Below are 43,483 nucleotides of genomic sequence, written 5' to 3'. Positions count from 1 at the left end.
CAAGAACCGCGCATAGCGCCAACCCGGACCCCCGCAGGCCCGCCGCCGCTGCGCTATGTGAGGGCTACGCAGCGCCGGGCCTGCTCAGCTCAAAGGGGTCAATTTTGAATGCCGATAGGGGGTCAGCTTTGGATGCCGATTGACAGCCAAGCGAATGAAATATGGTCCCTGTAAGGGCTTCGAACCTCTCAATAAATAGCGTTTTGGGGGTATCATTTAGGGGTATTTGGCAAAACCACACGGGGATTGATCTATAAACTACAAATAGTTGACAGAAATATAGGAGTCCTCTCCTGGGCACCATTAACGACCCGTAAATTATTGAATTTACAATATAATTAGAGATTACCTCTGCCTGTATCCACCCCAATATCCACCCTTTGCGGTTTGGCGACAAGCTGTGTGGCGGCGGCGCTTCGAAATCTTTCTCCCACGCCATCGCGCTGCTAAATTGCGCTGCTGCACACACCCAACGCGAAAGCCCGTCAATAAGCAGCCCACCGCTTCCGCTGCGCCTCAGAAATCCGCGCCTTGCCCTCGGGCGTCCGGGGGCCAGTCGACTTCCCGCCGTGAAACTTGCACCGGCGCTTGCCCGGTTCGGACAGTAGGCGGCACGGCTGGCCCTTCCGTGTCGTGGCCCCGCAAGGTTGCCGGTAGCGCGCCGCAATATCCTGTGCTTTGCGATGAAGCCGGTCGTTTTCCCTGTCCAACCGCTCCTGTTCCCAGTCCCGCCAGCCCTGTAAGACCCCATCCCCCCGCGCGCGTGGCGAGGTCTGAAAATCTTGCAAATCGACGCCCAACGCTTGCAGCATTTCATTGGGTCTACCGTAGCGCATGTCGTAGCGGGTGAAGGGCAAGACCTTTCTTTCCCAGTAGCTGATGGTTTGACGAGTGGTTCCAATCAGTTCGGCCATACGGGTCTGATTGATGCCGAAGTTCCGGCGCAGGGATTTTAGCTCTGGACCTGTCAGGATGTAGAGGTTCATGCTGTTACCCTACAGCTCAAGTCCGCCGAACCTTTCCGCCACATACACCATGAAGCCAAGGCCCGACTCGCGGTCCCAATGCTCCATTTCTTCCACCAGGCGGTGATAGGTTCGCCAGTGCATCCCCTTGGGCTTCTGGCCGTACATCAACTCCGGGTCCGCGCTCCAGCCCAGCCGCTCTTGGATTTTCTCCACCCGTCGCTGGCTGCGCTCGAAGGACTTTTCCCGCTGCGACGGATAGGCGAGTTGGTAGCAATGACGGCAGGCGAAAATCCGGCCGCCGTAGAGCACCGCAACGCGGCGTCCGCATCCCCGCGCTGGGCAGGCGAACCAAGTGCGATGCCCGCCGTAGTGGCATGGCGTCGTCAGAAGGCGCACGGGATAGTCCAGACTCTCCCATTCATCGCCATGGCTCCGGCTTCGATATATGAGGCGTACACGCCCCGGCTCTGACCGCGCCTGAATGCTGGCGACCGTCTCGTCGTCGATAGACCATTGCCAGCCGAACAAGCGCCCCGGCTCCAGAAACCCCTCACGCGCCCAGCGCCGGACGTCGATGCTGCGATAGTCGTTTGTCGTGCTCTTGGCGTCCCAGCGCCAGCATCGTCCACTGCCTATGCCACCCATGCCCGCCTCCAGATTTTGTCGAAATCATTAGGGAAATGGTATGTCTTGGACTATCAGATGTACCATCTAATAGCTTGGCTTCCTGAGAAAAATCCTTTTCGCCCTAGTCGTAGGGCGGCAACCTGTTAGCCCATTTGTATCGCTCTTCGGGGTCACTAGGCGGCGTTGGCGCATGTACATTCTCATTCTTCAACCAAGCTACGAGACGCTTATGAAACGGCACCTTGGGCTCAATGCGGGCACCGCGCGATGCTCGTTCTTCCCAATAGAAGCTCCATAAGAGTACCGCACCAAGGCCAAGCGAAGCAATCGCCATGAAGGGAAAGAGAAACACCCAGGCAGCGACATAAGCGACAACACCCAAAAAGCCCTGTGCTGCGGCGTATGCGAACATCCACGCTGCCCCCATGAAGCCCGCGACCAGTACTAGGAAAGCCAAGTACAGTGCCAAAAGGCCCAGAACTATTGCCCCGATGACCAGAAAGATTGTCACTATCCAAGTCGTGTCGTTGCCCATGGCGTTTCCGTTGCCGTCCGTCATCGGTTCACGTCGAGCCGAACAGATTGCCAGCTCGGAAGTTTGTGCGCCAGCTGCATGCCGCATATCTCAGCTTGCTTCGCTGAGCATCAAAACGCAATTGCCTATGGCTAGATGTATATGTGTCACGGTTTCTGGGCATCGGAGACATTGCCAAATTTCAACCTCCTGCCCCAAATTTTGGGACGGTCCCGCGTTCTGACCCCGGATTACCGGCCCGAGTGTCACAGCCATTGGGACGGGGCGTCCCAGATTTTGGGCGAGGGTTTTCTATTTTAGGCCAATTTAGAAACCCCTTGGTCGCAGGCTTACGGTCCGCCGTGGGTATCTCCTGCAGTGCCCATAGTGCTGCCTGTCCGATGCCGGAAGGGCCAAGGTGCGGGCCTTGGGTCATCGCTATCAGCCCGCGTGCCTCCAGCTCCTTGAAGTATGGCCCAACCGTGTTTCGGCTGACATTGATGGCTTCGGCGGCCTGCCGGTGGCTCAGGATGATCCGGCCATTGTTGTGCCCGTTGAACCGGCGTTTCAACTCGATGTAGAGCGCGCGCGGGCCAGGGCTTAGGCTGGCCCACGCTTCGCTTGCTTGCAGGTATTCGGGGAGCTGGACATGCCGCCCAGCGCCCCTCTTGCCTTTCCTGTATAGCTTTCCGACCATCTATACGTCGCCAGAATAGCGCAGTTCTGAGATGGCCCGCGCGATGGGGCGGGAAAGTCCGAACTGGTGACGGATGCGACGCTCAAACTCGTCGCGCGGGGCAGCGCGGTGCTCGTCACGCCGTATCATGCCATATGCCCCTCTGAGCGTGTCACACGTGCGCGCAGGATGTAGCGGGCATGAGTGCCAGCGAACGGCCCGTCATGGGCCTCTGTGACCGTTTCTATGGGCACACCCAACTTGCGCAGGTTGTGGACATATCCGCTCCAGCGCGGGCCGGGCGTCTCGATGGGCGTGCAGCCATTAGGACCAGCCGCTATGAGCGCCTCCAGCGCCCAACGGTCGCGCCCTGTGACAACGACGCGGCTCGTCTTGCCCTCCTTCGGATGAATGTCGTATGGGGCAGCGCCCCAGTTCGTTTTGTCAGCCATTCTTGGCCTCCATGGTTGATCCACGAAGGCGCTGGGCGTATGTGAGAGGGGTATCGGCTAAGATATATTCCCGCTCGATCCGCCCTGCGTCCGCGCAGAGGGTTGAGCGGGTCTTACGCCGCATGTGCCGCGATTGCGGCGTCGATATCGGTTTCGGCCCAGTAGAGGCGTCCGCCGATTTTCACAGGCTTCGGAAGTCGGCCCAGTTCGACATCGCGGTAGATGGTCGTGCGGCCTCGGCCCCCGAGTTTTTTCTGAAGGTCGCTGAATGTTAAATAGCGCATTGGTTGACTCCTTGGTTGGCCGGCGCCCTACTTTGCCCCGGTGCTTACCTCGGTGCTCAACTTATCCTGTCGTTGATTATCTATCGCCCCCTATTGTTCCGGGGGCAACCTAGGTAACGCGCTACCCAGTCGCCGCGCTGCCCGGTCATACTGATCCGCATACTGCTTTTGTGCATCCGCTCGGAACTCGTCCGGTGGGATTAGCGCAAGGCGGTTCTTGATCGGGCGCAAGTTTAAGGGCTTGAAAACGTAGCTTGTCGCTGCAATTTCAATAGGTAAGTCAGTTTTTCGGCAAATTGCGTCGGCACGCGGAAACGCGACGGATATGCCGTGTCCATGAAGCGCTGCCGCTGCGATGACGCAGGCACAAATCGGCGGTGGCTCTTGAGAGAGGCGAGATTTTGTTGCTCCTAGCGGCAGGCCGAATGCGGCAGATATCTTCTTTGCCACGCCAGCAAGTAGGGTATCTCGGTGCCGCTGAGATTTCTTCTTTTTCGGGGCCGGTGGATCGGCCATACCATTGGCAAGCATACCGGCGAACTGTTTCGCAGGCTTTGGCATCGGATAACCGTTTTCGATGTTCACGGCCAACCTGAGTCGAATGTACTGCGCTGCTCTTGCGCTTTGACGAAAGTGGCCCTGCCATTGTTCTAGACTGATGTCCGAAGTCTTGTAGCCAACCAATTCCTTGCTTTCGTTATCGTAGCCCACAGTCTGGTGAACGGCTTGGAAGTTTGCCAATGCCTCCATCACTGGGGCGTCAATGAACGGTATGTATACCTCACCCCGCCGTATCCATGGGCCCATTACTTCAACAGCGTAGGACAGCGCGGTCGGCAATTTTTCTTCGCCGCGAATGTCAGGAGGCTCAAGAGTTCCGGCAATGCCCAATAAATTGGCCAAGTAATTCATGTCGCGGTCAACCTGACAACGTTCGAGTTGCTAGTTGCTAGTTTAGCCCACCGCTCCATTAGCGCGCGCCGCTGCTCAAGATAGTCTGTCCGCCGGTAACTCCGTTCGACCGATCCGCCCACCACGTGACACAGCGCCGTCTCCGCCACGTCATGCGGCGCATTGGTGGCCTCTGCCAGCCAATCCCTAAACGAACTGCGAAAGCCATGCGGGCGTGCCAGCATCCCGCGCCGTTCCATGAACTTGCCCATGGTCATGTCGGAAATCACGCCCTTGCGCACGCCCGGAAACAGGAAGCCGTCACGGGCGAACGGGGCGGCCTCTGCAATCACCTTCTGCGCCTCCTGCGACAACGGCACCCGGAAATCGCTGGTCGCGCCCACGCGGCCTTTCATGGCCTCTGCGGGGATGGTCCAGGTATCACCGTCGATCTGGTCAAGGTGCAGGAAGCGGAGCGGATAGCTGCGCACCGCCGTCAGGATGAGCAAGCGCAGCGCCAGTTCCGTGACCGATCCGCCGTCCAGCGACTGGTAGAACGCGGGCACGTCCTGCCACGGCAAGGCGGGAATGTTCTGGGCCTTGTGCCGTTGCTTGCCCAACAGGGCCTTGGCCTTGTCGGTGGCCTGCAAGTCCACATCCAGCCCCAGCGCCGCCGCATGGCGTAGGCAGATGGACAGCCGGTTCATGGCCTTGCGTGCCGTGTCGGCCTTTGTGTGCCAGATGGGGGCCAGGGTGTCGCGGATATCGCGCTGTTCGATCTGCGACACGGGCATCTTGCCCAGTTTGGGCAGGACGTGCAGTTCAAGCGGGCTGAACCACCGGCCCGCCTTGCCATCGCCTTTGAGGTCCGCCTTGCGGCTCTCGAAGGCATCGCGGGCAATGTCATTCAGGACATGCAGGTTCTGCTCTGCCGCCCTGCGCTGGCGTTCGCGTTCCTTGATGGCATCCTTGCCTTCGCGCACGACCGCTTGCCACCGCTCGGCTTCCGCGCGCGCCTCTTTCAGCGAAACGGCGGGAAAGCTGCCCAGCCCCATTTCATGCCGCCGTCCGAATATCGTGTAGCGCAGGAACCATTGCGCGCCGCCGTCGGGCCGCATGTGGAACCAAAGGCCGCCACCATCGGAATGCTTGCCGGGGGCCTTGGCCTTGAGTTCTGCGCTTGTGAGCTTGTGCTTGGGGCGTGCCATTCGCTGTCCACCTCTGTATCCACCCCTAGATATGGCATACAACGGGTCAGAATGGAACAGTCTGGGGCAGAAAAACCCTTATTTTTATAAGTTGTGGGAATTTTCGGCGCACCACGGCACCCCAATATATAGGAATTGGATGCCTCTCCTGGGCACCATTTCTCCCGATCATTGCTGACCACAATATTGCGAAAACATGGACCTTTTGTCCGTTTCGCAAGCCGGTCATTCGCCATCGTTGCGGAATTTGAGATCCCGGTGCTGCCCGCGAGCAGGCCCGGCGTCCTGTTGGCATGACGATACCGCATCTGAATGGCCAGGGTCCTCTGTCGCGGCGCAGCCTGCGTGAGGAAAACGGGAACGAACCCGCCCGGCCAGGCGCAAGAGGGCGGCAATCTTCCCCGCGAGCAGTCTTCCATCCTCAGTGAACATGGATTCCCGCTGAAACTTGCGATACTTGATCGGTTGGTAAAATTAGGCCACACTTTTGGTGTTGGTGAGCGGACGTCTCTTGGAGATGTCGATATTTGTAGTGCTGCCCCGACACTGCCATGGTCCTTTGGCATGGTTGCCTGACACCCGGCATGCATGTCCTGGAAGGGCAAATAGCGGGCACAATCAGTGGGGCAGAACCCTGTGATATTTTTGCGCGGTGTTGAGAAACTGATAGACGCGATTGCAGAGGCCGCAGGTTGGATTGGCTGGCTGCTTGTACTTTATTGCATGGTGCTGGGCGTGACCGATGTCTTCCTGCGCTATGTGATGAACCAGCAATCGCTTTGGATCGGCACCACCATGCAGGCTGCCATGGTACTGATGGCCTGCGTTGGCGGTGCCTATGCGATCAAGTACGACGCTTTTGTGAAGCTGGACGTGTTCTATGCTAATGCATCCAGGCGCAACCGGGCGATTCTGGATATCGTGACCTCCGCCATCAGCTTTCTGTTTCTCTATGTTCTCATCACGAAAGGCATAGATGCGGCACAGTTGTCCTTGCGGCTTGGCCAAGTAACGCCAACCGCCGTGCCGATCCCGTTGTATCCGATCAAGGCGGCAATCCCCGTGGGGGCGGCACTGGTGCTGATCATGCTGATCCGCAATTTTGTGCGCAATGTGCTGATTGTCGTGGCCGAGCATCCGCCGGAAGAGAACTGAGGATTGGGCCACCCGAAAAGGACAGGACTAACCAACCAGCAGAGGAGAATAACGATGACGAGATCAAGACAGATGTGGAAGGCAGGATGCCTGGCGACTGGCGCTTTGGCGTTGTCCACGACCATCGCGCTGAGTGACGATCATGGGCCCCCCGATAGCGTCACCAACTGGGTGTTCCAGCCCTGTTTTGACCAGACCGATGCCGGCTGGGACAATGGCGTTGTTCCCTGGATCGAAGCCGTAGAAGAGGCGACCGAGGGCACCGTTCAGATTCGGCTGGAACCCGCAGGCGCCCTGATCAGCGGCGGTGAGGCGTTCGGAGCAACCATCGCCGGCGCGATTGATGTCACCGCTTGCTGGGCCACCGTCTATGGCGGCGACATGCCTGAGGGGATGCTTGCCTTCGGCATGGCAATGGGTGCCGAAACCACCGAACAAGCGTGGGAGGCGATGTGGGGCGACCCTGATTATCGGATCGGCGAACTGGTCCAGGAGGCCGCGATGTCGCGCAACCTCTACTGGGCGGGCTGGAGCAATCAGGGCCCGAATGCCATGTTCACCAAGTTCCGGGTCGATAGCCTTGACGATCTGGCCGGGCGGCCGATGCGGGCAGGCGGGCCACAGGCGATATTCCACTCCACCATGGGCGGCTCGCCCGTGTCGATGGGCGCGGGCGATATCTACACCGCCATCCGCCTGGGTACGGTCGAGGGCACCTATTGGGACACCGGTGGCATCAACGACATGTCCTTTCACGAAGTCGTGGACTACGCCATCATGCCCGGCTGGAACCCGGCGCAGCATCAGGAAATCTTCATCAACCTGGATGCCTGGAACGCCCTGACGGACTGGCAACGTGAGCAGATCGATGGCGTCTTCGAAGAGGTCTACTTCAAGACCAGCGAGATGCATGCCGAAGGGGTCGAAGAGGCGCTACAGGATCTGGTCGATGCCGGAGGCGAGGTCATCCACTTGTCGGACGAGGAAGTGGCGCGCATGCGTGCCGTCTCGATCGCCGAGGTCTGGCCGCAGGTTGCCGCCCAGTCCGAACTGACCGCGCGTGGAGTCGAACTGTGGACTGACTATCTGCGAGAGGCCGGGTTGTACTGAGTCCCGCCACCTCGGGCATGCTGGCTCGTGATGTGCCGAAAGGCCCACAAGCATGGCAAGAAAACGGGACGCCGACCCGCGTTACATCAAGGGTCGGCGTGCCAGCACAAGAAAACCCTGAGACCCCCGTCAGTGTGGCAACGCCATCTGCCCGGTGTATTCTGAGGGACAGGCGGGTGTACCTGCTGCGGATGCGGGCGACCTGGGTGATCTAAAACAGCATGGCTTGCCAGACCGGCTGCCACCCAGCTTGGGGAAACACATGAGCCTGGAACTCATCACGGCGCTTTACTTCATCGTTTTATTCATCGTCCTGTTCATGGGACTGCCCGTTGCTTTCGGGTTGGGCGGGGTAGCAGTTCTATTTGGCATGATCATCGAACCGCGTGCACTCATGGCGGTGCCTAGCGCGTTCTACTCAACCCCTTGGACAACGATCCTGGTTACAGTGCCGCTATTCTTGTTTATGGGCAGCCTGATCCGTTTCTCTGGCATTGCCGAGGCTGCTTATGACGCGGTCTACAAACTCATTGGGCATATCCATGGTGGCCTTGCCATCGGGACGGTCAAGGTCTGCACTATCTTTGCTGCCGTTACCGGGATCACGCCGCCAGCCACGATAACCATGGCGCAAATTGCCTACCCCTCGATGATGAAATACGGTTACGACCGGTCCATCGCGATCGGTGCCATCGCGGCCGGTGGCGCGCTGGGCGCGCTGATCCCACCCAGCGTGCCATTCATTTTCTACGGGCTGCTGGCCAAGGTATCGATTGGCGATCTCTTTCTGGCCGGGGTGGTGCCGGGCCTGATGCTGGCGACCTTCTATGGCATATACATCGGTATCCGCTGCCGCCTGCAGCCGCATATCGGGCCAGCGTTGCCGGCTGACAAACGGTTCACGGCACGCGAAAAGGCGCGCTCAGTCATGAATATCTGGCCGTTCGCGGTGCTGATCTTCATCGTGCTGGGTGTCATCTGGGGTGGGATCGCGACACCGGCCGAAGCTGCGGCCTTTGGTGCCGCCGGGGCTTTCCTGATCAACCTGATCTATGGTCGCCTGACATGGCAGGTGCTGCGCGAATCCTTGTCCTCCACGATCATGTTGACCGGCATGGGGTTATGGATTCTGATTGCCGCAACGATCTTTCTCAATATCTTCAACACGATGGGCAGTCAGGATCTGTTGACGCAGTTGGTGCTGTCCATGCCTGGCGGCACCAACGGAATCCTGATCATGATGATGGCAATCATCGTGGTGCTGGGCATGTTCATGGATGATTGGGCCATCATCATGCTTTGCACGCCGCTTTTCGTGCCGATACTTGAGCCGCTCGGTGTCGATAAACTTTGGTTCGGCGCGTTGTTCATCGTAGCGATCCAGATCGCCTATCTGACGCCGCCATTCGGGTTCGTGCTCTTCTGGCTGAAGGGGGTGCTCCCGAAGGATGTGACCATGGGCGACATCTACCGTTCGGTCGGGCCTTTTGTGGTGCTGCAGCTGCTTGGGCTGGCGCTGGTGTTCCTGTTTCCCGGCATCGCGTTGTGGTTACCGTCAGTTCTGGACTTCTAGTGACGCAGGCTGAGAACTGGCTCAGAAATCTAGATGCCTCGATGCAATGTCGCGCAATCGAACACTCGCCAGCGGTTGCGCGGGGCGTTATCTCAAGCGGGCGACCGACTGAACGTCATCCGCTGCCTTGTCGGCCAAGCTGAGGTCATGGGCCACCAGGGCGATCACCTCGATCAGGTGAGGGCTTACGGTACACCCGCGCGGCGAAGCCCATCCAGAAAGAACTCCAGGTGCGTGGGATCGCGCACGAAGAAGAGCCGCGAACGTGCAAAATCGCGGGTAAAGCCGGGGCATGTGCGCATCAGCGCCGGGACGTTTGCGCGCGCCATGGCAATGTCGCCGGAATGAGTCAACCACGAGACCAGTTTGGCGCGTGCCCAATAATGCGCGTTGGGCACCAGTGTCGCGCTACGCGCCCAGTGCACGGCCGCCGCATGGTCGCCGAGGAACATGTGAGCGAGCGAGCGATAGGCCATGAAGGCCCAGCGAAACGGGTCGTGCGGGCTGAGCGCCAGCGCGCGCTCGAAGCTGGGAATGGCGGCCTCGGGCCGGCCGTCCGAGACAAGTGAGTCTCCCAGCCCGCAATGTGACAGGGCGTGGCAGGGATTAAGGTCGAGCGCGGTTTCGAGCGCGTCGATCGCCAGCCCGTATTCGCCGCGCGCCAGTTGCACCCGCCCCAACGCGAAAAGGGTGTTGGCCTCCTGCTCGTCCAGCGCCACGGAACGTTCGGCCAGTCGCAACGCCTCGTCCAGGTGGGCTCCGTCTGTCGGCCCTTCGAAATAGACACTTTCAAGCACCATCGCATAGGCCAGCCGGGCATAGGGTTCCGCAAAGCCGGGCGCACGCGCCAGCGACTGACGCATCAGATCCTGACAGCGCCGGTTGCCCTCGCCGGTGAATCGATAGAACTCGGCAGTCCCGAGTTGGTAGAGTTCCCATGCGCCCAGGTTGGCGGGCCTGAGCCGCGCCGCTCGCTTCTGTTCGCTGATGCCGAGCTGGCTGGCGATGCGCGCGGCAACGAGACCCGAAAGCTCATCCTGAAGATCGAAGATGTCGCAAAGATTGCGGTCGAATCGATCCGACCAGATGCAGCGCAAGCCCGGCGCCTCCGTGAGGCGGATCGAGACGCGGACTCGGTCGCCAGCAAGGCGCACACTTCCCGTTACGGCATAATCTGCCCCCAACCGATGCAGAACCTCATCAAGCGGTTCGCCCGACCGCCCCAGTGCGAAGGCGGCATTGCGGGCAACGACGCGCATCCAGCGATTGCGTGCGAGCGCGTTGATGAGATCCTCGGTCAGGCCCCCGGCGATCACCGCTCCCCGTCCATCGTCGCCCGGCGCGGCACAGGGTAACACCGCGATGCAGGGGGCGGTGTTCTCCCGGTGATCCGGCGCGATCGGGGTGTTCGGCGCAGGATTGAGCGTGACCGTGGCGTTGCGCAATCTAAAGCCGCGGCCATGGACGGTGGCGATGACCGCTTGGCGCGTGCCGTCGTCGCCCAGCGCCTTACGGGCCGATCGGATCTGGCTGCTGAGTGCGGCATCGGAGACGAAGCGCCCGGGCCAGACTTCGCGGAAGATTTCGTCACGTGTTACGGTACGGCCGCGATTGCGCGCGAGCAACGCAACCAGATCAAAGGTGCGCGGCTCAAGCGCGACGAGCGCACCCTCGCGGCGCAGCTCGTAGCGGTTGAAATCCAACTCGAACGGGCCGAACCGAAGGGACTCGATGGGTTTGTTGCGCGCATTCGATGCCTGGGCGCCCTCCAGGTCATCGGGAATGCGCCCAATCATGTCCGTATCTGTGGCCTCCCGCGAAGCCATCTCGTCCCTTCTTCGGCGACCCGGTCTTTTGCGACCGCACCGCATGTTTGACGAATACTGGAAGTGTAGCGGATCTGGCCCCTCGGCTCAACGTGGGCTTCGATCACAGCGTCTCAGTTGCCGGGGTTTCGCGCGCTGATCACCCAAGATGAGCTGTCGATCACGATGCCGTCTGAGTCGCGCGCCTGGCCACCGATGGCCTCGGCCAGCGCCGCTTCGATCTCGGGCCGTTTCTGTTCTGCCAGGTCACCGGCTTCACGGAAGACCTCGCCTGCCGGACCGATGGCAAGCTGGAAGGCGATGGCATCCTCGACGTCGTCGCCCACGCGCACCGGGGCGTCGACACGTTCGAACGCGATATCGGTGTAGCCGGCGATCTCCATCATCTTGCGCACCGTCGCCTCGTCTGCCATCGAGAATGGGCCGGGTCCGCATGTGCGCGCGTCCTCGCCCGGTGCCGGCAGATATTGCAGCACAATGTCTTTGGCCATCGACAGCCATGGATTGTCGGCCGGGTCACGCCAGACGATATGCGCCATCCGCCCACCTGGACGCAGCGCGCGGCGCATGTTGCGCAAACCGGCCACCGGATTGGCAAAGAACATCGTGCCGAAGCGCGCGAAGACGAAGTCGAAATTCCCTTCGGGCAGCGTAACCTCGGCATCGCCGCGCAGGAAGGTCACGTTCGTCAGATCCGTCTCGGCCAAATCGGCCTTCGCATCGGCGAGAAAGGCATCACAGCAGTCGATTCCAACCACCTCGCCCTCGGGCCCGACGACCCGAGCGAGTTTTATGGCCGTGTCGCCCCAGCCGCAGCCCACGTCGAGCACACGATCGCCGACCCCGACAGGCAACTTCGGGAACACCGCTTCACTGTGATATGTGAGCCCACCCACGAGTACATGGCGGAAGCGGGTGAATTTCGGTGCCAGGACTTCGTTCCAGAACCGCACGAATTCCGTATCTTCGAGCGGGGCGTGGGTTTCCGAGTCGGCCATGCTCATGGCGTGCTCCTTTCTCTTGATGAAGCGTCCTGCCGCCCACTGAACCCAGTGGCTCGGCATGTTCATTCTACCCGGCTGTGCATCCGCATGCTTGAGGGAGTCGTGTGGATTCCCTGAGGAACGGCGAAGGCTGTGTACCTGCAATCCGTTGCATTCTCAGGCCATTACACCGTTTGCAGAACTTGCGCAGACAATCGTCAACCTTTCACCAAGCTCGTCCCGCCCCGATCACCTACCCTTGTTTGCAAGGCGTATGAGCTGCGCCCGGCCAATCTTGGCAAGTCAGGCGATACGGAGGAACAGAACCCATGAAACGAGCAAGCATGTTGACAGGTCTTGCAACGTCTATCGGTCTTGTGGCCGGAACCGTGGCGGCAGACGGAATGTTCATCACCCATGATCTCGACATGGAGCGTGCCGAGGCGGTCGCGGCCATCCGTGACCGGGTCGAAATCAACGAGGACTGGCTCTTCCTGGCCGAGTTCGGACTGGCTGGTGGTGCCGTTACGGCGTTGAAGATCTGCTACCTGCCGCTGGGTGGGGATATCGTCGCTGCCGGCCTGCACGTCATGGCGATGATGCCATGCGGCAACATGGCCTTCTACGAGACCGAAGACGGCGGTACGGAGATGTCCATGCTGGATCTTCGTTTCATGACCGAGCTTTCCGACGCCCCCAGCCTGAAGGCAGCCGTGGAAACCGGAAGGCCCGCCTTCGAGGCATTGCTGTCGGACACGCTGGACATTCGGTGAAACCCGGGCCGGTCAAGCAAAGGAGACGAGACATGGCAGATGAATTGGCAGTCGTGATGAGCCACGGCCCGACGGACGAGCGCGCATCGGTCGGTTTTACCATCGTCAATGGTGGGCTTACCGCCGGAATGAGCGCATCGGTTTTCCTGACCACTGACGCAGTGGACATCGCCCGACGCGGCGCTGTCGACCTTGTCCACGCGCATCCGATGGACCCGCTAAAGGACTTGGTCGCCGATTTTCTGTCGCGCGGCGGCACGCTCTGGGCCTGCCCGCCCTGCGTAAAGGCGCGCGGCTATGGTGAGGGCGACCTGATCGAGGGGGCTGAGATTGTCGGCGCGAGCGCGCTGCACGCGCGCATTCAGGCCGGGGCCGCCACGCTGTGTTTCTGATCGGCGCAAGACAAGGACACGCAGATGAAACACGCAACCCGGCCCGGTTCCGGCCCCGGTTGGCTCGGCCTCGCCGCAAGTGCTCTGGCGTTGCTATCCTGCTACGGCACCCTCGCGGCGGTGGCGCTCCTGTCGGCGCTGGGGATCGCACTCGATCCTGATGAGGGGATCTGGGCTGCTGCAATCGCCCTTTTTACCCTGCTGACGATCGGAGCTGTGGCGCTGGGCTACCGGCGTCACCACAATGTCGGGCCGACAATCCTTGCGGTCTTGGGCGCCGGTCCGATCCTCTGGACCCTGTTCGCCCGATACGCTGTCATCGTGGAACTGACCGGATTCACGGCCCTCACTGCAGCGGCCATCTGGGGTTGGTGGCTCGGACGCGCGCTAAGCTGAAGGGGGCAACACACGGGTCATGGTGTTCATGACGCAAAGCCTGATCAGGAACGCAATCACGCGTTGTTCGGGCCATGACCGTCGGCGTCGACCCAACACGCTTGACCCGAGCGCAAGATCGCGCGACCTTGCCCCCAAGCTTCATACTGCTTGGGGAATGTTGGCCCAAGGTGGTGGTGTTGACCACGCCGGTCGGTGAAATCGAGAATGACCTGCACCGCGTTTTTGACGATCTGGCTCTGGTGCGACGAATTATCGACCGGCTGCCAAGCGACGCGCCGACAATTTGGCCCAACGCCCTGTTTACACGCGAGGGATATTTGACATGCGCATTCTGTTTTCATCGCTTCTGCTTTCGTTGACCGCTCTATCGGCCCACGCCGCCGACGACGTCATGGTGGTTTTCGACGGCTCAAATTCGATGTGGGGCCAGATTGACGGCACCGCCAAGATCGAGATTGCACGCGACGCGATCGGCAACCTGACCGCCGAACTGGACACCGACACCAATGTCGGCCTGATGGCCTATGGTCACCGCCGCCGCGGTGATTGCGGCGATATCGAGGTGATCCTGCCGCCCGCCCCGCTGGACCGCGCGGCGTTCCTTGATCATGTCGCGCGCATCACGCCGACCGGCAAGACGCCGCTGACCGATGCGGTGGAGCAGGCAGCCGAGGCGCTTTCCTTCCGTGACCGCCCGGCAACGGTTCTGCTTATCTCGGACGGGCTGGAAAGTTGTGACCGCGATCCCTGCGCCTTGGCTGCAACGCTGGCACGTACCGGCGTTTCGTTCACTGCCCATGTTGTGGGCTTTGGCCTCGGTGCAGGCGCGGATACCGCGTCGCTGGCCTGCATCGCCAAGGAAACCGGCGGTAAATTCCTCGCCGCCGACGACGCGGCAACGCTGGGCGCCGCGCTGAGTACGGTCGGCGCCGAGGTCGCCCAGGCACCACCCGAACCCGAGCCGGAACCAGAATCCGAGCCGGGGCCGCAAATCGAAATTTCCGCACCGCAAAGCGTGACGCAGGGGGCAGAGTTCGCGCTGTCATGGGCACCCGTCGGTGACAATCCGCGCGACTACGTCAGCATCGTGCCGATGGGCGCTGACGACGATGCCAGCGGCGCCTATGTCCGCGTGAGTGATCGCAGCAGCGGCACCTTGGTCGCACCCGCCGATACCGGGCTCTACGAACTGCGCTACATGCCCCAGTCTGGCGACACACCTCTGGGCCGCGCCGCGATCGAGGTCATCGCCGCCGAGGTTAGTCTCTCGGCCCCCGACACCACGCTCACCGGGGCCGCCTTCGATGTCAGTTGGACGGGCACGGTGCATCCGCGTGACTTTGTCACCATCGTGCCGATGGGCGCCGACGACGATGCCAGCGGCAACTATTTCCGGACCGGCGGCGACGATGGCACGAAGAGCCTGAAGGCGCCCGCCGATACCGGGCTTTACGAAGTGCGTTACGTACTTGACGAAGGCAGGCGGGTGATGGCGCGCACCACCATCGAGGTGACCGAACCCGAGGTGACAGTGAGCGCCCCCGACACCACGCTCACCGGGGCCGCCTTTGACGTCAGTTGGACGGGCACGGTGCATCCGCGTGATTTCGTCACCATCGTGCCGATGGGCGCCGACGACGATGCCAGCGGCAACTATTTCCGGACTGGTGGCGACGATGGCACGAAGAGCCTGAAGGCGCCCGCCGATACCGGGCTTTACGAAGTGCGTTACGTACTTGACGAAGGCAGGCGGGTGATGGCGCGCGCCACAATCGAGGTGACCGAACCCGAGGTGACAGTGAGCGCCCCCGACACCACGCTCACCGGGGCCGCTTTCGATGTCAGTTGGACGGGGACGGTGCATCCGCGTGATTTCGTCACCATCGTGCCGATGGGCGCCGACGACGATGCCAGCGGCAACTATTTCCGGACCGGCGGTGCCGATGGCACGAAGAGCCTGAAGGCGCCCGCCGATACCGGGCTTTACGAAGTGCGTTACGTACTTGACGAAGGCAGGCGGGTGATGGCGCGCACCACCATCGAGGTGACCGAACCTGAGGTGACAGTGAGCGCGCCCGAACAGTTGCGAGTCGGTGAACGACTGCGTGTCGAATGGACGGGCGCGGTGCATCCGCGCGACTACGTCACCCTGGTGCCGCGGGGCAGCCCGGACGATACCAGTGGTCAGTTCAAGCGTGTGGGCAATGCTGCCCGGGCCGATCTGTCGGCCCCCGATGCGCCCGGGCTCTACGAACTGCGCTACGTCTTGAACGAGGGCAGGCGCGTGTTGGCGCGCGCACCGGTCGAGGTGTTGGCCGAGGATGCACAACTTTCCACCGGGGCAACCCTTCAGGCACCTGAAGCCGCTGCGCCCGGCGCGGTGATCGAGGTATCCTGGACCGGTGGCGCCGACAGCGCGGACCAGCGGATCACGCTGGCACGCGGAGATCAGGCCATTTTCACCTGGGTGCTGGCGAAAAAGATCGACGGGCCGCCGCCGTTGCGCCTGACATTGCCCGACACGCCGGGCCTTTATGAGTTGCGTTTTCTCGACGTGAGCGGTCAGCAGGTGCTCAGCAGGGCGCCGATCGAGATCAGGTGACACCGGTCCGGCCGGAGCCGCTTTCCGGGTCGGACCGATGCATTCGTATGCCGGCCGGAGGCGTCAGACCAATTTGAATTCGTCTCGGTTGGGACGATCGTTCTGTCTCTCACTCCGCGCAGAGCACCGGTGATGTTGAGGATCGTCTGGCCGAGCGCGGAGTTATGGTCAGCTGCGAAATGTTCCGGATCTGGCTCAATCAGTCTTTTTCGCGCTTGGACTGGCGCATGCCGATTTCTTGCCCCGCCGCGATCAGGCGCTGGCCATATTCGGAAATCAACTCCTCTGGCTCCACCATGAACGAGGGCCCACCGACGTTAAGCGCAAATACCCTGTCCCCGCTGAGCGAGACAACCGGGACCGCGATTCCGTTCACCTCGGGCCGCCAGGATCCGAAGGAGGTGGTAAACCCATACTTGGCATAGCATTCCAATGCCTCGGCAAGCCCCTGCCGGATCTGTTGGGCCTTGTCGGGGCGTTCATCTATCGCCAGATGGGTCATGTGTGCGCGTTCGTCTTCCGACATGGCCACCAGAACGGCCCGGCCGATGGCAGATTGAAACAGGGGCAGGCGCGCACCTACCTCCATCGTCAGCGATACCGCCTGATTGGAGCGCCTTACGGCCATATACACGATTTGCAGGCGGTGGCGCTCGCCCAGCGCAGCAGTGACATAGCGATTTGGCCCCTCGCACAGTTTCCGCATCTCTTCCTTGGCCAGATCCGCGATGTCCATCCCTGCCAGCGCACTATAGCCGAGCGCCAGAACACCCGCACCCAGACGATAGGCGCTATCGTTGTCGCAATGGACCAGGTATCCCAGTTTGCAAAGCGTATAGGTCAGACGGCTGATCGTGGGTTTTGGTAATCCTGTGCGTGATGCGATCTGCTGATTGGTCAGCGTCAGATCAGTGGGCTTGAAGCTGCGTAACACGTCAAACCCGCGGGCAAGCGCCATCACGAAGTTGCGGTCGGTCCCGTCGGCCAAATCATCATGCGCCTTGTCATCGGATTTCATACTTGGTTCCTTTCGGATCGCATGGTTGGTGCCGCGCATGAGGCTGGCCTATCCGACACATCGTATGTGTCGAGCAAGCGCTTCTTGTCCAGTCCCGGCATGGTATCGGGCCACGTTTCGAAACGCGGTGTCTTAATCCGGAAAGTTTCCCTTTCCAGTGCGCACAGCCTGATCGTCGAGCGGCTCATGCGGGTTTTCCTCCTCGTCCCGGATCAAATATAGCAATGTGCCTTTTGTTCCGCAAAGCAAAACTCAATTCCGCAATATTGACCGACGCTGCCATTTGGTGCACCAAAGGCGCACGAGGGGGAGGAAATCCATGTTTGACCTGAAAGGCAAGGTTGTGGTTGTCACCGGTTCCAGCCGGGGGATTGGCCGCGCCATAGCGGAAGTGTTCGCCCGGCAGGGCGCGCGGGTTGTCGTTTCGAGTCGCACCGCCGAGGCCTGCACCCCGGTCGCCGAGGCGATCAGGAACGCGGGCGGCGATGCCTTGGTGGTGCCCTGCCATATCGGCAAGAAGCAGGACCTGCGTCAACTGGTGGACAAGACGATCGAAACATGGGGCCGGATCGACGTTCTGGTCTGCAATGCCGCAATCAACCCGGTCTATGGACCGATGTCGGACCTGACCGATGAGGCCTTTGACAAGATCATGGGCACGAATGTCAGATCAACCTGGCAATTGTGCGAAATGGTGCTGCCCGGCATGGCCGCGAATGGCGGCGGGGCGGTGGTGATCCTGTCTTCGATCGCAGGGTTGCGGGGCAATGCGGTGATCGGCGCCTATGGCATGTCCAAGGCGGCCGAAGCGGCGCTTGCGCGCAATCTGGCCGTCGAATGGGGGCCAAAGAACATCCGCGTCAATGCGTTGGCGCCCGGTCTGGTCAAGACCGATTTTGCCCGGGCGCTGTGGGAAGACCCCGAGCGTCTTGCGCGGGCCGAAAACCAGACACCACTGCGCCGCATCGGCACACCCGAAGACATCGCCGGCGTTGCGCTGTTCCTGGCCACCGATGCCTCGGCCTATGTCACCGGCCAGACAATCGTGGCCGATGGTGGAGAGGTGATCCGCTGAACCCAGCCGCTGCCATCATCTTAGTATTCACCAGACCTTACCAAGGAATCCTACCATCATGACCCATTCAGACCCGCAGAACGAGTTGAACAATTTGGCCATGTCCGAAAGCGCAAGGCCGCTACTGGACAAGGTCATCAAGCACATCCGCGAAAACTGTGACCCTGCGCTGGCAGAATACGAACGTCTGGGCGAGGGCCGGGCAGAGCGGTTTTCCTATGCGCCCGGTCAGCTCGAGATCCTGGAGGATCTGAAAAACAAGGCGCGGGCGGCGGGGCTGTGGAACTTCTTTTTGCCCAATGCGGAAACCGGCGAAGGGCTGTCCAATCTCGACTATGCCTATATCGCGTTCGAACTGGGCAAGAACCCGTTGGCGGCGCAATCGCTGAACTGTGCGGCCCCCGATACCGGCAACATGGAGGTGCTGGAACGTGTCGGCACGCCCGAGCAAAAGGAAACATGGCTCAAACCGTTGTTGCGCGGCGAAATCCGCTCGGCCTTTGCCATGACCGAACCCGATGTCGCCTCGTCCGATGCGCGCAATATCGGCACGCGGGCGATTCTGGAAAACGGCGAATGGGTCATCAACGGCGAGAAATACTATATTTCGGGCGCGGGCGATCCGCGCTGCAAGATCATGATCGTCATGGTCAAGACCTCGCCCGATGCCGAACCCTTCCGCCAGCAAAGCCAGATCCTGGTGCCCATCGACACCCCCGGTGTCGAGATCGTCGGCCCGATGGAGGTGTTCGGGCATGATCATGCGCCGCATGGTCATATGCAGATCCGGTTCACCGATGTGCGCGTGCCCGAGGAAAACATCCTCTGGGGTGAGGGCCGCGGGTTCGAGATCAGCCAGCTTCGCCTTGGGCCGGGACGTATCCATCACTGCATGCGCTCGATCGGGGCGGCGGAAAAGGCGCTCGACCTGATGATCCACCGCGGCCTGACGCGCGAAGCCTTCGGTAAGAAGATCATCGACCTGGGCAAGAACATGGAAACCATCTCGCGCTCGCGGATCGAGATCGACGCCATGCGCATGATCGTGCTGAAGGCGGCCAAGGCGATGGATGTGCTGGGCAACAAGGAAGCCCGCATCTGGGTGTCCAAGGCCAAGGCAATGGTGCCCGAGAAGTGCTGCAAGATCATCGACGATGCGATGCAGGTGCACGGTGCCACCGGTATGAGCCAATGGTCCGAACTGCCCGAGATGTATATCAAGCAGCGCACCCTGCGTTTTGCCGATGGCCCGGACGAGGTGCATCATAACGTCATCGCCCGCGCCGAGCGCCGCGATTTCGAAACATCCAACGACCGTCAGGCCGTGGTGCGCGCCGCCCTCGGCCGCGATCGTCGCTAGGGATTAGCGGAACAACACGCGTGTCGCCTGCTCTGCCGACAAGGGCGTTGTCCGGTGGCACGCGAGGAAAGGAACAAGCATGGATATTCGCGACCGGATCGTTGTCGTCACCGGCGCCGCGGGCGGAATCGGTCGGGCGCTGGCGCTGGCCTGCCACGGGGCCGGTGCGCGCGCAGTGGTCTGTGCCGACCGTGATGAGGCTGGCGCACAGGAAACCGCGCAGATGATCGGCGGGGTCGCGCGACGGGTGGACGTGTCGCAAGAGGACGAGATCGCCGCCCTGATCGCCGAAACCGAAGAACAGATCGGGCCGATTGACCTCTTCTGCTCCAACGCGGGTATCAGTGTGCGCGGTGGCGAGGATGTGCCGAACGACAAATGGCAGGACATTTGGGAAATCAACGTCATGGCCCATATCTGGGCCGCCCGTCACATGATACCGCGCATGGTCGCGCGGGGCGGGGGGTATTTGCTCAACACCGCCTCGGCGGCAGGATTGCTCAGCCAGGTCGGATCGGCCCCCTACGCGGTCACGAAACACGCCGCCGTGGCCTTTGCCGAATGGATCGCGCTGACCCATGGCGATGACGGGATCAAGGTATCGGTCCTGTGTCCGCAAGCGGTGCGCACCGACATGATCAAGGGCAATGAGGGCGGAGTTGCCAGCGTCGATGGCCTTCTGGAACCCGAGCAGGTGGCGCAGGACTGCATCCAGGCAATCGCGGATGAAACCTTCCTGGTGCTGCCTCACAAGGAGGTACTGGACTACATGCGCCGCAAGACCGCCGATTATGACCGCTGGATCGGGGGCATGCGCAAACTGAACCGCCAGTTCAACCCGCTTAAGCCCGGCACCTGATCCCGCCCCGTCAGACCGATTGGTCCGCCTCCGCCAGACAGGCGGCGCGGATCGCGCGCCGGTCGGTCTTCTCGGTGCTGGCGCGGGGCAGCGGATCATGCTGGCACCAGATCCGTTCCGGGATCTTGAAATGCGCCAGGCGGTCACGCAGAAACGCGGCCAGCGTGTCACGGTCAAGCCATGCGCCGGGGCGCAGGTGCAACGCCGCCCCCACGACCTCGCCCAACCGGTCATCGGGCAGGGCAAAGGCGCAGGCCTCGATCACGTCGGGATGGCGATGTATCGCGCCCTCGACATCCAGGCAGGCGATGTTTTCGCCGCCGCGGATGATGATGTTTTTCTTGCGGTCCAGAATGGTGACGAAACCGTCAGCGTCGACCATGCCCAGATCGCCGCTGTGCAGCCAGCCATCGCGCAAGGTGTCGGCGGTCGCCTCGGGTTGGTTGAGATAGCAGCGCATCACCGCCGGGCTCTTGATCACGATCTCGCCGACCTCTCCGGGGGGCAGGTCGCGCCCGGCGTCGTCGATGATGCGCATTTCCTGCACCGGCGGGTGTAGGTGCCCGGCCGCTTCAGGGCGCAAACTGTATTCCTCACCCGTCATGCCGATCCCCAACGCGCAGGTTTCGGTCATGCCCCAGCCCGTCGCGATCATGGCCTGGGGGAACTGCTGCGCCAACTGATCGACCTGTGCCGCGGGCCGCTTCGCCCCGCCCGCACCGATGAAACGCAAACTGGGCAGTTCGGCGTCACTCTCCTCCACCGCCGTCAGAAGATCGGCCGATTGGGTCGGCACACCAAGGAACCGCGTGACGGCGTTGCGCCTGATGATGTCGATCGCCTCATGCGCGTCCCATTTGTACATCAGCGTTATCCTGGCCCCGCTGGGCAGGCTGAACAGGAACAGTGGATACATTGCCGTGACATGAAACAGTGGTGTCGTGATCAGGAATGACGGCGGTAACGGCGCGGGATCGTTCGGCGCGGGGGGCTGGCGCAGGGGCGCAATCGCGGCCTGCATCATCCAGCAGTAAACCGCCGTGACCGCGGCGCGATGGGTCTGGACCACGCCTTTGGGATGACCCGTCGTGCCCGAGGAATACATGATGGCGAAATCATCCTCGGGCATGATCTGCGGGCGGGCCGGGGTGCCGCCCTGCCAGGCGTTTCGCAATGCGCGGTAGCTGTGTTCGCACATTCCGTCCCCGTCCCGCAGGCCGATCAGCGCGAAACCGTGCCGATCCTTCAGCGGCATGATCGCGGCCACCCGTGCGCCGTCGGCAAAGACCGCCCTGGGTTCGCAATCGCGCAGGGCGTAATCCAGTTCGGCCCCGGTCCACCAGGCATTCATGAACACCGCCGTGGCGCCAAGCGATGCAACCGCCAGCGTCAGGATCGGCAGTTCGGGAAAATTGCGCATCACAAGGGCAACCCGGTCGCCCCTGCGCACCCCCAACGTGCCATGCAGCACGCCCGCCATGTGACGCACCTCGTTGCAGAATGCGCCGTAACTCCAATGCTCGTCTTCGAAAAACAGGTAAGGCGCCGCACCGTCATCATGCGCGAGCATCCCTTGCTCCATCAGGTCGGACACGGTTTCCGGTATATTGCGAAACGCCTTGTAGCGGATGCCGTTCAGCGTGATCTCGGTCAGTTCAAAGGCCGGGTCATTTTCGATCAGGTGCTGCGTGGCCTGCTCGACCGTCATGGCCGCCGGAGCCGCAGCCCGCGCTGTGGCTTGCCCTGCGAGCGATTCTCCGGGCGCGGCTGGGGGCGTGGTGTCCATTGCTGTCTCCTGTGCCGGTGCCGTTCTGATCGGGCGTTCCGGCTGTCCTGTTACGAAGCGTTTCAAGAAGCGTAGAGAAAAAAACCTTGACTGCCAATCCCGCTGTGCGGAATGCTGTTTCGCATACATCTTGTCGCGATCGGACTGCCCGGGCTTCTATGGACGACGGGACCGGGCGCAAGGCGGGCCGCGTCAGGTTTGCGGAGGAGAAAAGAGGGGGAGTCTTGAGACCGGCGAAGAGCGAATGCCTCTGCCTCCGCGATAGGCGCTGCATGAAGTCATGACCCGCCAATCACGGCCAAAACCACCACGAAATTCCAGACCAACAACAATATCCAAGGGAGGAGAAAATATGCCACGAACACCGAAGAAGATGCTACGCCTTCTCGGCACGGTTTCCATCGCGCTGGGCCTGTCGGGCGCTGCATTGGCCGAGGATGATTTCGAATGGCCGCGCCTCATGGTGATCGGAACGCCGGGCACCGCCTCGGGCAGTTTCGCGTCCACCAACGGCTGGGCGCCGGTCCTGCAAAGCGAGACCGGCACCACGGTGCGCGTCGTGCCCGAAGACAGCGAGCCGATGCGCCACCGTCGCCTGACCGATCGCCGCGATATTGCGATCGCCTCCGTCTCGGGGGCCGAAATGCGCTCGCAGATCGAAGGCACCGGCGGCTATGCTTCGATGAACCCGGTTTCGCAACGGATCATGTGGCATCATAACGATACGCCCTGGGGTTTTGTCGTGTCCGGCAACTCGGACATCCAGTCGCTGGACGACTTGAAGAAGGGTGGCTATCGCGTCACCAATGGCATCTTTTCACCGACCATCGTGGAAACCATGACCGTCGGTCTTCCGGACTATCTCGGCCTGTCGCAGGAAGAGGCGCAGGAGCTGATCACTTTCGTCCCGGCCTCCAGCTATAGCGAAAGCTGCCGCTCGGTTGTCGAAGGCAAGTCCGACGTGACCTATTGCTCCCCGATCAGTTCGGTCCTCTCCGAAATGGAGGGTGCGCCCGGCGGAATCCGCTGGCTGCCAATGCCGGCTTCCAACACCGAAGGCTGGAGCCGTCTTCTGGCGACACGGTCGATGCTGGTGCCGGCCGAGATCTCGATGGGTGTGAAAACCGCGCGCGGGCTTGAAAGCGCCACGTCGAATTTCGTCTATGCCGTGCCAACGGATGCAGACACCGATTTCGTCTACAACATGTCGAAATGGATGCACACGTCGCACGATGCCTACAAGGGCACCCACCCGCTGGCCACGCGCATGTCGCTGGAAGAGTTCCGCAACTACCTCGATAACACGCCGATCCCGGTGCACGAGGGCACGGTGCGCTACCTTCGGGAAATCGACGCCTGGACGGATGAGGATGACGCCTGGAACAACGCCGCGATCGAGCTCGAGGCGGCCTGGATTGCGGCCCGTCAGGCCGCGCTGGACGAGGCGCGTGAGAAACGGGTCGAGATCAGTTTCGAGAATCCCGAGTTCCTGACCATTCTGGAAACCAAGACCGAGGGGCTCCCCATCTTCCGGTCACGGCTGTGATCTGATCCCTGCGCGGGCTGGCAAAGCGGCGTGGTCGCCGCTTTGCTCTATCTCTCGGCGCAGGTTTGCGCGCCATTCTCATTCATCCGGGTGATCCCATGTCAAATCAAAGCACCACCGCCGCTGTGACAGATGACGGTATGGCCCCGTCGCGCCTGGGCGACATCTATTCCCTCTGGAGCCTGGTTTTCATGACGCTGTGTGTTCTGGGGCTGGGTTCGGGGATAGCCTATATCTTTGGCATTCCGATTGGCGGTCAACGCTTGCTGGAGGGGCAGTATTACTGGGTCTTCATCGGTTTCTTCACCGCTGCCGGGTTCATCGCGTTGCCGGCCTATCGCGGGCAGACCAAGGTTCCGTTCTATGACGTGATCGCCGCGGTGGTGGTTCTGGCAATCAGCCTGTATTTTTCCGGGCACGCCTGGGAAATGATGCAATCGAGCTGGACCAACATGCCCATGGGCGTCGTGATCTGGCTGCTGATGCTTGAGGTGGCGCGGCGCTCGGGCGGGGTGCCGTTCCTGTTGGTCTGCCTGTTGCTGGGGTTGTATCCGCTGGTGGCAGACCGTTTTCCCGGCCTGCTCATGGGCATCCCCTATTCGTTCGAATACATGATCGAGGCGCATATCTTCCGCGTCGAGGGGATGATGGGCATCACGACCAAGATCGTGGCCGAGATCGTGCTGGGCTTTCTGGTCTTTGCCGGGGTTCTGATCGCCACCGGGGCGGGGGATTTCTTCATCAATCTGGCCAGTGCCGGATTTGGCAAATACCGCGGCGGCCCGGCCAAGGTGTCGGTCGTGGCGTCGGGTTTCTTCGGCTCGCTCTCGGGGTCGGTGTTTTCCAACATCGCAGGCACCGGCTCGATCACCATCCCGACGATGAAACGGGTCGGATTCCCGCCCCATTACGCCGCCGCGATCGAGGCCTGCGCTTCGACCGGGGGGGTGCTCATGCCGCCGGTGATGGGGGCGATTGCCTTTGTCATGGCGATCACCATCGGTGTCGATTACGCCACCGTCATGATCGCCGCGATCCTGCCGTCGCTGCTGTTTTACTTTGGCGTGTTGTTGCAGGTCGATGCCTATGCCGCGCGCAAGGGGCTGGCGGGCGTCATCGACCCCACCTTGCCCAAGGTGCGCACCATTCTGGCACGCGGTTGGCTGTTCCTGCTGGTGCTGGCGTTCCTGGTCTGGGGCCTGCTCTACATGCGTTGGGAATTCTACGCGCCGTGGTATGCCTGCATCCTGCTGCTGGTCCTGTCCTTCCTTCAGGCCCACACCCGGATGAACCTGCGCAAGATGGTCGAAATGGTGCGCCAGACCGGCAAGCTGATCACCCAGACCACGGCCATCATCCTGCCCATCGCCTTTGTCGTCAGTGCGCTGACGATCACCGGCGTGACCGGGTCGGTGACATCGGGGCTGATCGCGCTCGGGGGTGAGAATATCTATCTGATCATCATGTTCGGCGTGCTCGCCTGTTTCATCATGGGCATGGCCGGTTTGGCGATCGTGGCCTATATCTTTCTTGCGGTCACGCTGGCCCCCGCGATCATCGAGGTCGGTGGCTTGAACACCATCGCGGTGCATTTCTTCATTGTCTATTACGCGATGTTGTCGGGGATCACCCCGCCAGTCGGTGCCGCGGCCTTTCTGGCGGCAACGATCGCGGGTGCGCGCCCGATGCAGACATGTTTCACCGCGATGCGGTTGGGCGTGGTGATCTATTTCGTTCCGCTCTTCTTCCTGTTCCAGCCCGCGCTGGTGCTACAGGGGGATCTGACACCGCTGCTTTATGTCCTGCCCTCGATCGTTCTGGGCATCATCCTGCTCTCCGGCGGGTTGGAGGGATTCTTGCTGGGCGTGGGCCATGTGCGGCGCCTGCTGCGGGTGCCGCTGGCAATCGCCGGGTTCGCGTTCAGCTTCCCCGGGCCGATCACCACGCTGACGGCGGGCGGCATCGCGGCGGCTCTGGTGGCGCTGATCTGGCTGGACAACCGGCGCGGGGCGGTTCCCGCGAGCCAAGCCTGACCCACGATGGCCGCCGCCCCGTTCGCTTTTGACGGGGCGGATCACTCCACCCGCAGCACCACCTTGCCCTGAACCTTGCGGTCCTGCATCATCTCCAGCGCCTGCGCGGCCTCTTCAAGGGCAAAGCTGGCGTGGATGCGTGGCTTGACCAGACCCTTTTCGTAAAGCGCGAACAGATCGGCCATGTTCGCGGCGTGGCCTTCGGGTTCGCGCCGGACCGCCGCCCCCCAGAACACGCCGACGATCTGGCTGCCCTTGAGCAAGGTCAGGTTGAGCGGGATTTTCGGAATACCGGCTGGAAAGCCCACCACCAGGAATCGCCCCTTCCACGCCAATGCACGCAGGGCCGGTTCGGCGTAATCGCCGCCGACGGCATCGTAAACCACGTCGACCCCGTCACCCCCGGAGAGTTCCTTGATCCGGTTGGAAAACGCCTTTTGGGCATCACGGTCCATCTGGCGCGGATAGACGATCGTTTCATCGGCCCCGATCGCGCGGCAGAAATCGGCCTTGTCGTCTGACGACACGGCGGCGATCACCCGCGCGCCTGCCGCCTTGCCCAGCTCGATCGCGGCGGCGCCCACACCCCCGGCGGCCCCCAGGATCAACAACGATTCGCCCTTTTGCAGCGCCGCGCGGTCTTTGAGCGCGTGATGTGACGTTCCGTAAGTAAAGATGAAGCAGGCGGCTTCCTCGAACGGCATGGCATCCGGAATCGGCAGCACGCGGTCGGCTTCGATCACCACATGGGTGGCAAACCCGCCATGGCCGGTCGTGGCCAGAACCCGGTCGCCGACGGAAAAGCCGCTGACGCCTTCGCCAATCGCGTCCACCTCGCCCGCCACCTCGCCACCGGGGGCAAAGGGGCGTTCGGGCTTGAATTGATAGAGATCGCGGATGATCAGCGTGTCGGGAAAGTTCAGGCCCGCGGCGCGCACCCTGATGCGAAGCTGCCCCTTGGCAGGGGTGGGATCGGGCAGTTCGGTCAGTTCCAGTGTATCGGGTCCACCGGGGGTTTTGCTCAGCATTGCTTTCATTGCGCTCTCCTTCGAATGTCCTGGACCCCAGTAGGATCGCCAAGAAAATAGCTTGTCAATCGGATTTCGAAATGCGATTTTGCATAGCGGAACTACCGACGCAAGGGAGGAGACCTTTGTGAACCACGGGCGACTGACTCGCAGGGCCTTGGCGGATCGCACAAACACACCCGGCCGCTTCAAGCGCCGTCAATGCTATTCCGGGTGCCGGTCGGTGAATCGCAACGCGCTGTCCGAAATGTCTGCGGGCCTGTTCAGGGTTCCGTGAAAATGCCGCCGATCATGACCCCCGTGATCGGCATCTGATCGAGGCGGGCCCGAGGTTCAGGCCGCTTCGCCCAAAGGGGGACAGAACCGCGCAACGTCGCGGCGACACCTTGCCAGCCGGAACGGCTGGCGGAATTTCTGCAAACCGGGAGGAATATCAAGATGACCAAGATCACAAGCTCACTGAACCGCCGCGCCATGCTGCGTGGTGCCGCGGTGGCGACCGTTGCGACCCCCGCACTGATTGGCAAGGCGATTGCGCAGGGCAAGACGACGTGGCGCGTCCAGGCACATTGGCCCAAGGCGTCCGGATCATTCCGCGACAGTCTCGGGGTCATCGCCGATCTGGTCGAGGAACGAACCGACGGCGCGTTCAAGCTCGAACTGCTGGGCGCAGGCGAATTTGCCGGCGGACCGGACATCTATAACATCGTGCGCCGTGGCGTGGTGCCGATGGGCACGATCAGCGCCTCGTATATCGTGGACCGGGCGGAAACCGCATCGTTCATCTATGGCATCCCCGGAACGCTGCGCGAATCCTGGGAAATGCAGCACGCGGTGACCAATATGGGCCTCGAGGCGATGCTGAATGAAGAGCTCGCCTCGGATGGTGTGCGGCTGATGTCGGAAAAGGTTCTGCCCACCGAAATGACCCTGTCCAAGCGGATCGAATCCGCCGATGATTTCCGGGGTCTGAAAATCCGGTCGTCGGGAACCTTGCTGGACTACCTGGCCGCTGCCGGTGCGGCACCGCAATTCGTGCCGGGTAGCGAATTGTATCAGGCACTCAGCTCGGGCGTGGTCGACGGGGCGCATTGGGGTGCCGCCATCGGTGCGCAATCCATGTCGCTGTGGGAAGTCTGCAAATACCACTACAAGCCGGTGCTGGCCCAGACGACCGACTCTTTCATCTTCAACCAGAAGGCGCTGGACGATCTCGACGACGATCTGCGCAGCGTGCTGACCCAGACGATCGAGAGCCGCTTCTTCCTGCGCACGGCCGAGTACCAGCACAAGGAAGCCATCGCCCTTGCCGAAGGTGTCCGCGACAACGGGATCGAGGTGGTGCACCTGCCCGATGACGTGTTGGAATTGTTGGCGGCGGCATCCGTCGATATTCTGGAAACAGAGGGGCAGAAGGGCGAGAAAGCCGCCAAGGCCGCCGATATCTACACGACACTGATGCGCGATCTCTCCTATATCTGATCGCATATGCCTTGCGATGCGGGCAGGTTTCTGGCCCGCATCGCGCCCCCTGAAACGCCCCGTAACCTGACTCAACAAGGAGCCGGAGCCATGTTCCTTCTGGCCAGCGCGATCACGCGCATCAACCGTTTCATCGGACGGTGGGCTTCACTTGCTGTTCTCGTGATCTTTGCCCTGCTGCTGGCCGATGTCGTCCTGCGCTATCTTGTCGGGCAACCGGCGATCTGGACGGCGGAACTGGCTACGTTGATTTTCGGCGTCTACGCGATCATCGGCGGCGGGTATCTTCTGGCAGAGCGCGGGCATGTCAATGTCGACATCTTCTATGGTGCGCTGGCCCGCAAGCGGCGGGCATTGCTCGATATCCTGACTTTTCCCCTGTTCATCCTGTTTGTCGGCGTTCTGCTGTGGCAGGGCTGGACGATTGCCTCCGAATCCATCGCCGATATGGAGCGGTCGAATTCGGTCTGGAAGGCCCCCCTTTGGCCGACCAAGGCATTGATCCCGGTCGCGGCGGTCCTGCTGCTGCTTCAGGGGTTCATCCGGTTGTGGTCCGATATCCGGGTGTTGATGAACAAACCCATTCCTGACGATGTTTTCGGCCTGCCGGGCGCCCCGGACCCCGATGAGACCACCACCCCGGAGGCTGGCAAATGAGCGTCGAACTTCTGACCCTGCTGTTCTTTGGCTGCCTGCTTGTGTTCCTGATGATGGGTGCGCCGCTGGCCTTCGTGCTGGGCGGTGTTTCGGTCGTATTCCTCTATTTCGAACTGGGCTCGATCGGGTTCTACCTGCTGGCGTCCAAGATGTGGTCGACCATGCAATCGCCCACCTTGATGGCGATCCCGTTATTCGTCTTCATGGCGATCCTGCTGGAGCGATCCGGGGTCGCCAACGACCTGTATAGCATGATGCATCAATGGTTTGGCGGGCTGCGCGGCGGGCTGGCCATCGGGACGGTGGTGATCTGCGTGATCTTTGCCGCGATGTCGGGCATTTCCGGCGCGGCCGTCGTCACCATGGGCACCATCGCCCTGCCCAAGATGCTCGAACGTGGCTATGACAAGAAACTTGCCCTTGGCGCCATCAATGCCGGTGGGGGGTGGGGTATCCTGATCCCGCCCTCGATCCTGATGGTGCTCTATTCGCTGCTGACCGAAGTGTCGGTGGGCCGGATGTTCGCTGCAGGCGTGGGGCCGGGGCTCCTGCTGTTCGTCCTGGTGTCGTTCTATATCGGCACGCGCTGCTGGCTACAGCCCGAGATGGGCCCGGCCCTGCCGCTGGATGAACGCGCAAGCTGGCCCGAGAAGCTCCGCTCGCTGCGCGCGGTGATCCTGCCGATCATGATCGTCACATTCGTTCTGGGTGCGATCTTTGGCGGTTTCGCCACCCCGACCGAGGCCGCCGCGATCGGCGTGTTCGGGTCGCTGGTGGCCACGCTGGTGAATGGTCAACTGTCCTGGCGGGTGATCCACGACGCCGCGATTTCCACGCTGAAACTGACTGCGCTGATCATGTGGATACTGTTCGCCGCCCACGCGTTTTCCGCCGCTTACACGGCGCTTGGCGCACAGAGCCTGATCGCCAACCTGATGAGCTATATCCCCGGCGGTGAATGGGGCGCGCTGTTCTTCATGCTGGTGGTGCTGTTCTTCTTCGGCATGGTGCTGGACCCGGTCGGGATCATGCTGATCACCCTGCCGGTTTTCCTGCCCGTCGTGCAAGCGGCCGGGTTTGATCCGATCTGGTTCGGTATCCTGTTCATCCTGATGATGGAAGTGGGGTACATGACCCCGCCCTTTGGCTTCAACCTGTTCTATCTCAAGGGCGTGGCGCCTCCGGGCGTGACGATGGGCGACATCTATGTCTCGGTCATTCCGTATGTTCTGGTCACGCTTCTGGGTGTCCTGATCATCGTGCTGTTCCCCCAGATTGCGCTTTACCTGCCGACCCTGTTCTACGGGTGATTCAGAACCGGGCGCGAACAGTAGCGCCGGCTTTTCGGGCGCAAGATCTGGGGGCTGTCCCGTGAGAACGTCTTCTGTCGCCATGACCGGGTGACGTGCCCGACCATGCGCAATATAGTCGCGCCGACTCAGACAGGATTGCGACCATGCCCGAGACCAGATTCATCAGCGATATGTTCCGCCGCCTTGCCGGATCGGGCCTTGGCGTGCTTGGCCGGACGCGCGCTGGCGAAGACCCGGTGGATATGTGCCACTCCCTGCTCGACACCCGCAGCGAGGTGTCGGGCCTCGTTCTTGCGCGCCATATCCTCGACCGTCTGGAACAGGCCACGCCCGAGGACCGCCGCGCCGCGTTTTCCCGTATCGCCGCCGAATTCGGGCCTGATGAAACCCGGCTGCAACATGCGCTCTCCACCTACGTCCCCGGTGATGTCGCGGCCGCACGGCGGTTGCATTTCGCCGCCGAACCCCGGTCACAGGGACTCATCCGCGCCTTCAACCGCGTGCCCGGCGCCACCGCCCGGCTGGTGCGGCTGCGGGCCGAGTTGCTGCGCGACACCCGCTCCGACCCGGCGCTGGCCAGTCTCGATCAGGACTTCCGCCACCTCTTTGCCTCGTGGTTCACCCGCGGCTTTCTCGAACTGCGCCGGATCGACTGGCGCACGCCCGCGAACGTGCTGGAGAACATCATCACCTACGAGGCGGTACACGAGATTCGCGGCTGGGATGATCTGCGCCAGCGCGTCGGTGATCCCGACCGGCGGCTTTTCGCCTTTTTCCACCCGGCCATGCCCGACGATCCGCTGATCTTTGTCGAGATCGCGCTGACCCGCGACATCCCCAAGGCCATCGGTCCGATCCTCGACCGCGACCGTGACCGCATCCCGCCGGAAAAGGCCCGGGTCGCGGTGTTCTATTCGATCTCGAATTGCCATGTCGGTCTGCGCGGCATTTCCTTCGGCAATTTCCTGATCAAGCAGGTCGTCGAGGAATTGCGCCGCGACATGGAGCAGCTTGCGACCTTTGTCACCCTCTCGCCGGTCCCGGGCCTGCGCCGCTGGGTGGGCGAGGAGATGCAGACCGAGGAAGGGCTCATTCCCAAACGCCTGCGCAAGACTCTGTCCGAACTGGAAGGTGACACGCCCCCCGATCCCGCAACGCTGCGCGAGGTGACAGCGCTGTACCTCACCCGTGCCCACCGGGCGAGCGGTGGCGCGCTCGATCCGGTTGCGCATTTCCATCTCGGCAACGGTGCGATCCTTGCCCACGCCCATGCCGAGGCCGACGCGAGCCCGCGCGGCATGGCGAATTCATGGGGGGCCATGGTCAATTACCTCTATGATGACAGCCGGATCGAGACCAATCACCAATCCTATGCCAATACCGGCGACATTGCCCTGTCCTCCGAGATTCGCGCGCTTGCGTCACAGGCGGCCAAGGGCTGAGTGCGGGCCGCCGAACTCGCCCCTTGATCTCGTCCGGGCCACATCTGATAAGACCCCAACGGCCCGACGGGGCCACACTTGACAGCCAGAGGCGCAACCCACATGGCCAACCATCTCTATAATGGCGACCTTCCCGACGGGCTCGATATCGGTCTGGTCGTCGCGATCGACTGTGAAACCATGGGCCTCAACCCCCATCGTGACCGGCTTTGCCTCGTGCAGATGTCGGGCGGCGATGGCGACGCCCATCTCGTCCAGATCATGAAGGGCCAGACCGAGGCACCCAACCTGACCGCGATGTTGTCCAACCCGGACGTGCTCAAGCTCTTCCATTTCGGCCGGTTCGATATCGCCGTCTTGCTGCACACATTCGGCGTGATGACCGCGCCGGTCTACTGCACCAAGATCGCCTCGAAGCTGGTGCGCACCTACACCGACCGCCATGGGCTCAAGCACTTGTTGCAGGAATTGCTGGGCGTGGACATCTCCAAGCAACAGCAGATGTCCGACTGGGGTGCCGAAGAGCTGAGCGAGGCCCAGCTTGATTACGCCGCCTCGGATGTGCTCTATCTCCACGCCCTGCGCGAAAAACTCGAAGAGCGGCTTGCCCGCGAAGGCCGCACCGAGATCGCACAGGCATGTTTCCGCTTCCTGCCAACCCGCGCCGAACTCGATCTGGCGGGCTGGCCGGAAACGGATATCTTTGCCCACACATGACCGACCATGAAACATTCCTCGCCACCGCGCGGCGCGTGATCCGCACCGAGGCCGACGCGCTGAGCATGCTGGCCGACGGGCTCGACGATGGATTTGCCGCCGCGATTGACCTCATGCTGGCCGTTCGGGGCCGCGTGATCGTCTCGGGCATGGGCAAATCCGGCCACGTCGCGCGCAAGATCGCGGCGACGCTGGCCAGCACCGGCACGCCCGCGCAATTCGTCCACCCCGCCGAGGCCAGCCACGGCGATCTGGGCATGATGGTGCAGGGCGACGTGGTGCTGATGCTCTCGAACTCCGGCGAAACGCCCGAACTGGCCGACATGATCGCCTATACCCGGCGCTTTTCGATCCCGATGATCGGGGTTGCCTCGCATGCGCACTCCACGCTTCTCAAACAGGCCGATGTCGCCATCGTCCTGCCCCCGGCGGACGAGGCCTGCGGCACCGGCGTCGTGCCCACCTCCACCACGACCATGACCCTTGCGCTGGGCGATGCGCTGGCCGTCGCGCTGATGGAGCACCGCGCCTTCACCCCCGAGCATTTCCGCGAGTTTCATCCCGGCGGCAAGCTGGGCGCGCGGCTCAGCCGGGTGCGCGACCTGATGCATGCCGGCGCTGCGCTGCCGCTGGTCACCGGTGAAACCCCCATGACCGACGCGCTTCTCGAAATCAGCAGCAAGGGCTTTGGCGTGGTCGGTGTCACCGACGCGGGCGGTCTGCTCGACGGCATCATCACCGATGGCGATTTGCGCCGTCACATGGCCGGGCTTCTCGATCACAAGGCCGGTGACGTGATGACCCGAACCCCCCGCACCATCGCCCCCGAGGCGCTGGCCGAAGAGGCGGTCGCGGTGATGAACGCGGCCAAGATCACCTGTCTTTTCGTCACCGACGCGGGCAATGGCGGTCGGCCTCTAGGGCTGATCCATATCCATGATTGCCTGCGCATCGGGCTGGGCTGAGATGTTCGGGCGGGGCGATTTCTATTCGCGCCTCGTCGCGTGGCTCAAGATCCTGCTGCCGCTGGCCGCGCTGGGCATTCTCTCCACGCTGTTTCTCCTGTCGCGCAATATCGACCCGGCGACCACGATCCCCTTTACCACCATCGACCTGCGTGAACGGGCGCGTGACGAACGGGTCACCGCGCCCGAATTCGCCGGGGCCACGGAACAGGGCGACCTGATCCTGTTCCGCTCCTCCTCGGCCCGTCCCGACCCCGAGAACCCGTCGCGCGGTCTTGCCGACACGCTCTCTGCCCGGATCACTTTCGCCAGCGGCGCGACGATCACCTTCACCGCCGAGGAAGGGATCGTCGATCAGCGGCGTGACCGGGCCGAGCTGAGCGGCGATGTCGTGGTGACAAGCTCCACGGGCTATGAAATCACGACCGAGCACCTGATTTCCGGCATGCGCACGATCCACGCCGAAACCCCCGGCGCGGTCGCGGGAACCGGGCCACCGGGGGATTTCACCGCCGGGCGTATGTTGCTGACCACGGATGAGAACGGCGAAAATGCACGGCTGCTCTTCACCGATGGTGTCAAACTGCTATATGATCCGCAGGATACCAAGGAATAATCCAGTGACCAAAACGCTTTTACGCCCTCTCGCCGCTGCCCTCTGCCTTGCCCTCCTGCCCGTGATCGCGGCTGCACAGGGGGCCGAGATCGCCTTTGGCAATGTCGAACAGGACCCCTCCCAACCGGTCGAGGTCACCGCCGAAAGCCTCTCGGTCGATCAGGATGACGGCACCGCGATCTTTACCGGCGACGTGTTGATCGTGCAGGGCGAAATGCGCCTCGCCGCCCCCAAGGTCGAGGTGTTCTATGACGAGGCCGGAAACCGCATCCAGCGGCTCAAGGCGTCGGGCGGCGTCACGCTGGTGTCGGGCGACGATGCCGCCGAGGCCGCCAATGCCGATTACTCGGTCGAAAGCGGCACGATCTTCATGCAGGGCGACGTGCTCCTGATGCAGGGGCAATCGACGCTCACTGCCGACCGGATGACGGTCGATACCCGTGACGGCACTGCCCGGATGGAGGGCCGCGTCAGGACGGTGCTGCAATCCAATGACTGACGCAGCCGCAAAACCCGGCCTCACGCTCACCCGGGGAAGCTCGGGCCTGCGCATCCGCAACCTGCGCAAAAGCTACAAGAAGCGCGTCGTCATCCGCGATGTCACCATGGATCTCGAACGCGGAGAGGTGGTCGGCCTGCTCGGCCCCAACGGCTCGGGCAAGACGACCTGCTTCTACGCGATCTGCGGGCTGGTCTTCCCCGAGGGCGGGCAGGTGCTGGTTGACGGGCGCGACGTGACCGGCCTGCCGATGTATCGCCGCGCGAAACTGGGCATCGGTTACCTGCCGCAGGAAATGTCGATCTTTCGCGGCATGAGTGTCGAGGACAACATCCTCTCGGTACTCGAAATCTCGGAATCCGACCGTCACAAACGCCGCGAGCGGCTCGAAGAGCTGTTGTCGGATTTTTCCATCGAGCATCTGCGTCGCGCGCCCGCGCTGGCCCTCTCGGGCGGTGAGCGGCGGCGCGTCGAAATCGCCCGCTGCCTTGCGGCCAACCCCAATTACCTCCTGCTCGACGAACCTTTTGCCGGGGTCGATCCGATCAGTGTGAATGACATCCGCCACCTTGTCGCCGATCTCAAGAAACGCGGCATCGGTGTGCTGATCACCGATCACAATGTGCGCGAAACCCTCGAAATCGTCGACCGCGCCTATATCCTGCACGACGGCAAGGTCCTGATGTCGGGCAGCCCTGTGGACGTGGTGGAAAACGAAAATGTGCGCCGCGTCTATCTTGGCGAGAATTTTCGCATTTCGTGAAGATAAACCTCTCGCGATGCGACACCGGATTCGATTGACTTGCCCGCTTCGATTACTCCAAACTGATCTCATGACAGTCGTGGATACCGCCCTGCCCCCCGTTTTGACCTGCATGTCAGGCGACGATGGCGGACAAGTATCGCGGCGGTCATGTTTCAGCATTCGGGAATAACAAGAACCGCGGGACAACCCCCGGAAAACGCCCGAATTGTCACGCAAAGGAGACAAGATGCGCTATCAGATCAGCGGAAAACACATCGACATCGGCACCGCACTCCAGACCCATGTTCAGGACGAACTCGGCGCGGTTATCAGCAAATATGCAGAACGTCCCACCGATGCGAACGTCATCTTTTCCAAAAGCGCGCACGAGTTTGTCTGCGAAGCCATTGTGCATCTCTCGACCGGTCTGACCGCGTCGGCCAAGGCCCATGCCACTGAAATCTATTCCGCTTTTGATGCTTGCGCTGGCAAGATGGAAAAGCAATTGCGCCGCTACAAGCGGCGGTTGAAGGACCATCACCGCGAGCGGGCCGAACCGGTTGAACTTATGCAGGCGTCCTCGTATATCCTCGCCTCAGATCACGAAGACGAGGATTCGGAACCCGAGAACCTTCAACCCATCATCGTGGCCGAGATGGAAACCAGTATTCCATCCCTTTCTGTCGGAGAGGCGGTCATGCATATGGAACTCGCGGGCGCCCCGGTTCTTGTTTTCCGCAACGAGGGAAAAGACGGGCTAAACGTCGTATATCGCCGCGATGACGGCAATATCGGCTGGATCGACCCGCAAAACTGAGGTGATCGGGTCGCGCCGCGTCCCGCATTGTCGGAGCGACAGAGATACAGATGGAACTTTCCAGCATCCTCAAGGCAGAGGCGGTCAAGGTCATCTCGACCGCCTCAAGCAAGAAGCGCCTGCTTCATGAAATGGGCGAGATCGCGAGCGCGGTCTATGGTATCGACACCGCCCGCGCGGTCGACGCATTGCTCGAGCGTGAAAGCCTCGGTCCGACCGGGGTCGGCCATGGCGTCGCCCTGCCACATGCCCGCATCGAGGATGTCGATCAGGTGATCGGCGTGTTCGTGATGCTGGAAAAGCCCATCGAATTCGAAGCGGTCGATCGTCAGCCGGTCGACATCGCCTTCGCGCTCTTCGCCCCGAAAGAGGCGGGCGTCGAACATCTCAAGGCGCTGGCGCGGGTGTCGCGCACCCTGCGTGATGCCGATGTCTGCACCAAGCTGCGGGCCAATTCCGACCCGGCCACGCTCTATACCATCCTGACCGAGAACCAGTCGGTTCAGGCCGCATAGAACCAGCGTTCAGCCGCGCCAGGCCCCGAAGCCAAAGACCATGTAATCGCGCTGATAGGCGTCCTGCGCGGCGGCCTCGATCTCCTCGTCATAGATCTCGGCAAGGGTGATTGGCCCTTCGGCGGGGGCCCCGCCCGGGTTCGGCGCATCGGCATACCCCACCTGCTGGGCAATCGCCGGCAGGTAGGCGGCCAGCTCCTCTTCGCGCAGCACGAAATCGGGCAGGGCGAAACTGCCCATGCCATGCAGAATACCCGCCTGGCTGGCCCAGGCCGCATCCTGCCGCACCGCGCTTTGCCCCGACAGGTTGGCCTTGACGAAATCAAGGAACGCCAGGAATGCGGCGCGATGCTCGACCGGGCCCCAGGCGCCATCCGGTTCCACGGCGGGAATGGGCAGCTTGTGAACCCGGCGAAGCGTCTTGCGAATATTGGCGAAGCTGCCCGTCCCGGTCATCAGGATGCGGCTGACAAAGGCATGATGCGCCCGCGCCACCGGATGCCGCAGCACGGTGAACGACCGGTGCCCCGGGTTGCTCCGCATCCAGTGCCGCAGGCTCTTCTGGTTGAAATCGCCCAACAGCGCCGTCTCGTCCACCCCGTCAAGCGCGGCCATCCACGCGCGCATCTCGGCCTCTGGCCCCGACCGGATCGGCAGATACATCAGCGGCGCCTTGGCACAGGCGACATAGCTTGGCACCACCGCGCCGCGCCGCGGCTCGAAATTCGGGGTCCGGCTCAGGTTGAACCGGTCGAGATCGGCCAGCGCGTCGCGCATCTCGTCGAAATTCTCGACCTTCTCGGAAATCGGCTCGGGGTTCTGCCGCTTGAGGTTCTTTTCCAGGCTGTCGAGCCGGTCCGGCTGACCCAGCCACCGGGCGATGCCGTTCATCACCTCGACATCCTGCAAATCCTCATAGGCGACATGGAACGCGGTCTGCCCCGTGGTCTGAAGCGCCCTGAGCAGCATCACCTGGAAATCCTGCAACTCTTCGAGATGCGCCTTGAACTCGCCTGCGTCGAATCGCGCTTTCGCCTCCTTGCGCTTGTGCACGTTGGTCAGCTTCCATTGCCCCGTCGCCTGCGCGATCTTCCAGCTTACGTAGCTTTCCACCGGGTTGCGCGTCAGGATGATCTTGGCACAGCGCGGGTCCGACAGGATGGGTTCCAGAACCCTCGGGTCGTGATCGTGAAAGAACCGGAACCCCGCGATGCCCTGCGCGTGTTTCACCGCATGGACGAGCGTCATCGGGTCGTGGTTGCGCGTCTCCTCGCTCACGCCAAGACAATCCTCGCGATTGGGATAGCCGATGAAATGCGGATTGAACGCCTCGCCCAGGCAGGAAATGCCCGGAAAGGCGTTGAGGTTCGATTCAAGGAAATTCGAACCGGTCCGCATCTCGGCGAACACGACAAAATAATCGAACGGGCTCTGCATCTATTGCACCAGGTAGGGTTTGCGGGGCTTTCCGTTGTCGCTTCCAACCGGTTCGCCCACCACCGGAAAGTCGCCCATCAGATAGGGGTGCATCCCCTGGTTCTTGAGGTTCTGCAGGAACTGCCCGAACCCGGTCAGATCGGTCATTCGCGGCGCTTCGGCCAGCCGCCGCAACCCCCTGTTGCCGATCTCGTCGATGATGGACTGAAGCGATTCCATCGGGCTTTCGATGAAATCCGCCATGGTCCAGATGCGGATGCGCGCCTTGGAATAGGGGCTGCGCAGCACGTCGAGATGCTCGCTCTCGATTTTCTGAAGCTGCGCCGCCTCGGCCCGGATATCGGCGAAATTGCGGTTCGATTTGAACAGGGGCACGGCCCAGGCCCCGCTGATCACGCTGATCTGGGCATTCGGGTCGCGCGCGATCATCCAGCTCAGGTTCGTGTCGGGCTCGTCCCGCGGAGTCTTGCCGGGACAGGGGATATCGGCGGGGCCAAGCTGAAAGCATTGCCGCTCGCCGCGCGTGTTCCAGATCAGGCTGGTCAGGAACGCATTGCGGTTATAATCGCGCGCCACCGGACTGTTGGACAGCGCCCCGTTGACGACGGGCTGGTCGCCCGCATATTCCACCCGACCCGGCGCAAACAGATGCCCATGCACCCGCGCGCCGGTGGCCTTGGCGAGCCACGGCTCGAAATCCTCGAACAGTTCGGCAAACCCCTGGAATACCGAATACTGCCCGCCCGTCATGCCGTTTTCCCAACCCTTGTTGGGGAACCGGCTTTGCATGAAAAGCCCCGGCCGCCCGCGTGTGCGCCGCTCCACCGCCTTGGCGAAAATCCGGTCGATCTTGCCGGGGTTCGGCTCGGTCCGGTTCATCGCGGCATCGGGACCGGTCAGGAAAACCTCGTAAAGACGGTCGGCATGGGCCCAGATCTTGCGCGCCACGAAACAATCCGACCGCCGCAACAGTTGCAGGTGGTCGTCGTAGAAAATATGCGGCTTGCCCTGGAAATCGAACTTCGACAGGGTCAGCGAACGGCTCTCGATATTGGTGGAATAGAGCCGGGCCAGCGTCTGGAAATAGCTCTCGTCGGGAATCCAGACCCGCCGGAAATAACGGTCATGTGTCGGCCGCTCGGGGTCTTGAAGAATGGCCGAAAGGGTTTGCCGCGTCAGGCACCACCACTGGCTGCCCATATGCGGCAGGATATTGTGGGGAATCTTCCGCTTGAACCCGACCGCCCGCTGGATCGCGACGTAGCGGTCAAAGAGATGCCGCTGCCGCTTCCACGAGAACGGAAACCGCAGGGTAAAGCGTTCCTCGTCCAATCCCCCCACGGTCCAAGGCACATCCGCCGTTGTCGCGCTTTCGATGAAATCGGTGCGCGGCCGCTCGGCAAGGTAGTCGATCAACTCCTGCACCGGGCGCAACGGCAGGCACGACCCACTGGCCAGGTAGACATGCCGCACCTGTGGAAACTGCGCCAGCATCAGCTCGCTGGCTTCCTGCGTCGCGGCAACGATACCCCACGTGCCCCATTCACAGCGGTGGCGCTGCGAAAACTGGATATCCGGCAGATCCGCCAATGCCGCGCGAAACGCCTCATAGGCCTTCTTCGGCGTGGACTTGTCGCAATGGATCACCACCGGGCAGCCCGCCGCATGCCAGTGCCGCGCCACCTGCTCGGCCCGGCCCAGCGCGGTATGCACCAGCATCACGATGCCGACGCTGCCCCAATGTGGCGGCCTGCGGGTCATGCCCAGTTCCCCTTGGACATCAGCCCCAGAATCTCAAGCTGCCGCCAGTTGATGTATTTCTCGCTCCACTTGCACCAAAGCTCGGGGTTCTGGGCAAGGCTCTCGGCATAGGCCTTGTATTCGATGCTGGCGGCGTAATGCTGTTTGCGGTCCAGCTCTTCCTGCGCCTTGACGGTGAACGTATCGAGGAACTTCGTGTGCAAGAGCACGCCGCTGGCCTTCTCGCCGCCCCATTCGTCATAAACGAGGTTCAGCCCCCGTGGCAAAAGCATGTGGGTCGAGCTGACATAGGCATAGCGCCGGTCCCACTTGACCAGCGGGATCTTGTTGAGCGCCGGGGCCTTTTCCGGCATGTCGCGGAAAAACACCCGCGCCCGTGGCCCGCCCTGGACCCAGAGGTTGCCGAACTTGCCGTTCTTTTCGATCGTGTAATTGCCGCTGTCGAACCAACTGGTGATTTCCAGCGGGTTCTGCCCCTCCTGATAGGGCTGCGCGTCGATCCGCCCCTTGGGATACATGTCGAGCAGCATCGCGCTGAACGACTTGATCGACGACGCATCGAGCCAGTCGGTCAGCGCCCTGAGCGGCCTTGTATCGCAGAACGGATAGACAAGAAACTCGTCCGGATCGACCACCAGCGTCCAGTGCCCGTGCCCGTGCTGCCATTGCAGCCAGTTGAGCCAATCAACCCCGAACCGCGACCGCTTGTAACTCTTGCGCGTGTGCCAGACCGAAACATCGGGCTGTTTCATCAGGTATTCAAGGCTGCCATCGTCGCTGTCATTATCCACGATCAGGAAGTGATTGACCCCCATCTCGCGATAATAATTCAGGAAATAGGGCAGGCGGATCTTCTCGTTGCGCTGGGTCGAGAAAAGCAGGATGTCATCGGGCCTGATCTGTGCCGTGCGATCCGAAATGGATCGCAATTCACGCCGCTTGCGAAACGCGCGGATTCGCCAACGCTTGCGTTGAAGCCTCAGACGGTATGACTGCACAACGCCCAATGACGCCCCTCTTTACACATGGCAGGAAGTCGCGGAACCGCCTGAACCCTATCACGCCATCTTTAAGACCGCGTTGAAATGCCTGTCCCACGTCGGAGGCTCGAAACCCTTGGCCGTGTGGCCGGTTTCTGCCTTGCCTGCCCTCTGACTGTTTGCCAAAGACGCTATTCTTCGTTGCCAGAGATAGCTGTCCTTCAGGCTTGCGTAAACGGGAATATCCCCAAGCACGTCCTTGTAAACCGGCAAATCGGCACAGATCACCGGAACCCCCATCGCCGCCGCCTCGGCCATCGGCAGGCCGAACCCTTCGGCAAAGCTGGGATAAAGCGCGCCCGCCGCGCCCTGCAAAAGTGCCGCGATCGCCCCGTCGCTCAGGTCGCCATATTCGTGAATATGCGCGCCCAGAAGCGCGGATCGGTCAAGGCGAAAGAACAACTCCTCGTTCATCCAGCCCCGCTGCCCGCAAATGACCAGATGCGGCATGTCCTGCGGGATCGTCTGTTTCACCATCCGCTCCCAGATATCGAGCAGAAGCGCATGGTTCTTGCGTGGCTCAAGTGTGCCGACGGTGACAAAGTAGACCCCCGCGGGCGGCAACCCCTTGGGAAGATCGCCGGGCCGTGGCTCGGTCACCTCGACACCCAGCTTCGCGACCAGCCCCGGCGGAACGCGCCCGATCTCTTCCAGATGGCGCTCGGCACTTTGCCTCGTGTGGCGCGAATTATAGATGACAAGGTCGGCATCGCGGCTGACCCGCCCGATCATCTGCCGGAACCGCGCGATGCTCTCGGGCCGTTGGTAAAGCGGATGGTCAAGCGGGATCGTGTCATGCACCAACACGTTCACCGTGCCACCCAACCCCTGTTTCACCGCCCGTGTCACCCGTTCGGTCAGGTTGGTATGACCCACGTTGAAATAGCGCGTGCCCTGCGGCAGGTGCCGCCGCAGCATCCGTTTCAGACCCGGGCGCACGGTCCGTGCCCGCGCCAGCCGCCGCGCGTCCGACTGCCCGCGCCGCTGCGCCGGGTCAAGCCTGCGCGCGAGCCGCGACAACCGGTCCGCTGTCCCCCACGGCACCCGCCCCTCGACCCGCTCGGCAATCGCGCGCATGCCGTCCTCGTCCAGCAGGATGTAACCCAGCGACGTGCGCACAAGGCCAAAACCGGGCACCTTCGCCGCCAGCAACGCCCGCAGATAGGCCAGTTCCACCCGGTCCACGCCGGTCTGCACCCGCCCCGCCCGACTGATCAGCCGGGTCAGGTCCAAAAGCCGCGCCTCGCCCGGTCTATCGCTCATAATGGCCCGCCTGGTGCCAGCGCCACGCATCCGCGATCATCCGGTCCAGCGTCGACCGGCCCGGTGTCCAGCCCAGTTCCTGCCCGGCCCGCACCGACCCCGACACCAGCCGCGTCGCATCCCCCGCCCGCCTTGGCCCCTCGACAATCGGCACCGTCCGGCCGGTCACCGCCTCGGCGGCCGCGATCACCGCGCGCACGGAAAAACCGTGCCCGGTGCCAAGGTTGAACACCCGGCTGCCCTTGCCTGCCTCAAGCCAGCGCAACCCCAGGACATGCGCCTCGACCAGGTCGCTCACATGCACGTAATCGCGGATGCAGGTGCCGTCGGGCGTGTCGTAATCGGTGCCGAACACCGTGAGCGCCCCGCGCCGCCCGTCAACCGCGTCAAGGATCAGCGGCACAAGATGCGTCTCGGGCCGGTGAAACTCGCCGACCTCGGCCTCCTCATCCGCGCCCGCCACGTTGAAATAGCGAAAGATCACCGATCGCAGCCCATGCGCCGCCCCGAAATCCGCCAGCATCTCTTCGATGGCCCGCTTGGACTTGCCATAGGCGTTGATCGGATGCTGGGCGCAACCCTCGTCCAGAACCACGTTGTCCTGATCGCCATAGGTCGCACAGGTCGAACTGAACACGAACTTCTCGCACTCCGCCGCCACCGCCGCCTCGATCAGGTTGAGAGAACCCGCAACATTGTTGCGCCAATATGTGCCGGGTCGCGCCATGCTCTCGCCCACCTGGCTCAGCGCGGCGAAATGCATCACCGCGTCGGGCCGGTGGGCGGCAAACACCGCGTCGAGGCGCGCCCGGTCGAGAAGATCGCCTTGCTCGAACGGGCCGAACTTCACCGCCTCCTGCCAGCCGGTGGCAAGATTGTCGAACGTGACCGGCGTGATCCCTGCCCGCGCCAGAACCTTGCATGCGTGCGAGCCGATATAACCCGCTCCGCCCGTTACCAGAACTGTCGTCACGATTGCCCTCCGGCCCGGAACGCGGGCTTACTGCGCCGCCCTGTCCACATGCAAAAGGTCCTGAAGATATTCCATCAACCCGTCGCGCAGATCCTCGCGCGCA

General features: G+C 62.1%; 41 protein-coding genes. 24 read left to right on the top strand and 17 right to left on the bottom strand.

All coding sequences use genetic code 11. From position 1 onward, the window contains the following. Positions 1–485 precede the first annotated feature (485 nt). From FLO80_RS19950 to FLO80_RS19915, 7 genes are all read right to left on the bottom strand, one after another. On the bottom strand, positions 486–986 hold the full coding sequence (locus FLO80_RS19950; RefSeq protein WP_111369461.1) for a helix-turn-helix domain-containing protein: 501 nt from the start codon (positions 984–986) through the stop codon (positions 486–488). 9 nt (positions 987–995) lie between these two features. Further along, the gene (locus FLO80_RS19945) at positions 996–1,613 is read right to left on the bottom strand and encodes a hypothetical protein (RefSeq protein ID WP_111369463.1); all 618 of its coding nucleotides are present in this window, start codon (positions 1,611–1,613) and stop codon (positions 996–998) included. Positions 1,614–1,716: 103 nt separating this feature from the next. Next, on the bottom strand, positions 1,717–2,154 hold the full coding sequence (locus tag FLO80_RS19940) for a hypothetical protein (RefSeq protein WP_111369465.1): 438 nt from the start codon (positions 2,152–2,154) through the stop codon (positions 1,717–1,719). Between the two features lie 777 nt (positions 2,155–2,931). After that, a complete protein-coding gene (locus FLO80_RS19930) occupies positions 2,932–3,237 on the bottom strand; it encodes a winged helix domain-containing protein (protein ID WP_111369467.1) in 306 nt (101 codons plus the stop codon). 113 nt (positions 3,238–3,350) lie between these two features. Then, entirely contained in the window at positions 3,351–3,521 is a 171-nt protein-coding gene (locus FLO80_RS19925) for a helix-turn-helix transcriptional regulator (protein WP_111369469.1), read from the bottom strand. Between the two features lie 90 nt (positions 3,522–3,611). Beyond that, complete coding sequence (locus tag FLO80_RS19920) at positions 3,612–4,433, bottom strand: hypothetical protein (protein WP_111369471.1); 822 nt, start codon at positions 4,431–4,433, stop codon at positions 3,612–3,614. Next, a complete protein-coding gene (locus FLO80_RS19915; RefSeq protein WP_111369473.1) occupies positions 4,430–5,620 on the bottom strand; it encodes a tyrosine-type recombinase/integrase in 1,191 nt (396 codons plus the stop codon). The genes FLO80_RS19920 and FLO80_RS19915 overlap by 4 nt, the downstream gene beginning before the upstream one ends. 621 nt (positions 5,621–6,241) lie before the next feature. On the opposite strand from FLO80_RS19915, the gene FLO80_RS19910 reads away from it, so the two are divergent. From FLO80_RS19910 to FLO80_RS19900, 3 genes are all read left to right on the top strand, one after another. Next, the gene (locus FLO80_RS19910) at positions 6,242–6,775 is read left to right on the top strand and encodes a TRAP transporter small permease subunit (protein WP_146611093.1); all 534 of its coding nucleotides are present in this window, start codon (positions 6,242–6,244) and stop codon (positions 6,773–6,775) included. Between the two features lie 54 nt (positions 6,776–6,829). Continuing rightward, on the top strand, positions 6,830–7,885 hold the full coding sequence (locus FLO80_RS19905) for a TRAP transporter substrate-binding protein (RefSeq protein WP_111369477.1): 1,056 nt from the start codon (positions 6,830–6,832) through the stop codon (positions 7,883–7,885). Between the two features lie 262 nt (positions 7,886–8,147). Continuing rightward, on the top strand, positions 8,148–9,458 hold the full coding sequence (locus FLO80_RS19900; RefSeq protein WP_111369479.1) for a TRAP transporter large permease: 1,311 nt from the start codon (positions 8,148–8,150) through the stop codon (positions 9,456–9,458). Positions 9,459–9,643: 185 nt separating this feature from the next. Here FLO80_RS19900 and FLO80_RS19895 read toward each other — a convergent pair whose 3' ends face one another. Both FLO80_RS19895 and FLO80_RS19890 read right to left on the bottom strand, forming a co-directional pair. Then, positions 9,644–11,284 (bottom strand): winged helix-turn-helix domain-containing tetratricopeptide repeat protein, encoded by a 1,641-nt coding sequence (locus FLO80_RS19895; protein WP_188078363.1) that lies wholly within the window; start codon positions 11,282–11,284, stop codon positions 9,644–9,646. 113 nt (positions 11,285–11,397) lie between these two features. Beyond that, positions 11,398–12,288, bottom strand: a complete 891-nt coding sequence (locus tag FLO80_RS19890; protein WP_223145522.1) for a class I SAM-dependent methyltransferase — start codon at positions 12,286–12,288, stop codon at positions 11,398–11,400. Positions 12,289–12,596: 308 nt separating this feature from the next. On the opposite strand from FLO80_RS19890, the gene FLO80_RS19885 reads away from it, so the two are divergent. The 5 genes from FLO80_RS19885 to FLO80_RS19865 all read left to right on the top strand — a co-directional run bounded on the left by FLO80_RS19885 (position 12,597) and on the right by FLO80_RS19865 (position 16,433). Beyond that, positions 12,597–13,040, top strand: coding sequence for a DUF302 domain-containing protein (locus FLO80_RS19885; protein WP_111369483.1), 444 nt, complete (start codon positions 12,597–12,599; stop codon positions 13,038–13,040). 32 nt (positions 13,041–13,072) lie between these two features. After that, positions 13,073–13,432: a DsrE family protein gene (locus tag FLO80_RS19880; protein WP_111369485.1), complete on the top strand. Its 360-nt coding sequence runs from the start codon at positions 13,073–13,075 to the stop codon at positions 13,430–13,432. A gap of 24 nt (positions 13,433–13,456) precedes the next feature. Further along, positions 13,457–13,828, top strand: a complete 372-nt coding sequence (locus FLO80_RS19875; protein ID WP_111369487.1) for a MerC family mercury resistance protein — start codon at positions 13,457–13,459, stop codon at positions 13,826–13,828. Between the two features lie 74 nt (positions 13,829–13,902). Further along, positions 13,903–14,190, top strand: a complete 288-nt coding sequence (locus FLO80_RS19870) for a hypothetical protein (protein ID WP_146611094.1) — start codon at positions 13,903–13,905, stop codon at positions 14,188–14,190. Beyond that, positions 14,154–16,433 (top strand): vWA domain-containing protein, encoded by a 2,280-nt coding sequence (locus FLO80_RS19865; protein WP_149187088.1) that lies wholly within the window; start codon positions 14,154–14,156, stop codon positions 16,431–16,433. Before FLO80_RS19870 ends, FLO80_RS19865 begins: the two co-directional genes overlap by 37 nt. A gap of 199 nt (positions 16,434–16,632) precedes the next feature. Here the strand turns inward: FLO80_RS19865 and FLO80_RS19860 are convergent, their stop codons facing one another. Further along, on the bottom strand, positions 16,633–17,451 hold the full coding sequence (locus tag FLO80_RS19860; protein WP_111369272.1) for an IclR family transcriptional regulator: 819 nt from the start codon (positions 17,449–17,451) through the stop codon (positions 16,633–16,635). Positions 17,452–17,770: 319 nt separating this feature from the next. Between FLO80_RS19860 and FLO80_RS19855 the strand changes: the two genes are divergently transcribed. The 3 genes from FLO80_RS19855 (at position 17,771) to FLO80_RS19845 (ending at position 20,745) form a co-directional block, all read left to right on the top strand. Continuing rightward, positions 17,771–18,526: an SDR family NAD(P)-dependent oxidoreductase gene (locus FLO80_RS19855; protein WP_111369230.1), complete on the top strand. Its 756-nt coding sequence runs from the start codon at positions 17,771–17,773 to the stop codon at positions 18,524–18,526. 58 nt (positions 18,527–18,584) lie between these two features. Next, a complete protein-coding gene (locus tag FLO80_RS19850; RefSeq protein WP_246156755.1) occupies positions 18,585–19,886 on the top strand; it encodes an acyl-CoA dehydrogenase family protein in 1,302 nt (433 codons plus the stop codon). A 79-nt stretch (positions 19,887–19,965) separates the two neighbouring features. Continuing rightward, positions 19,966–20,745 (top strand): SDR family oxidoreductase, encoded by a 780-nt coding sequence (locus FLO80_RS19845; protein WP_111369232.1) that lies wholly within the window; start codon positions 19,966–19,968, stop codon positions 20,743–20,745. A gap of 10 nt (positions 20,746–20,755) precedes the next feature. Here the strand turns inward: FLO80_RS19845 and FLO80_RS19840 are convergent, their stop codons facing one another. Next, positions 20,756–22,531 (bottom strand): class I adenylate-forming enzyme family protein, encoded by a 1,776-nt coding sequence (locus tag FLO80_RS19840; protein WP_246156754.1) that lies wholly within the window; start codon positions 22,529–22,531, stop codon positions 20,756–20,758. A gap of 352 nt (positions 22,532–22,883) precedes the next feature. On the opposite strand from FLO80_RS19840, the gene FLO80_RS19835 reads away from it, so the two are divergent. Both FLO80_RS19835 and FLO80_RS19830 read left to right on the top strand, forming a co-directional pair. Next, on the top strand, positions 22,884–24,077 hold the full coding sequence (locus FLO80_RS19835) for a TAXI family TRAP transporter solute-binding subunit (RefSeq protein ID WP_111369236.1): 1,194 nt from the start codon (positions 22,884–22,886) through the stop codon (positions 24,075–24,077). 98 nt (positions 24,078–24,175) lie between these two features. Further along, positions 24,176–26,110, top strand: a complete 1,935-nt coding sequence (locus FLO80_RS19830; protein ID WP_111369238.1) for a TRAP transporter permease — start codon at positions 24,176–24,178, stop codon at positions 26,108–26,110. A 41-nt stretch (positions 26,111–26,151) separates the two neighbouring features. Here the strand turns inward: FLO80_RS19830 and FLO80_RS19825 are convergent, their stop codons facing one another. Then, positions 26,152–27,147 (bottom strand): NADPH:quinone oxidoreductase family protein, encoded by a 996-nt coding sequence (locus tag FLO80_RS19825; protein ID WP_111369240.1) that lies wholly within the window; start codon positions 27,145–27,147, stop codon positions 26,152–26,154. Positions 27,148–27,576: 429 nt separating this feature from the next. On the opposite strand from FLO80_RS19825, the gene dctP reads away from it, so the two are divergent. From dctP to FLO80_RS19770, 11 genes are all read left to right on the top strand, one after another. Beyond that, positions 27,577–28,620 carry a TRAP transporter substrate-binding protein DctP gene (gene dctP, locus FLO80_RS19820; RefSeq protein WP_111369242.1) on the top strand — a complete coding sequence of 348 codons (1,044 nt, stop codon included), beginning with the start codon at positions 27,577–27,579 and terminating at the stop codon, positions 28,618–28,620. Positions 28,621–28,710: 90 nt separating this feature from the next. Then, on the top strand, positions 28,711–29,277 hold the full coding sequence (locus FLO80_RS19815; protein WP_111369245.1) for a TRAP transporter small permease subunit: 567 nt from the start codon (positions 28,711–28,713) through the stop codon (positions 29,275–29,277). Continuing rightward, positions 29,274–30,587, top strand: a complete 1,314-nt coding sequence (locus FLO80_RS19810; RefSeq protein WP_111369248.1) for a TRAP transporter large permease — start codon at positions 29,274–29,276, stop codon at positions 30,585–30,587. Before FLO80_RS19815 ends, FLO80_RS19810 begins: the two co-directional genes overlap by 4 nt. Before the next feature lie 146 nt (positions 30,588–30,733). Then, positions 30,734–32,032, top strand: coding sequence for a malonyl-CoA decarboxylase (locus FLO80_RS19805; RefSeq protein ID WP_111369250.1), 1,299 nt, complete (start codon positions 30,734–30,736; stop codon positions 32,030–32,032). 102 nt (positions 32,033–32,134) lie between these two features. Beyond that, positions 32,135–32,749: a ribonuclease D gene (locus FLO80_RS19800; protein WP_111369252.1), complete on the top strand. Its 615-nt coding sequence runs from the start codon at positions 32,135–32,137 to the stop codon at positions 32,747–32,749. Then, positions 32,746–33,714 carry a KpsF/GutQ family sugar-phosphate isomerase gene (locus FLO80_RS19795; RefSeq protein WP_111369254.1) on the top strand — a complete coding sequence of 323 codons (969 nt, stop codon included), beginning with the start codon at positions 32,746–32,748 and terminating at the stop codon, positions 33,712–33,714. The genes FLO80_RS19800 and FLO80_RS19795 overlap by 4 nt, the downstream gene beginning before the upstream one ends. Further along, positions 33,686–34,330, top strand: coding sequence for an LPS export ABC transporter periplasmic protein LptC (gene lptC, locus FLO80_RS19790; RefSeq protein WP_246156753.1), 645 nt, complete (start codon positions 33,686–33,688; stop codon positions 34,328–34,330). Before FLO80_RS19795 ends, lptC begins: the two co-directional genes overlap by 29 nt. Before the next feature lie 4 nt (positions 34,331–34,334). After that, complete coding sequence (lptA, locus tag FLO80_RS19785; RefSeq protein ID WP_246156752.1) at positions 34,335–34,829, top strand: lipopolysaccharide transport periplasmic protein LptA; 495 nt, start codon at positions 34,335–34,337, stop codon at positions 34,827–34,829. After that, positions 34,822–35,592: an LPS export ABC transporter ATP-binding protein gene (gene lptB, locus FLO80_RS19780; RefSeq protein ID WP_111369258.1), complete on the top strand. Its 771-nt coding sequence runs from the start codon at positions 34,822–34,824 to the stop codon at positions 35,590–35,592. Before lptA ends, lptB begins: the two co-directional genes overlap by 8 nt. A gap of 229 nt (positions 35,593–35,821) precedes the next feature. Next, positions 35,822–36,391: a ribosome hibernation-promoting factor, HPF/YfiA family gene (hpf, locus tag FLO80_RS19775; protein ID WP_111369260.1), complete on the top strand. Its 570-nt coding sequence runs from the start codon at positions 35,822–35,824 to the stop codon at positions 36,389–36,391. Between the two features lie 50 nt (positions 36,392–36,441). Continuing rightward, complete coding sequence (locus FLO80_RS19770) at positions 36,442–36,906, top strand: PTS sugar transporter subunit IIA (protein ID WP_111369262.1); 465 nt, start codon at positions 36,442–36,444, stop codon at positions 36,904–36,906. 9 nt (positions 36,907–36,915) lie between these two features. On the opposite strand, the gene FLO80_RS19765 is transcribed toward FLO80_RS19770, so the two are convergent. From FLO80_RS19765 to galE, 5 genes are all read right to left on the bottom strand, one after another. Beyond that, the gene (locus tag FLO80_RS19765) at positions 36,916–38,343 is read right to left on the bottom strand and encodes a nodulation protein NodH (RefSeq protein WP_111369264.1); all 1,428 of its coding nucleotides are present in this window, start codon (positions 38,341–38,343) and stop codon (positions 36,916–36,918) included. Continuing rightward, positions 38,344–40,104, bottom strand: a complete 1,761-nt coding sequence (locus FLO80_RS19760; RefSeq protein ID WP_246156751.1) for a DUF5927 domain-containing protein — start codon at positions 40,102–40,104, stop codon at positions 38,344–38,346. Further along, positions 40,101–41,087, bottom strand: a complete 987-nt coding sequence (locus FLO80_RS19755) for a glycosyltransferase family 2 protein (RefSeq protein WP_188078364.1) — start codon at positions 41,085–41,087, stop codon at positions 40,101–40,103. Before FLO80_RS19755 ends, FLO80_RS19760 begins: the two co-directional genes overlap by 4 nt. 75 nt (positions 41,088–41,162) lie before the next feature. Then, the gene (locus tag FLO80_RS19750) at positions 41,163–42,407 is read right to left on the bottom strand and encodes a glycosyltransferase (protein ID WP_111369268.1); all 1,245 of its coding nucleotides are present in this window, start codon (positions 42,405–42,407) and stop codon (positions 41,163–41,165) included. Next, entirely contained in the window at positions 42,397–43,380 is a 984-nt protein-coding gene (galE, locus tag FLO80_RS19745; protein WP_111369270.1) for a UDP-glucose 4-epimerase GalE, read from the bottom strand. The genes FLO80_RS19750 and galE overlap by 11 nt, the downstream gene beginning before the upstream one ends. Between the last annotated feature and the right edge of the window lie 103 nt (positions 43,381–43,483).

The organism is Aquicoccus porphyridii, assembly GCF_008369105.1.
Classification (GTDB): domain Bacteria; phylum Pseudomonadota; class Alphaproteobacteria; order Rhodobacterales; family Rhodobacteraceae; genus Aquicoccus; species Aquicoccus porphyridii.
Note: the sequence above shows the minus strand (reverse complement) of the source record. Positions and strands in the feature narration are given on the sequence as shown.

Excerpts from the sequence above, each read along its gene's own strand:
- FLO80_RS19950 (WP_111369461.1), bottom strand. The coding sequence starts at position 986 with ATGAACCTCTACATCCTGACAGGTCCAGAGCTAAAATCCCTGCGCCGG.
- FLO80_RS19945 (WP_111369463.1), bottom strand. The coding sequence starts at position 1,613 with ATGGGTGGCATAGGCAGTGGACGATGCTGGCGCTGGGACGCCAAGAGC.
- FLO80_RS19940 (WP_111369465.1), bottom strand. The coding sequence starts at position 2,154 with ATGACGGACGGCAACGGAAACGCCATGGGCAACGACACGACTTGGATA.
- FLO80_RS19930 (WP_111369467.1), bottom strand. The coding sequence starts at position 3,237 with ATGGCTGACAAAACGAACTGGGGCGCTGCCCCATACGACATTCATCCG.
- FLO80_RS19925 (WP_111369469.1), bottom strand. The coding sequence starts at position 3,521 with ATGCGCTATTTAACATTCAGCGACCTTCAGAAAAAACTCGGGGGCCGA.
- FLO80_RS19920 (WP_111369471.1), bottom strand. The coding sequence starts at position 4,433 with ATGAATTACTTGGCCAATTTATTGGGCATTGCCGGAACTCTTGAGCCT.
- FLO80_RS19915 (WP_111369473.1), bottom strand. The coding sequence starts at position 5,620 with ATGGCACGCCCCAAGCACAAGCTCACAAGCGCAGAACTCAAGGCCAAG.
- FLO80_RS19905 (WP_111369477.1), top strand. The coding sequence starts at position 6,830 with ATGACGAGATCAAGACAGATGTGGAAGGCAGGATGCCTGGCGACTGGC.
- FLO80_RS19900 (WP_111369479.1), top strand. The coding sequence starts at position 8,148 with ATGAGCCTGGAACTCATCACGGCGCTTTACTTCATCGTTTTATTCATC.
- FLO80_RS19895 (WP_188078363.1), bottom strand. The coding sequence starts at position 11,284 with ATGGCTTCGCGGGAGGCCACAGATACGGACATGATTGGGCGCATTCCC.
- FLO80_RS19890 (WP_223145522.1), bottom strand. The coding sequence starts at position 12,288 with ATGAGCATGGCCGACTCGGAAACCCACGCCCCGCTCGAAGATACGGAA.
- FLO80_RS19885 (WP_111369483.1), top strand. The coding sequence starts at position 12,597 with ATGAAACGAGCAAGCATGTTGACAGGTCTTGCAACGTCTATCGGTCTT.
- FLO80_RS19880 (WP_111369485.1), top strand. The coding sequence starts at position 13,073 with ATGGCAGATGAATTGGCAGTCGTGATGAGCCACGGCCCGACGGACGAG.
- FLO80_RS19875 (WP_111369487.1), top strand. The coding sequence starts at position 13,457 with ATGAAACACGCAACCCGGCCCGGTTCCGGCCCCGGTTGGCTCGGCCTC.
- FLO80_RS19870 (WP_146611094.1), top strand. The coding sequence starts at position 13,903 with ATGACCGTCGGCGTCGACCCAACACGCTTGACCCGAGCGCAAGATCGC.
- FLO80_RS19865 (WP_149187088.1), top strand. The coding sequence starts at position 14,154 with ATGCGCATTCTGTTTTCATCGCTTCTGCTTTCGTTGACCGCTCTATCG.
- FLO80_RS19860 (WP_111369272.1), bottom strand. The coding sequence starts at position 17,451 with ATGAAATCCGATGACAAGGCGCATGATGATTTGGCCGACGGGACCGAC.
- FLO80_RS19855 (WP_111369230.1), top strand. The coding sequence starts at position 17,771 with ATGTTTGACCTGAAAGGCAAGGTTGTGGTTGTCACCGGTTCCAGCCGG.
- FLO80_RS19850 (WP_246156755.1), top strand. The coding sequence starts at position 18,585 with ATGACCCATTCAGACCCGCAGAACGAGTTGAACAATTTGGCCATGTCC.
- FLO80_RS19845 (WP_111369232.1), top strand. The coding sequence starts at position 19,966 with ATGGATATTCGCGACCGGATCGTTGTCGTCACCGGCGCCGCGGGCGGA.
- FLO80_RS19840 (WP_246156754.1), bottom strand. The coding sequence starts at position 22,531 with ATGGACACCACGCCCCCAGCCGCGCCCGGAGAATCGCTCGCAGGGCAA.
- FLO80_RS19835 (WP_111369236.1), top strand. The coding sequence starts at position 22,884 with ATGCCACGAACACCGAAGAAGATGCTACGCCTTCTCGGCACGGTTTCC.
- FLO80_RS19830 (WP_111369238.1), top strand. The coding sequence starts at position 24,176 with ATGTCAAATCAAAGCACCACCGCCGCTGTGACAGATGACGGTATGGCC.
- FLO80_RS19825 (WP_111369240.1), bottom strand. The coding sequence starts at position 27,147 with ATGAAAGCAATGCTGAGCAAAACCCCCGGTGGACCCGATACACTGGAA.
- dctP (WP_111369242.1), top strand. The coding sequence starts at position 27,577 with ATGACCAAGATCACAAGCTCACTGAACCGCCGCGCCATGCTGCGTGGT.
- FLO80_RS19815 (WP_111369245.1), top strand. The coding sequence starts at position 28,711 with ATGTTCCTTCTGGCCAGCGCGATCACGCGCATCAACCGTTTCATCGGA.
- FLO80_RS19810 (WP_111369248.1), top strand. The coding sequence starts at position 29,274 with ATGAGCGTCGAACTTCTGACCCTGCTGTTCTTTGGCTGCCTGCTTGTG.
- FLO80_RS19805 (WP_111369250.1), top strand. The coding sequence starts at position 30,734 with ATGCCCGAGACCAGATTCATCAGCGATATGTTCCGCCGCCTTGCCGGA.
- FLO80_RS19800 (WP_111369252.1), top strand. The coding sequence starts at position 32,135 with ATGGCCAACCATCTCTATAATGGCGACCTTCCCGACGGGCTCGATATC.
- FLO80_RS19795 (WP_111369254.1), top strand. The coding sequence starts at position 32,746 with ATGACCGACCATGAAACATTCCTCGCCACCGCGCGGCGCGTGATCCGC.
- lptC (WP_246156753.1), top strand. The coding sequence starts at position 33,686 with ATGATTGCCTGCGCATCGGGCTGGGCTGAGATGTTCGGGCGGGGCGAT.
- lptB (WP_111369258.1), top strand. The coding sequence starts at position 34,822 with ATGACTGACGCAGCCGCAAAACCCGGCCTCACGCTCACCCGGGGAAGC.
- hpf (WP_111369260.1), top strand. The coding sequence starts at position 35,822 with ATGCGCTATCAGATCAGCGGAAAACACATCGACATCGGCACCGCACTC.
- FLO80_RS19770 (WP_111369262.1), top strand. The coding sequence starts at position 36,442 with ATGGAACTTTCCAGCATCCTCAAGGCAGAGGCGGTCAAGGTCATCTCG.
- FLO80_RS19765 (WP_111369264.1), bottom strand. The coding sequence starts at position 38,343 with ATGCAGAGCCCGTTCGATTATTTTGTCGTGTTCGCCGAGATGCGGACC.
- FLO80_RS19760 (WP_246156751.1), bottom strand. The coding sequence starts at position 40,104 with ATGACCCGCAGGCCGCCACATTGGGGCAGCGTCGGCATCGTGATGCTG.
- FLO80_RS19750 (WP_111369268.1), bottom strand. The coding sequence starts at position 42,407 with ATGAGCGATAGACCGGGCGAGGCGCGGCTTTTGGACCTGACCCGGCTG.